Consider the following 45,000-nt stretch of genomic DNA (forward strand, 5'->3'; position numbering starts at 1 on the left):
GCCGCCGTGGCTCTGGTAATCGCGACGGTATTCGCCGTTGTATTCCAGGCGCAGGCTGAAGTTGTCGCTCTGCTGCAAGGTGGTGCCGAGGTTGACGGCCAGGCCGTCGGTGTTGACCCGGCCGGTGGTGCTGGCGAAGGCGACGCCGGCCAGCACGCCCGTGGTGGGGATGGGGGCATCGCGGAAGTCGTGCACCCAGGCCACCCGCAGGTCGGGCAGCAGCGTGCCGAAGCCCGTGTTCCACTGCGTGACCACCTTCACGCCCAGCTCCTGCGTCACGGCGTTGGTGCCCAGTGTGTCCACCTTCAGGTTGGCCGGACCCGCGTCGTGTTCCTGGTAGGCATGGTTCACCAGGCGCACGAAGCGCAGGCTGTACTGCGGCGTGAAGGTGAACGCCCCCTGCTGCGGCAGGTCATAGCCCACCGTCACCTTGCCCAGGTACTGCTCCCCACCGTAGTTGGCGTTGGCGCGGGCGCCCAGGAACTGGATGACGCGGCGCTGGTCGAAGTGGTTGTAGCCGAAGCCCACCTGGCCCTCGACCGACAGCTTCTGGTCGGCGAAGTCCGGACGCCAGACGCTGTAGGCGGTCAGCTGGTAGCTGCCCACGCGGGTGGTGCTGCCGGACATGACGCCCTGGCCGACCGAGGCGCTGTTGATCCAGCTGAAGGCCAGGCCGGCCATGACCTCGTCGCTGGCGAACCAGTCGGCGCCCAGCACCAGGCCGGAGCTGCTGGCGCGGTAGCCCGCGGCCTCCGTCGTCGTGCCGCGCAGCACGCCGGCGCCCACGACCTCGCCCCAGATCACGCCCTCGCGCCCGTTGGAGCCGGCGGCGGCACCCTTCTCGCTGCCGTCCATCAGGCTGGCCACCGTCTCCTGGTGCTGGCTGATGGCCGTGGTGGTGGGCGTGACCGAGGTCGCCGTCAGCTGCGGCGTCAGCTGGCTGGGCGACAGCTGCGCCACCGCCACCTGCTTGGCCGCCGGCGTCAGGGTGGCCAAGGGCGCCAGCACCTGCTGCTGGAAGGCCGCCACCTGGGCGTTGGTGGTGATGCTGCTGCTGGCCAGCGCCGCGATCTGGTCCAGGGCCGAGCCCGTGCCCACCGCGGCACCACCCTGGGCGGTGCCCACCGCCGTGTAGTTGGTGGCGGTGCCCGCCACCTTCACCACCAGGTCCGTGTTGCTCCCCACCGTCACCACGTCGCTGGTCACGGTGTAGCCGGTGGCGCTGAAGCTGACCCCGCTGAGGCTCAGCCCGTTGCCCGCCGCCGCGATGGTGTAGGTGCCGGCCTGCAGGGCGTTGCCGCCCGCCCCCTGCAGCGTCACCGACCCGCCCGTCAGGCTGGCGCCGCCGCTGATCACCAGGTTGCCGTAGCTGGTCTGCGACGTGGCCCCGATCACCAAGCCGCCGGCCGTCTGGCTGTAGCCGCCGGTGATGTTCACGGCACTGGTCACCAGCAGGGTGGCCCCGCTGTTGACCACGCTGTGGCCGCTCACGTTGACCGCGTCGGCCAGCCGCACCGCGCCGCTGGTGAAGCGCAGGTTGGACAGGCGGTTGTCGATGGTGCCGCCGGTGAACACGCCCGGCGCCGTGGTCGTGGCCGCGCCCGTGACCACCAGGTCGTTGGCGCTGAGGTTGACCACATTGCCGCTGATGGTGCCGCTGTTGGCCAAGGCGCCCAGCGTGCCGGTCGAGGCGATGTACAGCGCCGTGGCGCCGCCGGTGGTATTGGCGAGCGTGCCGGTGACCGCCAGGCTGGCCAGGCTGCCGCCGATGTAGTCGTTGCCCGCCGCCGCCAGCAGGTTGCCGCCGCTGGTCACCGCGGAGGCCGACAGGCCGGTGACGCCACTGGTGACCGTGGCGCCGGCGTAGGTGGAACCGGTGCCGCCCTGGATTAGGGTGACGCTGTCGCCCACCAGATAGGTGGCGGTGCCCGTCAGGCCGGCGTTGACCACGCCGCCCGTCACATTGGCCGTCCCGCTGACGGTCAGGACATGGCCGCCCGTGGCCAGCGTGCCGCCGCTCTGGGCGAAGTTGCCCGTGATGCCGACATTGCTGGCCAGGGTCAGGCTGGCGCCGGCGTTGCTGACCGTATGCGTCGCCACGTTGAGGGCGTCGCCCAGGCTGATGGCGCCGCTGGCGAACACCACGTTGCTGGCGGTGTTGGTGATGGTGCCGCCGGTGAAGCGGCCTACCGTGCCGTTGCCACCGGTAATCGTCAGATCCCGTGCCGACTGGTTGACCACGTTGCCGATGAGGACACCGCTGTTGGCCAGGCTGCCCAGGGTGCCGGTGCTGGCGATGTACAGCGCCGTGGCGCCGCCGGCGGTATTGGCCAGCGTGCCGGTGACGTTCAGCGTGTTCAGGCTGGCGCCGATGTAGTCGTTGCCCGCGACCGCCAGCAGGCTGGTGCCGCTGGTGGCCCCGGTGGCGTCCAGGCCGGTCAGGCCGCTGGTGACCACGGCCCCGGTGTAGGACGAGCCCGCCCCACCCTGGATCATGGTCACGCTGTCGCCGACGAAATAGTTGCCGGCGCCGCCGATCCCGGCATTGACCGTGCCGCCGCTGACCAGCGCCGGGCCGCTGACCGTCAGCACATGGCCGCCCATGGTCAGGCTGCCCGCGCTCTGGGCGTAGGTGCCGTTGACACCCACATCCGTGGTCAGGGCCAGGGCCGCCCCGATGTTGCTGACCGTGTGCGTGCCGCCCACGTCGATCTGGTCGCCCAGGGCGACCGCACCCGAGGCGAACACCACGTTGGCGCCGGTGTTGCGGATGGTGCCGCCGCTGAAGCTGCCCACCACCGTGCCGCTGCCACCGGTAATCGTCAGATCCCGCGCCGACTGGTTGACCACGTTGCCGCTGATGGTGCCGCTGTTGGCCAGGCTGCCCAGGGTGCCGGTGCTGGCGATGTACAGCGCCGTGGCGCCGCCGGCCGTGTTAACGAGCGTGCCGGTGACGGCGAGGCTGGCCAGGCTGGCGCCGATGTAGTCGTTACCGGCCACGGCCAGCAGGTTGCTGCCGCTGGTGGCACCCGTGGCGTCCAGGCCGGTCAGGCCGCTGACCACCGTGGCGCCGGTGTAGGTCGAGCCGTTGCCGCCCCGGATCAGGGTGACGCCGTCGCCCACCAGGTAGTTGGCGGTGCCCGCCAGGCCGGCGTTGACCACGCCGCCCGTCACCTGCGCCGCGTCGCTGACGCTCAGGACATGGCCGGCCACGGCCAGGGTGCCGGCCGTCTGGCTGTAGGCGCCGGTGATGCCGACGTCGCTGGCCAGGGTCAGGCTGGCGCCGCTGTTGCTGACGGTGTGGCCGGTGGCGTCGATGGCGTCGGCCAGGCTGACGGCCCCCGACGCGAAGGCCAGGTTGCTCAGGCTGTTGCGGATGGTGCCGCCCGAGAAGCTGCCCACCGTGCCGTTGCTGCCGCCCACGATCACCAGGTCATGGGCGCTGGCGTTGACCACGTTGCCGATGATCGCGCCGCTGTTGGCCAGGGTGCCCAGGCTGCCGGCGCTGGTGATCAGCACCGCCGTGGCGGCGTTGATGGTGCCGGTGTTGCTGAGCGTGCCCAGGGTGCCGCCGACATAGTCGCTAAGCAGGGTCAGCAGCAGGTCGGTGGCGGCACCGTTGGATCCTGAGCCCAGGGTGGCGCTGAAGCCGCTGGCGGCGGCGGTCAGGCCGCTGGTGCTCAGGGCGCCGCCCACCTCGGCGATGGTGTAGCTCTGGCCGGCGATGAGGTTGCTGCCCGACAGCGCCGTGACCGCCACGGTGCCGCCGGTGAAGGCGGCGTCGCCGCTGACCAGCAGCTCACCCGCCGTGCCGCTGCCAATGCCCATGGCCAGGGTGCCGGCCGACTGGCTGTAGTTGCCCGTCACGCTGATAACGTTGGTCAGCAGCACGTTGGCGCCGCTGTTGACCAGCGTGCCGGTGCCGACATTGACCTGGTCGTTCAACAGCATATTGCCGCTGGCTAGCGTGACGTTGGCACCGGTGCTGGTGAGGGTGCCGATGGCGCCGTTGCTGCCCGTCAGGGTGCCCACCACCGTGCCGCTGCCGCCGGTGAAGACCAGGGCGTTGGCGCTGGTGTTGACCACGTTGCCGGCGATGACACCGCTGTTGGCGATGGTGCCGATGCTGCCCTGGTTGTACAGGGCGGTGACGCCGGCGATGGTGCCGCTGTTGCTGACCGCCCCGATGCTGCCGCTGTTGAACAGACCATAGGCCGCACCGCTGATGGTGCCGCTGTTGGCCACGGCGCCGATGCTGCCGGCGTTGTTCAGGCCGGCCGCCGCCGGCGCCGGTGCGTCCACCAGGGCGCCGGTGTTGACCACCGTGCCGATGGTGCCCTGGTTGTACAGACCGATTAGGCCCGTGGCCGTGCCGCTGTTGCTGACCAAGCCCACCGTGCCGCGGTTGCGGATGCCGTACTGGGCGCCATTCAGCAAACCGCTGTTGGCCAGGGTGCCCAGGCTGCCACCAGTGGCGATGTAGGCAGCCGTCACCACGCCGGCGACGGTGCCGGTGTTGTTCAGGGTGCCCAGGCTGCCGCCGACATAGTCGTTCACCGCCGCCAGCACCAGGTCGACGGTGGACCCGATGGTCTGGGTGCCGGCGCCCACCGTCAGGCCAGTGATGCCGGACAGCACGTCGACCCCGGTGTAGCTGGACCCCGCCCCCGCCTGCACCAGGATGACGCCGGTGGACGCGCCCACGATGTAGTTGGTGGTCGTGTCGAAGGTCGTGCTGACCACGCCGCCGCTGATGCTGGCCACCCCGCTGACCGCCAGGTGGTTGCTGCCCAGCGCCAGCGTGCCCGTCGACTGCACGTAGTTGCCAGTGATGCTGATCGTGCTGGCCAGGCTCAGGGTGGCGCCGCTGTTGACCACCGTGTGGCTGCCGACATTCATCGCGTCGGCCAGAACCTGGCTGCCGCCGGAGAACACGACGTTGCTGGCGGTGTTGGTGATGGTGCCGCCGGTCAGGGTGCCGCCGGCACCGCCGATGACCAGGTCAGTCGTCGACAGGTTGACGATGTTGCCGCTGATGGTGCCGCTGTTGGCCAGAACGCCCAGAGTGGCGCCAGCGCCATTGTACAGGGCCGTGACCCCCGACAGCAGGCCGGCGTTCTGGAAACCGCCGATGGTGCCCAGGTTGTTCAGGGCGGCGTTGACGCCCTGCAGCGTGCCACTGTTGGTGAGGCTGCCCAGGCTGCCCGTGGCCGCCACGTAGACGGCGTTGCTGGCGCTGATGGTCCCGGTGTTGTTGAGCGTGCCCAGCGTGGCGCCGATGTAGTCGTTCAGACCCGCGACGACCAGGTTGGTGCCGCTGGTGGCGCCGGTCACGGCCAAGCCGCTTACACCGACCGCCACGCTGGCGCCGGTGTAGCTGGACCCGACGCCACCCGTCACCAGGGTGGCCTCCGTCTGACCCACGACATAGTTGGCCGTACTGGACAGCGTGGCCACGACCGTGCCGCCGGTGATGCTGGCCGCCCCGCTGACCGCCAGGGATCCAGCGCCGACATCCAGGACGCCCGCCGACTGGCTATAATTGCCGGTAACGCTGATCGGGTTGGCCAGCAGCACGGTGGCGCCGCTGTTCACCAGGGTGCCGCCGCCGACGGTGACCTGGTCGTTCAGGGCCACGTTGCCGCCCGCCAGCACCACGTTGGCCAGCGTGCTCCGGATCGTGCCGATCGCGCCATTGCCGCCCGTCAGCGTGCCCACCACCGTACCGGTGCCGCCGGTGATGGTCAGGGGGGCGGCGCCGTCATTCAGGATATCGCCGGCGATCACGCCACTGTTGGCGAGGACGCCGAGGGTACCGGTATCGGCGATATACAGCGCCGTGACACCGGCGATCGTTCCGCTGTTCGCGATGGTCCCGATACTGCGGATATCGTTAATGGCCGTGGGGCCGGAAATGAGACCGGAATTTGCGATGCTTCCGATGCTGCCATAGTTATACAGCGCGGAGCCGGAGTGACCGAGGAGGGTGCCGCTGTTGGCGATGGTGCCAATACCGCCGCCCCAATTAATGAGGGCGGTTTTGGCCGATATCAAGCCGGCGTTGGCGATGGCGGCGACCGTGCCATTGTTGTAAAGGGCGACAAGCGAGCCCGAAACGGTGCCGGTGTTGGCGAACGATCCGATGGAACCACCAGCGGTGTTGAGCACCCCGTTGAAGGCACCAGCAAGGACGGCGGTGTTGGTCAGCATCCCAATACTGCCGCTGTTCCTGATCGCGTAGGAACCGCCGGCAATAGTGCCGCCGTTGGCGAGGGTGCCGATGACGCCCTTGTTATTCACACCGAACATCTGGCCACTCAACAGGCCGCTGTTGGCCAGGATGCCCAGGGTGCCGGTGCCGGCGACGTAGGCCGCCGTCGCCACGCCGGCGATGGTGCCCGTGTTGTTCAGGGTGCCCAGGGTACCGGCGATATAATCGTTCACCGCCGCCAGCACCAGGTCGACGGTGGACCCGATAGTGGTGACGCCGGTGCCGATGGTCAGGCCGGTGATGCCGGAAGCGACGGTGACACCAGTGTAGCTGGACCCCGCCCCCGCCTGCACCAGGATGACGCCGGTGGAAGTACCCACGACATAGCTGGTCAGGGTGTCGAGGGTGGTGCTGACCAGGCCGCCGCTGATGCTGGCGATGCCGCTGACCGTGGCTGAGTGGGTGCCCAGGGCCAGCGTGCCGCTGGCCTGGCTGTAGTTGCCGGTGATGAGCAGAGTGTTGGCCAGGCTCAGGGTGGCGCCGCTGTTCACCACCGTGTGGCTGCCGACAGTGATCGCGTCGGCCAGCACCTGGCTGCCGCCGGAGAACACGACGTTGCTGGCGGTGTTGGTGATGCCGCCACCCGTCAGGGTGCCGGCCGAGCCGGCGATGACCAGGTCACCGGAGGACAGGTTGACGATGGTGCCGCTGATGGTGCCGCTGTTGACCAGGGTACCCAGGCTGGCGCCGACGCCGTTGTACAGGGCCGTGGCCCCCGACAGCAGGCCGGTGTTCTGGAAGCCGCCGATGGTGCCCCGGTTATACAGGCCGGCGCTGGTGCCCAGCAGGGCGCCGCTGTTGCTGAGGCTGCCCAGGCTGCCCGTCGCCGCCACGTAGACGGCGTTGCTGGCGCTGATGGTCCCGGTGTTGTTGAGGGTGCCCAGCGTGGCGCCGATATAATCGTTCAGCCCGGTGACGACCAGGTTGGTGCCGCTGGTCATGCCGGCCGCGGCCAGGCCGCTCACCCCACCGGCCCCCACACTGGCGCCGGTGTAGGTGGAGCCGGCGCCACCCGCCACCAGGGTTGTGGAACTGGGCTGCCCCGCCAGGTAGTTGGCGGTGCCGGACAGCGTGGCCACGACCGTGCCGCCGGTGATGCTGGCCGCCCCGCTGACCGCCAGGCTGCCCGTGCCCAACTCTAGGAGGCCCGCCGACTGGCTGTAGTTGCCCGTCACGCTGAGGACGTTGGCCAGCAGCACGGTGGCGCCGCTGTTGACCAGGGTGCCGCCGCCGACATTGACTTGGTCGTTGAGGGCCAAGTTGCCGCTGGCCAGCGTGACGTTGGCGCCGGTGCTGGTGAGGGTGCCGATGCCGGTCTGGCCGGTCAGGGTGCCGACCACCGTGCCGCTACCGCCAGTGAAGACCAGGGCGTTGGCGCTGGTGTTGACCACGTTGCCGGCGATCACGCCGCTGTTGGCGATGGTGCCGATGCTGCCGATGCTGCCGATGTTGTACAGGGCGATGACACCGGTCAGGGTACCGCTGTTGACGACAACACCGATGCTGCCCTGGTTGCGAATACCTTGGCGGCCACTGGATATCGTGCTGGTGTTAAGGATGGTGCCAACGACGGCGCCATCGTCATTGACGATCCCGGCGAGGGCAAGGTCCCCCTCCGTCGTGGTGATGGTGCCGCTGTTGGTGATGACGCCGACGACGCCGCTGTTGTGCACGCCGATGGAGCTTCCCAGGATCGTGCCACCATTCATGATGGTGGTGATGGTGGCGCCGACGGCGTTGAGGACACCCTGATTGGTGCCCCTCACGAAACTGGTGTTTATGAACTGACCGAGGGTGCCCGTATTGTCGACGCCGGCGATGCTGCCGGAAATGGTGCCATCATTGGCAAGGGTACCGATGACGCCTTGGTTAGTCGCACCGTACGTCTGGCCGCTCAATAGGCCGCTATTGCTGACGCCGCCCAGGCTCCCAGAGGCGGCGACGAAAAGGGCGGTGTTCACACCGGCGATGGCGATGGTATTGTTCAATGAACCCAGGGTGCCGCCAATATAGTCGTTCCCCACAAGTCCCAGCAGGGCGTTATTGGCCGTGACACTAATGGCCTGTAGGCCCGTTACGCCGCTGACGACGGTGGCGCCGTCGTAGCTGGACCCGCTCCCGCCTTGGATCAGCGTGTTCGCGGCAGCACCCACCAGGTAATTGCCAGTGGACGACAAGTTGGCGGAGACCGCGCCCGCGCCCACGACGGCGGCGCCGTTGACCACCAGCCCGCCCGTACCCGCGATCACCGTGCCGGCACTCTGGACGTAGTTGCCGGCGATGGTCAGGGGGCTGGCCAGCGTCAGTGTAGCGCCGCTGTTCACGAGCGTGCCCATGACCTGGTCGTTCAGCAGCAGGTTGCCGCCGGCCAGCACCACGTTGGCGGTCGGACTGTTGATCGTACCAATGGCGCCGTTCCACCCGGTCAGCGTCCCCACTGTGGTGCCGACGCCGCCGGTGAGGACCAGGGCGGTGCCGTAATTCGTCACGTTACCGGCGATCACGCCGCTGTTGGCGATGGTGCCGATGCCGCCATAGTTGGCAAGGGCGTTCGCACTGCCGCCAATCGTACCGCTGTTGACCACGGCACCGACGCTGCTGAAGTTCACCAAGCCGCTCTTGCCCGTGACCAGTCCCGCGTTCGTGACGGTGCCGATGCTGCCGAAGTTGGCCACGGCGCGGCTGGACGAGGATGCGACGGTGCCGCTGTTGGAAAGCGCGCGAAGGACACCATAGTTTTGAATGGCGTCGTTGTTGTCGCTGACGATACCGCCACTGTTGGCCAAGGCGGTGATGGTGCCGCCGTTATAAAGGGCACGGCCCGTCGCCAGGTGGATCATGCCGCTGTTCGTCACGAAGGCGATGCTGCCGTCATTGTAGACGCCGATGGAGTTGGCGGTGATCGTGCCGCTGTTGGCCAGCGTGCCGATGACGCCGTTGGTGTCGTTATAGACGGCGTTCACGCCACCGGCGATGGTGCCGGCGGTACCGTTGGTGACCAGGCCGATGGTCCCGTGGTTGGCGACACCGGTGTTGGTGCCGCTCAACAGGCCGGTATTGGTGAAGCTGCCCAAGGTGCCGCCGCTGGCGACGTAGAGGGCGGTGGCGACCCCGGCGATCGTAGTGGAATTGCTGGCGCTGGCCAGGTTGCCGCCGATATAATCATTGGCGATATTCAGCACTAGGCTGGTACTGCTGACAGCACCCGAGGCGGCCAGACCGGAAACCCCGTTGGTCTGTATGCTGACGCTGGTATAGCTGGAGCCCGCCCCCCCTTGGAGCAGGGTCTGTCCCCCCTGCCCCGTCAGGTAATTGCCGGTGGACGACAGGCTGGCGATCAGCGTGCCACCGGTGATGCTGGCCGCCCCTGTGACCACCAGGCCACCGTTGGCAAAGGCCAGCGCGCCATTGGTCTGGGTGTAGTTGCCCGTGATGGTCAGGGGACTGCCCACCGTCAGGCTGGCGCCGCCATTCACCACCGCGTTGCCGCCGCCGACCGCGATTTGGTCGTTCAGCAGAAGATTACCGCTGGCGAACACCACATTGGCGCCGGCGCTGCTGATCGTGCCGACGCCGCCATTCCGGCCGGTCAGGGTGCCCACGGTGGTCCCGGTACCGCCGGCAATGGTCAGGGCGTTGGCGGTGGCGTTGGTCACGTTGCCGGCGATCACGCCGCTGTTGATCAGCGTGCCGATGCTGCCACCGTTGCCGTTCGCCAGGGCGCTCAGCCAGCCGGATAGTGTGCCGCTGTTGACCAGCGTGCCGACGCTGCCGCCGCTGTTGTTGAAACCGATGCCGTTCGACGCGTTGATCGAGCCGCCGTTGGTGACCGTGCCGATGACGCCCTTGTTCAAGACGCCGCCATAGCCGCCCGAAATCATGCCGTTGTTGGCCAGGACGCCGACAGAGCCCTGGTTGTAGAAGGCGAATCCGCTCATCGCCCCACTGGAGAGCGTGCCGGACGTCTGATTGACCACCGTGCCAAGGGTGGCGCCGGCCCGGTTATGTATGGCCGCGCCGCCACTGAAGATCGTGCCGCTGTTGGTGATGGTCCCGATGGCGATGGCGTTATCGATACCGACACCGGAAGTGCCCCCCCTATGCCGCTGATCACGCTTCCATTCGTTATGGCGCCAATGGTGCCGAAATTAAGAACACCGACACGGCTGCCAGCAATCGAACCACTGTTGGCGATCGTGGCGATCAATCTGTAGGTTGAAATGCCTAGGGTGCCGCTAATCGTGCCGCTGTTCACCAGGGCGCCAATCGCACCAATGGCTTGAATGCCGGTCTGCGCGCCGTTGATCACGCGGGCGTTCGTGATGGTGCCAATAGTGCCGGCATAATTATAAATGCCGATAGTATTGCCGCTCAATACACCGCTGTTGCTGAAGCTGCCCAGGCTGCCGCCGTTGGCGACATACAGAGCGGTGTTGACCCCCGCGATGGTGGACGTATTCGCCGCACTGGCCAGGGTGCCACCGATGTAATCGTTGCCGATGTTCAGCAGCAAGTTTGTGCCGCTGGTAGGATCGGAGACAACCAGACCGCTGATCGGGCTGGTTTGGAGCACGACGCCGGTGTAGTTGGAGCCCGCCCCACCCTGGACCAGGGTGCTCTGTCCCGCCAGGTAATTGCCGCTGGATGACAGGCTGGTTGCCACGGTTCCGCCGGTGAGTCTGGCCGCGCCGCTAACCACCAAAGCGCCCGTGCCCAAGACCAGCGTGCCGGCACCCTGGCTGTAGTTGCCGGTGATGGTCAGGGGGCTGGCCAGCGTCAGGGAGGCGCCGTTGTTGACCACCGTGTCACCGCCGACCGTGACCTGGTCGTTCAACAGCAGGTTGCCGCCGGAGAATACGATGTTGGCGTTGGAGCTGCTGATCGTGCCGATGCTGCCGTTCCGCCCGGTCAAGGTACCCAGAGTGGCGCCAGCGCCCCCGACGATGGTCAAAGCGTTGGCGCTAAAGTTCGCCACATTGCCAGCGATCATGCCGCTGTTGACCAACACACCGATACCACAGGCGGTACATTGGTTCAGAATACCATTTATGGTACCGCTGTTCGCTATGGTGTCGATTGCGCCATAAATATTTTCAATGCCGTAGTTGTTTCCACTGATCACGCCGGTGTTTGTTATGGTGCCGATACTGCCGACATAATCGCCACCGTTAACAACGCCAATATAATGACCACTGATCGTGCCAGCATTATTTATGGTGCGGATAGATCCGTTTGAGTTGTAAATGCCGGCAAAACCGCCATTTATAACGGAACGGTTTATTATTGAGGTGATGACACCAGCGTTTTGAATGCCATATGTGGTGCCACCGACAATCGTGCCGTCGTTTGTCAGTATTCCTATGGTCCGGAATCGATTTAAGACGCCGGTATATCCACCAGAGATGGTGCCACTATTTGAAAGAACGCCGACACCATTTGGCTGGGAAGTGCTGGTGGTGTCAAGCTTGAGACCAAGGCCGGTTCCTAAGATTGTGCCACTGTTAACGAGAGTATTGATGATACCAACGTTGGACAGCGCCGTCCAAGCGCCGCTAATTGTGCCGGCGTTGGTCACCGTGCCGCCGGGAGCGCTCCAGAAAAGGCCCGAACATTGGGCGCCGACAGCCTGGCTCCACGTGGAGTTGGGGGAGGGAGTTTATGTAGCCGCAAGACGCCGCCGCCGCCGGACGGGGCGCCGCCAGCCCCATGCCGATGGCCAGGGCGGACGCGCCCAACAGCAGCGTGCGCCGCGTCTTCACGGCCCCTTGGTCGCGACCCGTCATTCCCAGCGTCATGCCACCCAACTCCCCATCCAGAATGAAGCCACCCTCGGCCGGGGTAAGCGTCCGTGTTCGCCAGGGCGCGTTCCGCGCCGGCCCACTGCCCAGTCCCGCCGCTTCAAATCAACCGAATACTTCCGGGGCAAAAACATCGTGTTCGCTCGCCTTTGCCCCGGATTACAATGGCGTGCGTTTTGCCTGCGACTCAGTTAACTGTCAATAATTGACGAATATATTTGCGATTATATCTCAGTATATTACGTCAATAATGACGATTAAGTCGGAAAGTCACAAAATGAAATTCAGAATCCGTCATTCCTGACAGAGCAACTTGCTCAACTTTGTCGGACCCCCGGAAAATATCCCTTAAAGCGCCATTCCATCCCCTGGTGCCGCCGCGCGAACTGGATCACGGTCTGCGGGTGTGATAGGGGTGAGTCGGGTTGGCGGCGATGATGGACACGAAGTACAGCCACATCCATGCCGCCCCTTCGGGAAGACAGGAGGAGCGGTCGATACCCGCCCGCCGGTCTCGCTTGGTTGGATGGAGCCGGCCATTGCCCCATCGTCTGGAAGAAAACAGGATATGTCGCGTCTATTGATCATTGAGGATGAGGCATCCCTGCGGGATGACTTGATCGCCTTCCTTGAAGCGAAAGGATATTCCCTGACCGGCGCGGGCACCTTGGCCGAAGCCAGGCAGCACTTGGCGAGAACCGCGTTTGAGTTGGTTGTCCTTGATTTGGGCCTGCCGGATGGGCATGGCGTGCAGCTTCTGACGGAAATCCGCGCCCAACGGGGCCTGCACTGCGGCGTTGTGGTGCTGACATCGCACCAAGACATGGAAGACAAGCTGCAAGCGTTGGAGGCCGGCAGCGACGCCTATCTGGTGAAGCATGCGAGCCTTCGGGAAATCGAATACACCATCCGCAATGTGCTCAAACGGGTCCCCGTCTCAGTCCCACAGGTGGCGCCGGGGTGGACGCTGGACCAGCGTGGGCGGGTGCTGATCGCCCCCGGCGGGCAAAGGGTGCCGTTGACGCCGAAGGAACTGACCTTCATGGCTCTGCTGGTGGGAACCGATGTCTGCGACCATGACCGGCTGGCCGCAGGGCTGGGGGATGGCGGCGACTTCAATTCCAGCAGCCTGACCACCCTGGTGCGCCGCTTGCGGCACAAGGTCGAGGAGCAGACGGGCGAAGAGCCCCCCATCCGCGCCATCTACGGCAAGGGCTATGGTTTCGCCGCGCCGCTGAGCGTGCGATGACGGCCGCGCGCGCCGCCCGCTGACGGAAGGGACGCCATGCTGGACATCGCCACGTCGATGGTTTTTGTCGGGGTGCTGACGGCGAGCAATTGCATCGCGGCCTTTTTGATGTGGCGGGCCTACCGGCAACTCCATGGGCTGGCGTCGGTGTCGGCCGGTTGCCTGGCGCTCACCACCGCCTTCGCCTTGATGGTGGTCAGGGACCCCCACCTCATCACCGCCGGCAATGCCGCGATGACCTTGGCCATCGGGCTGGTGACGGACGGCATGGTGGCGTTGCTGGGCGGACGCCCCCGGCGCGACTGGGTTCTCGGCGCCACGGTCTTCACCGTGCTGTTCTGGGAACTGGTGCAGTGGGGTGCCCCTGACAGCACACTGGTTCGGGTAGCGGTCGCGACAGTGGTATATATCGGCTTCTATGCCCGCTTGCTGGTCGAGGTCATTCGCAGTAGCGCTCAGATCAGGGGCGCACGGATATGCCTGATCCTGACACTGGTCGGCCATATGGCCGTCCTGGTTGGACGCATGGCGGTGGCGTTGGTCGATCCAGACCCATTCTTCGTCTTTTCACCCCGCTTCCTACCCTGGTTCCAGTTGGAGGGGGCGGTGGTGATGATGCTGACCTTTTTCTGCATCATGTTCATGGTGGGCGCGCAACTCAGCGCCACACTCAAGCAGCGCACGCTCAGCCTGGCGGCGGAGCGCCGCATGCACACCCAATTGCGCCAGTTCCTGGGCACGCTGGGACATGAACTGCGGACACCGCTGGCCATCATCGATCGGTCGGCGGAGGTTAGCCTGGACTTGCTGGATCCGGCGCAGCCGCTGATCATACGCCGTTTGGACACGATCCGGGCCACGGTCGACCGCCTGCGGGGCATGATGGACAACCTGCTGATGGCGGAACGCGCCGAGTTGGAGGTGTCGGACGCGGAGCGCGTCGACGTTGCCCGCATCGTGCGCGACCTCATGCGCCTCCTGGCACAAAAATATGAGGATGGGCGGATCACCGCGGCGCTGCCGGAAACACCTACCCATGTTCGCGGGAACCGAGAGATGCTGGCGACCGCGATCGGCAATATTCTGGACAACGCACTGAAATACTCCCCTGCCGATGAGCCGGTCCACATCACCGTTCAGCAAGGCGGTTCTATCACCATAACCGTCGAGGACAGGGGCATCGGTTTCCCGCCACATCAACTCCCCCAGGTCGGACAGCGCTTCTTCCGCGCCGATAACGCCAGGGCAGTGCAAGGCACTGGTCTAGGCCTCGCCATCGTGAAGACCATCGTCAACAAGCACAGCGGTCTTGTGACCTTCGCCAACGCGACCAACGGCGGTGCAGTAGCGACAATCGTGTTGCCCAGTGCCGACACTGAAATTAAGCCCTGACGCCGACTTGGCGACGGGCGGATCACCCGCGGCCGATGATGACGCTGCGTTCGATGCTTGAGAAGGGGGCTGATGCCGATGTGCTCAGAGAGATTATCGGCTTTGCTGCCCAGCGGCTGATGGAACTGGAGGTCCAGGGCCTGACCGGAGCCGAGCCCGGCGAGCGATCAGCAGCCCAGTTTCGCCTTCGGCGTCTTTTACACCTGCTGATACGAAGGCGTGGCGGCCGGCTCACATAGAACCATGTAAATGGCCGCCGGGGCAAAAATAAGGGAAAGCAGCGCTCCGTATATTGTCTTGTAAATTAGCAAGGGCAAAAACTGCCATTCTGTCGCCGAAATAGTAGGCAGAATAGCGATATGAAACAGCCAACCGACAATTGCAGCCAGTACGGCGAGGACCAGCGCCCGTATAAAGGCATTTCGAGGTAAATTGAGCCTTATTCGTTTATTGATGCGCAGATACGTGCGAGAGCGCATCCGTCGACGGGTTAGAATCGTCGGCATCAGGATGCTCATCAGCACGATCATGAAACTCTGCGGCAGGGAGTTCGAACACCACCCCGACATGACCGGCGAGTGGCACCACCTTCTGACCGCCAAACACGATAAAAACAAAGAGTATTGATAATGCCGCGCTAATAATAACCCCAATCGCGGTTTCGATGGCAATATAGCGCCTTTGATCATTCGTCATCAGAGCCCCTCCGCAAGTTCTTTCAGGGGAATGGCGGGATCGGCCAGGCGTTCCGGATCGATGATCATTCGGTCCGCGACCAGGCTGCGCCCGTGGATGTAATCCCGGGCCATGTTCACGCAGTCCAAAGAAACGACGCGGCCGTTCTTCAGGTAGACGACCGAGAAGCTGCGGGTTGCCGGGTCGCCACGGACGACCGCCTGGTCATGACTGAGGGAAAGTCCCACCGTCTGGAGTTTCAGGTCATACTGCTGGGACCAGAACCAGGGCACCGCATCGTAGGAAATGGCCTGCCCCGTGATCGCCCGCGCGGCCACCGTCGCCTGGTCATTGGCGTTCTGGACCGATTCAAGGCGGATGCGTCGCCCCTCCGCATAGCGGTTGGCATGCAGGGCGCAGTCGCCGATGGCATACACACCCGGCAGCGATGTGCGGCAGCGGTCATCCACCGCCACGCCGTTGTCCCCGTCGGCACCCGCTGCCAACAAAGGCCCCACGGCGGGAAGGATGCCAATACCGACGACCACCATTTGGCAAGGGATGACCACCCCACCCATCAGTTGGACCCCGGTCACCCCACCGCTTCCCAGAATGGCGCCGATGTGTGTTTCCAGGCGGATGTCAACGCCGTGGTCACGGTGCTCCGCCTCGAAGAAGCGCGACAAGGCCTCCCCCGCGACACGGGCCAGAACGCGGGGCTGCGCCTCCAGCACCACGACCCTCTTGCCCAGCTTGGTTAGCGCGGCCGCCGTTTCCAGGCCGATATAGCCACCGCCGACGACCACGGCGGTTTCAACACCGGCCAAGCGCTCCCGCATCCGGTCGGCATCGGCGCGGGTGCGCACCATATGGATCCCGGGCAGGTCAGCGCCGGCACAGGATAGGCGGCGGGGCGTTCCGCCCGCAGCCCACACCATCTCGCCATAACCGATCGTCTCACCGTCCGCCGTCGCCACCGTCCGCTGGATGGGATCGACCGCGACGACACGCCGACCCGGCAACAAGGTCACGTCCCGCTCGACCCAAAACGCCGGCGGACGGATCAGAAGGCGGGCATAGGCCTTTTCCCCGGCCAGATAATCCTTCGATAATGGGGGGCGCTCGTAAGGCGGGTCCGGTTCGTCACCGAGGAGAGCGATGGTGCCGGCGAATTTATTCTGACGCAGGGCGATCGCGGCCTGCGCGCCACCATGACCGGCACCGACGATCAGCACGTCATAGCGCGCCATCGGTCACTCCGCCTCCGCGATGCGGACCGGCAGTCCATCCAGCTCATCGGTGACGATGACTTGGCAGGCCAACCGGGATGTCCCGTTCCTGCCGCTGGAACTGTTCAGCAACTCATCTTCGTCGCTGGTCATGGGCGGCAACCGGCCCAACCAGCCCTCGTCCACATGGATATGGCAGGTGGCGCATGAACAGCTCCCTCCGCACAACGCCAGCAAGTCATCAAAGCCGGCGTTGCGGATCACTTCCATGACGGAAAGGCCCGCCTCGACGACAACATTATGGTTATTCCCATCACGGGAAGTAACGATCAGTGTTGGCATTTCCCACCAGCAGATAATGAACGGAATTGAAGCCAAAGAAGATGATGAGAATGCGCAGGCTTCCCATCATCCGATGTCTTGGACTGGAAGCCATAAAGACTTCCAGTCCTCACGACTTAGAAGCGAACGCCGGTGCGCAAGCCATAGGTCCGCGGCGGCCGCAAAGTGCCGACGGTGAAAAGCGCGAAGCTCGTGGGGAACGTCGCGCTGACCACGGTTTTATCGAAGATGTTGTTCACGAACGCGGTGACAAAGAACCTGTCATCGGACGCGTTGTAGGTCAGCGAAGCGTCCGCCATCCAGTAAGCGTCCTGCTTTTCGACGGCCGTGAACTCCAGCCCCGTGAGCGTCTGCGTCTGGAAATGCGCGCGCGCGTTGGCGATGATCCTGGCGCCATTGTCCAGCGGGAAGGTCTGTTGGGCGGCCAGGTTCAACGTCCACAGCGGCGAATTGGGCGGACGGGAACCAGAGCAGTTCACCACATAGGAATTCCCGGTGATGCTGGCGCTTGGACAGCCAGTCCCATTATAAACGCCCCCGTTGGAATTCGGGGTCGTATAGATAAAGTTATCGTAGCGTCCATCCAGGTACTGCACATCAGCGGATAGTAGCGTATCCTTGATGGGCAGGTACTGAATCTCCGTCTCGAAACCCTTGATCGTCGACTGGCCGACGTTCTCCGTTGCAAAAATAATCGTCCCTTTGGAGTCGTAGCCAACGTGACTGATCTGCTGGTTTTTATATTGCCAATAAAAAGCCTCGATATTGATCTGTAGGCGATTGTCGAAAAAGCGGTTCTTACTGCCCAGCGTGTAGGCTTCGATGGTCTCCGGGCGGTAGGTGCCGGCATCCGCGGAGAAGAAGAAGCCACCGGATTTGAAGCCAGTTTCATAGCTGGCGAACAAAAGGTTGCTGTCGGTGACGTCCCAGTCGGCGCCCAGGCGATAGGTGAACTTGTTGAAAGTCGCCTTTTTCGCTGTAACCCCCGTATCGTCGATGACGCTGGGGACGGTGAGGGTGCCATCTTGGCGGGGATCGAAGTCCGCGGCAGGCAGGGTCAAGGTGTTGTAGGGGATGGTACTCGCCGTCGGGCATCCCGGAACATAGGTTGGATTATACGTTGTCGGAATGACGCAAGGGCGCAAGACGCTATTGTTCGTGCCGGTGAAGGTCTTATCCTCCGTCGTATAACGGCCGCCAACCGTGAGCCGCACGTCCGGGACCGGCGCATAGGTCACGCGCCCAAAAGCCGCCAGGCTCTCAGAGCTTTGTGAGAATGTTTGGTTCGAAAGCTGGGACTGCGAGTTATATTGGTTCAGTGGAGCGTCGTTGGTTTCATCATAATAAAACCCACCGATAAGAAATCGCAGCGGCTGCGTATCGTCGGTCGCGAAGCGAGCCTCAACACTTGTCTGCTTGTCCTTCTCCTTTTGGGTGATCACGAACCCGGGATTGTCAGACACGAAGTCGACATGGTTCTCGCGATACGCGGGAATGAGCGTGAGCTTTCCCCAATCAGACTGCCATTCAATGTTGGAGGAAACGCCCCAGGAATTATTGTGCATATAGGGGTCGGCCGTAATCGGCGCGAAGGTCCGCCCCAACAGGACGTTGGGTTGGCTGGCATAGAAGGCCTGCCCCTGCGGCGACAGAAGGCCGATACGATCATCGACGTTCAGGTTCATGGGGGTCGCGCCAGTCCCGTTGCCCCGCTGCCGGAAGACGTCACCCGTCAGGTTGATAGTAAGCGAGTCCATTGGCTCAACCCGGAGCGATACGCGGCCGCCCATGTCGTTCTGGTCATCGGTGCCGTCGTTCATATAACCATTGTGGCGAACGTAAATGCCGGCCGCGCGCACGGCGGCGTCCTTACCCAGCGGCATGTTCAAATCGCCGTCCACACGAACGGCGTCATAATTGCCGTACTCCACCGTCAATTCACCGCTGGTTTCCCCCAGTTCCGCCCTATGTGGGATGACATTGACCGCGCCACCCGTGGCGTTTCGGCCGTACAAGGTTCCTTGCGGACCTTTCAGCACCTCGACACGTTCGAGGTCATAGAAATATCCCGTCGTTCCGGTGGTACGACCGATGTAAACTCCGTTGAAATTGAAAGCGACGGCCGGATCGCTCAAAGCATTGGCGTTGAAGTTGCCAACACCACGCAGATAAAAAACGCTGCTCGACCCGGAGGACGAACTGACCTGCAGCGCCGGCACCACGCTCGTCAAATCCGCCGGCCGGGTGACACCGGAGTCCCGAAGGCTGTCGCCCGTCACCGCCGATACGGCGATCGCTGCGTGCTGCAGATTCTCGGACCGCCGCTGGGCGGTGATGACAATATCCGCCAGCCCGTCATCCTGCTGGGCATTCGTCGCCCCGTTGACTTGGGGCTCCGATGATTGTGCCCCCGACAACTGGGCCCAGGCGGCAGGACTGGTGATCAAGGCACCAAGGCAGACTGATGACAGCAGCAACGTCGATTTCATTTCATCCCTCCCGTTTATTGCGCCGTCTTGGCGGCGGTTTTAATGCGATGCCGGTGCGGATCAGCTTGGATCCACTGGAAATTCGGGCACGCGAATACCGTGAGGGCAGCGGATGCCCCCTGAACGCCTTGCCACTCACCGCCCCTCCAGGCGATGTTTTGTTTATTGCTTGATGACCGCTTGGAACGTGGCCAAGCGGCCTCCCGGTCAATCCGCCAGCGGGTGCTGTTCCCTGTCGATCATACCCTTCAGGATGCGCCGGGCCCGGATGGCCGCCTCATCGATGGGAAGCAATGCCGGCTTATGCGCCAACAGGTCATTGGATCGCATCCGGCTGCGCACCGCGGCGATCATCGGTTCGTCCTCATTGACGAACGCGTTCTGGGTTCCGTAGTGCAACATGCCGGAGACTTCCTGGCTGTCGCGCGCTTTGTTGCGCCCCGCCGCCCAGAAATACCGCGTCGCATCCTCGGACTGCGGCACCAGCAGATGCATGACGTTGATGCGGGGGTCGTCGGCCTGGACCGTTTCCTGGATGCTCATGCCGGTCTGCAGGCTGAGATTGGCGGGGGCCTGCCAATGCATATAGGCCTTGAGGTTGGCGAAATCCTCCGCCCCGTCCCAAAGCAGCCGGAACAGGCCCGTGATGGGCTCGTTCACCACGTCATAGAAGGCATTGACCTGGTCGCCATCCTGCCGCGCCCGGAACGTCGTTCTCTCCGAATTCCCCGGGGATGCCAGGAAGGGGTGCAGGAACTCGACATGCGTGAGATCCAGCAGGTTGTCGACCACCAGTTCATAGTTGGCGTTGACGTCCAACTGGCCATGGACCCAGGTCTGGTCCGGCTCATCGAACAGCGGCAGGACCGGCAGCTTGGACTCGTCCGCCTGGGACGGCTCCCCCATCCAGACCCACAGCATTCCATACCGCTCGGCCACCGGATAAGACCGTACCGACAAGGCGGAGGAGACGGCGCCCTTGCCATGGGGATTGCGCAGGCAGGCGCCGGAACCACCGAACTCCAGCCCGTGATAGCCGCAGACCAGGCGACCGTCGCGGACCTTGCCACGACTGAGGGGCGCGAAGCGGTGCGGACAGGCATCGAACAGGGCCTTCACCTGCCCTTGGGCGTCACGAAACAGGACGATGGGGTGGTCGATGACCCGAATGGCGACGGTCCCGTCCGTCACGTCCTTGTCCCAGGCGGCCGGGTACCACGCGTTCCGCAGGAAGCCCATTATTATCCTCCCTTGCTTCAACCGTTAGAATATCTTGCGGATGCTCTTCTCGATGCTCCAAGCCCCGGGGCCTGCAAAGAAAATGTACAGAAAAACGAAACAGAACAGGATCGCCAGGTCTCCCTGGTTCACGACGGGCAAGATCCCGTCCTTCATGTGCAGCCCCGCCGGGAAATGAATCCCCCAGTAGGCCACCGCCATTTCCCCGGACAGGACGAACGCCACGGCACGGGTGCGCAAGCCCAGGGCCACAGCCATGCCCCCAAAGAACTCGAGTATCCCCGCCACACCGACGACACTGAGCAACGGGACGGGGCCGGGATGGTGCTCACTGACGGGCCAAAGGAAAAGCTTCTGCATGCCGTGTTGAAGGAACAGAAGCCCTGACACGATGCGCAGCCCTCCCAGTGCGAAGGGGGCCAACGCAAAGGTGGAATAGCGCTCTTTGAGGGACCAGTTTCTCATCGCAACCCTTACCATTCCGTTATAAATGGCCCGTAGGTCGGCGCCCTTCCGCCCGCGTCCTCCGCCACGACATGGTTCCGCTGGCGGCCGAGATAGGTGATTTCGCTTTCGATGATGTCGCCGGGTTTGAGCCAGGCGTTGCCGTGCATCGCCCCGTTGCCCGGCGGCGAGCCGGTGATCAGCAGGTCACCGGGCAGCAGCCGGATGCGCTCCGTCGCGTAGGACAGGATTTGCTCCGGCTGGAAGATCATGTCGCTGATGGGCCAATCCTGACGGATGGCACCGTTCACCGATAGGCGGATTTGCACCTTCGACCTGTCGACGAACTGCTTGGGCACGGCGAAGGGGCCAAACGGCTTGAAGTTCGGCTGGCTCTTGCTGATCCAATCATATTGGAAGCGAACGTCGACGCGCCGGAACTCGTCCACCGTGCCCAGATCATTGACCATGACATAGGCGGCGATCAGGTCGTTGGCCTCATCGGGGCGGATATAGCGTCCGGTCTTCCCGACGATGACACCAAACTCCAGTTCCCAATCGGGGTGTTTCCCCACCAAGGGCAGCGGCACATCGTCATTGGGGCCACAGAGTGACGAATGCAGGCCTGTCCAGAAGAAGGGCATGCCCTCGCGCCCACGCCGGTCGATCTCGGCCAGGTTGCGGTGGAAAAAGGCCTCGTCGCCCTCCCCTTCCTTCCGGGCATTTTGGTTGAACGTGTTGAAGGTCATCATTTCCGCGACATGCTGACGGTAGTTGGAACCGGCGGCCAGGATGTTCGGATGGGAAAGGACAGGCAGGATCTCCAGCGCGTCGTAGGTAAACGACTGCTGGTCCTGCCGGTGGGCAACCTCGTTCGCCCAGTCGACGGCACGGTCCCAATCGTCAAACACCGCGTGGGTGTCGCGATAGCGGTCGGAAAGGCTGAAAACGGCGCCACCGGGAACGACGACGCCGGGAAAGGCCGCATCGGCGCCGGACCGGAACGTGCCGATCCCGAAGCTGCCCGATACCAAGCCGGTGGCGGGGTCGATACCATCGGGCTGGGGCGCAGCGGGAAGCTGTTTCAGGAAATCATGGTCAGGCATGGTTGGGTTCCATCGTTTTGTATAGGGGCCGTGTCAGGCGAAATAGCGGTCGGGCGGATCGGAGCTCCAGACATCCATTTCGACCTCATGGATGCCGTGCACCCGGGTGCCATCGGACGCCCTGAGGCGATCGGTATCGGTGAAGGTTTCGAAGCGGTTGCGATCGGGGTCGCGCCAAACGTCGAAGACATGGCTGCCGTGGGGATGCCGTCCCACCCCCCAAACAAGTTCGTAGCCTTTGGATTCCAGGTAGCGGTGAGACATGAACTGCGCCTCGAAGTCCTGCGCCTCGAAACTGATGTGATGGCAGGCCGTCTCCCCGACCCGGCTCTGCATCAAGGCCACGCAGTGATGGTCCACCAGCTCCTCACCGCGATTGAGGCGGAGGAAGCCGACGATCCGAATCCCGGGCTGACCCGGCAGGTGATAGACGTCGCTGGGAATGAGCCCCAGCACATCGACGTACCAAGGTAGCGTCGCCATGAAGCTGGGGATGAACAGGCCGACATGACCAATGCGGAACAACTTGGCGGGGCCCAGGGGCCGCTTGGGTTCGAACCGCCCCTCGCGGATGTAATTGAGGGGCGAATTCAACATCAGCGGGGCATAAGCGTCTCCCGGCGGGATACGCGCCACACCGTGGATAAGGTCCACCGCGATGCCGTTGGGATCCGTGAGGGTCACGGCCTTGCCGCCGCCCGGCGTATCCAGCGCGCGGATCGGGCTGGCCTTATGCACCCGGACCGCCTCTTCCAGGTCGGCCTCACCCTCCACCTCAAAGGCGAAGCCGGTGAACACTGCGGCGTCCCCCCGCTCCGCGACATAGGCGTAGCTGTCACCGCCGTTGGTGCGCATGACCAGCCGCTCCGGGCCGCTTTCAACGGTGATCAGCCCGAAGTCACGGGCGAATGTCTCCGTGGCGGCAAGATCATTCACTTGGAATTTCACATGATGCAGACTTTTCAGGCGCATCAAGGATACCTCCCCAGCATTTTCAATTTCGGATGAATATTGGAAGACCGCGGCACCGCCACTGGTCTTCGCCCTCCCTATTTTTTCCGGCGCCAAATTCTTCGGTCACCGGCTGTTGTAAGCTTTTCGCTCACAGACCTATTACCGTCCAATCGAATATCGGGCGTTCACATATAGGGCATACTGATATGTCTGCGCGAAACGGGCGCCCCGCAACGCCGGGCGAAAATGAAAATGGTGCTGACCGGCACGAGGCCGGTCAGCACCATTCAGCGTTTCAAATACCTTAAGCGGCCCCGCCGCCTATTCGCCCGGCATCGGCCGCAATCCCAGCAGATCCACCGCGTTAAGGCCCAATATCCTGGCCTGGATGTCCTCCGGCAGGTGGGCATGGAACCCCAAGGGATCCGGTTCCCCCATGTCGAAAGGATAATCCGTCCCTAGGCACAGCCTGTCCGGCCCATGGCTGCGGATCAGGGCGTCAAGCTGGTCCCGATCGAACACCAGCGTGTCCAGCCAGACCTGCCGCAAATAAGACGACGGTGCCCGGGTGATGTGCGCGCGGCAATCTTCCCGGGCCCGGAACGCGTGGTCCATCCGGCCCCAGTACGCGGGCAGGAAGCCCCCGCCATGCGCCACGCAGAGCTTGAGCCCCGGATGCTGGTCCAACACCCCGCCAAAGATCAGGTGGCTGAGGGCGAGGGTCGATTCCAGCGGATTGCCGATAATGTTGTCGAGGTAGTGCGCCGCCAGGCGGTGCCCGTGGGTGAAGCCCAGCGGATGCAGGAACAGCAGGACCCCCAACTCCTCCGCCGCGGCGAAGAAGGGGCGGAATACAGGTTCGGCCAGTTCCTTCCCGGCCACGTTCGATCCGATCTCGATGCCCCGCAAGCCCAGCTCCTGGACACACCGCCGCATCTCGGCGATCGCCATCTCGGTGTTTTGAAGGGGCACCGTCCCCATGCCGACCAGCCGGTCGGGATGGCCGCCCACCACCTCCGCCACCCGGTCATTGACCCGTTGCGCGGCGGCGCGCCCGACCTCGGGCGGGGCGAAATAGTAATATTGCCCCGGTGAGGGGCTGATCGCCTGCACATCCACGCCCAGTCGATCCATGTCGGCCAAGCGCTCCTCGACACCGTTCAGCTTCCGCCCGATGTCACCGAAAAGCTTGGCGTTCGTCGCCTTGGACGCCTCCGACAGGAAGGCGAAAGGGTTGGGCGGGTCCGCGACCTCCCGCCGGATCAGAGCATCCGCCGCCGGAACGTTGAGGTGGCAGTGCAGGTCCACCACGACGTGCCGCCCACGCTGAGCGACCGGTATCGGCTCACGACAGGGGCCGCAGGTGGAAAGATGATGATCGCAACTCATCGTTCCGCATCCAGCATGGATTGGACGATCTTACGCACCTTCACCGCCGGCCCATCGGACCGGACCAACAATTCCCGCTGGAAGGTGGCCGCCCGGTCCAACCGCGGTTCGATCGCCTCGATCGCCACGACATCCTGCCCGCGGACCTTCTCGTCCGATTCCAGTTGGAATTCATCCAGCGTTTCGTCACCCAGGCGGAAATTCCGGATGGAAAAGCCAAAGTAGTGGGTCGTCGTTTCCGTTTCCGGGGTGATGCCATGCAGGATGTGAAGATGGCCCAGCGCCGGTGGGACGACGTCGTGGCCCGGAACGCGGGTGAACAAGGGAAAGTTGGTCCGGATCAGTTCAGGGCCGTAAAAGTCCGTGATCGACTCCCAATCGGCGATGCCCTCGTACCGGTTCTCCGCCCCCCAAACGATATCGGCGAAGTCATTCCAGGGAAGCTTGCCCGTGCGCACCAGCCGGTAGCTGGCCGGGCGCTCCTCCTCCCTCATAGCCATTTTCTTCATGGCCTCGCCCCCCGGAATATGAAAATGCAGGTATGGCAGGTGGGTCAGGTCCATCAGGTTGTCGATCAGCAGCTGATACCGCCCCTTCATCAGGAAGTGATTGTACGAGCTGGCGTGCCACCCCTCGACGCCGATGCCGAAATCCTCATGAGGGGGCAACAGGGTGGTGTCGCAACGATCCCTGTCCCCCATCCAAATCCAGCACAGAGGGCCCCGCTGCTCCAGCGGATAGGTCGGCTGGCAAAAGCCGGCACCCGTCCCCTGCGATGGGATTTCGCTGCACTTCCCATCGGCATCGAATACGAAGCCATGATAGCCGCAGACGATGGAGTCCCCCTGCAGCTTCCCCCGGGCCAAGGGGAAGTAGCGATGGGGGCAAATACCATGCATAGCCACAGGCGCCCCGGCCATCGTCCGGTAAAACACGACGGGCTTGCCGAGGATGGTCCTTTCCATCGGCGTTCGCGTGATTTCGTGGGCGAACGCCGCGAGGTACCATCTGTTTCGAACGAACGACTGACCTTCCTTGAACGGATACATGGCCTCTTCCTCCTGTTCTTCTTTACTTGATGATCAGACGTGCGCCCGGACGACCCGCTGATCAATGGCGCCGAATAGGGGTTCGCCCTTGTCCGATCTGGCTTCCATACGGACGCGGTCACCGAAGGACATGAAGGCCGTCCGCACCTTCCCGTCGTCCAACAGTTCGATGCCCCGCCGCTCCGCGATGCAGGACGACCCGACATCGCGATGGTTCGCGTTGGACACGGTGCCCGACCCGATGACGGTTCCCGCACACAAGCTGCGGGTTCGGGCGGCGTGCGCCACCAGTTCGGGAAACGAGAAACTCATGGCATGGCCATTGGCACGCCCGAAGAGCGCACTGTTCCAATGAACCTCGAGGGACAGGTCGACACGGCCGTCGCGCCATGCGGCGCCGAGTTCATCCGGCGTCACCGCGACCGGCGCCATGCTGCAGGCCGGCTTCGCCTGGACCCAACCGAAGCCCGTCTTCATTTCGATTGGGGCAAGGTGGCGCAACGACCAGTCGTTGATCTGCACCACAAGCCGGATATGCGCCGCCGCCTCATCCGGTCCACAGCCCAGGGGCACCTCGTCAACGACCACCCCGAACTCGCCTTCGAAGTCGATCCCGTCCGCCTCGGTCACGAAGGGGATGTCCTCTGTCGCCGCATAAAATCGGTCCGACAGGCCCTGGTACATCAGCGGGCGATCGCGCGGCGCCGGGTCCATCTTGAAGACCTTGGCCATCAGCGCGCCGTGGCTTTCAAAGGCTGAACCGTCCAGCCACTGCCAGGCGCGCGGTAACGGCGCCAGGAACTGCCAAGCCGAATGTGGCGCGAGGCCCGGGGCGGTTCCCGCCTCGACGGCAATCGCCAGATCCCGTAACGCGCCCTCCACCTCCGTCCAGCACTCAAGCGCTTCTTGAAGCGTTGCCGCGATCCCATCCGCGAGAGCCGCCCGCGCGTGATCGCTCGATACGACGACCAGGCGTCCATCACGGGAGCCGTTTGCCACGGTCGACAGCTTCATGGCCTAGTCCTCCAGGATCGCCACGGCGCGTGTCCACCCGGCGGAGGCGCCTTGGATTTTGTGGGGAAAGCAGGAGACGGTGAACCCGTGGGCGGGCAGGACCTCGAGATTGTGCAGCTTCTCCAGATGGCAATAGCCGATCTCGCGACCGGCCTTGTGCCCCTCCCAGATAAGGGAGGTATCGCCCATCTCCGCCACCCGGCGCGCCGTGTGGGTAAACGGCGCATCCCAACTCCACGCGTCGGTGCCAGTCACCCGGACCCCGCGGGAGATGAGATACATCGTCGCCTCATACCCCATGCCGCAGCCCGTGTTGATGTAGTCCGGGCGGCCCAGGGCGCCACCGGCCGCCGTGTTGACCAAGACGATGTCGAGGGGCTGCAACTCGTACCCGATGCGTCGCAGTTCCCGCTCCACATCCATGGCCGTCACGACATAGCCGTCGGCGAAATGCCTGAAGTCGAGCTTCACGCCGGGGCCAAAGCACCAATCGAGGGGGACCTGGTCGATGGTCAGCGCGGGCTTCCCGCCGTCCTGCGTCGGATGGAAATGCCAGGGCGCGTCGAGATGCGTCCCGTTATGGGTCGACAGCGTCACGGCCTCCGCCGCGGCGAAGCCCTCTCCCCCCGGCAAGGCCTCGGCGGTGATGCCGGGGAAAAAATGGCCGGCCTCGGCCACCGTCTCCTTGTGGCCGACATACTCGATTTTCGGCCGCATGAAGGGCGGATCCGTCACCAGGTCATTGCACAAGGTGATGGAGAGGTCGATGAAACGGCGCCCCGTACGGCTTTTCATTCGTGTTTTCCCAGTCTCCCTGATCGCCTTTGGCGGCGATTTGCCGGCCGGCGTTTGTTCGTCCCTCAATTTCCCCACGACACCTATTAGCGTCCAATCGAATTTCGGGTTTGCGTCCATGGGCAATACTGATACATTGAGGTATGCGCTTCGATGGTCTCGACCTTAATCTGCTGGTTGCCCTTGAGGCCCTGATCCAGGAGTGCAATGTCTCCGCGGCGGCGCGGCGCCTTAACTTGACCCAGCCCGCCGTCACGGGCGCGCTGAACCGCCTGCGCGAGTATTTCCAGGACGACCTGCTGGTGTTGCACGGGCGGCGCATGCTGCCCACGCCCAAGGCGGAATCCCTAGCCGGCCCCGTTCGTCGCGCTCTTCTGCAAATACGTGGTGAGATCACCCGCGCCGGAAACTTCGACCCCGCGACGGCCGTCCGCCATTTCCTGATCGTCGCGTCGGATTACGCCTATGCCATCGTCCTGGCCGACCTTTTCGCCAAGGTGGCCAGCGAGGCGCCATCCGTCAGTTTTGAACTGATTCTGCCCAGCAGCCAGGCCGGCGAAAGATTGGACCGGGCCGAAGTCGACCTTATGTTCACGGTCATCCCGTACGCCAACCCCCGATACCCCTCGATGCAGTTATGGACTGACGAGGATGTCATCATCAGTTGGAGTGGCGCCGGCTACGACAGCATCGACGCCGAAACCTTCTTCTCCGCCGGCCACGCGGTCGCCACCTTCGGCCCGGACCGCAGGCCGTCGGTGACCGATGAGCATATCGCCAAACTGGGTTTTGAGCGTCGGGTGGAAATCCTGTTACCCAATTTCGCCGATCTCTGCCCGGCGATCGTGGGCACAAAGCGACTTGCCACCATGCACCGGCGCTATGCGGAACATTTCGCCCAATTTTACCCCATCACACTGCACCCCACATGGGTAGAATTCCCCCAGATTGTGGAATTGGCGCTGTGGCATGAGGTCCGCGACAAGGATCCCGGCGTCCGCTGGCTGCTCGACAACATCAAAGAATTGGCCGACAACTTGCCAGGTCGAGTTTAATTTGCAGCTTCAATTATCCCCAATCCAAGGCGAGTGATGCCGTGGGGTACTGCCTCAGCGCTACCCTCATAACGGCCCAGGCCGAACGCTTACAAATGGGCCACCATCCAGGACACAGCCCCATGACATCATCAGCGAACGCGGGACGGATGGGACCATCCCGCTACCGCTGTCCGGGCCAAACCGGGCGCAGCCGGGGTCACGATCATGCCATAGGGTATACGGGAGCACTTGCCAGCGTTTTTCAATCCGCCCAAACGCAAAACACCCGTCAGCAATGTGCTGACGGGTGTTTTACTGATTTGGTTGCGGGGGCCCGCAACCATCTTAACTTGCTGTTCCGCGCAGCCGCCTAACAAGACTCGGATTGGATGACACCGGTGTAAGGACAATGACGCTAAATCGATGTTTCGTTTGAAGTCGACGGGGTTGAGGTACCCCAGCGTCGAATGGCGACGTGTTGGGGTGTAGAAGCATTCGTTGTAGTCGAAGACGTCGGCCCTGGCCTGTTCCTTGACTGATAGATGGCCATGGCCACGCGCTCTGTTTTTGAGCGACGAGAAGAAGCTCTCCATGGCAGCGCTGGCCTAGACATCGCCCGCCCTGCTCATGGAACAGGTGATGCCGTTGTAGGTGAGCAGGCGCTGGAACTGCTGACTGGTGTATTGGCTTCCCTGATCAGCATGATGCAGCACCACCTTAGATTTTACCCGCCGCCACAATGCCATGACCAAGGCATGCGAGTGAACCGCGCCGGGATTGTCGGAGGCAGTTTGGTTTGAGTCACGCGGCCATTGCCGATTGGTCCAGCATGGCGTGGAAGCGTGCCTCGGCTTCGGCTGGCGGGATGTTGCCGATAGGCCCCAGGATCCGCCGGTGGTTGAACCAGTCGACCCATTCCAGGGTGGCATACTCGACGGCCTCGAAGGAACGCCATGGCCCACGCCGGTGGATCACCTCGGCCTTGTAAAGGCCGTTGATGGTTTCCGCCAGGGCATTGTCATAGCTGTCACCAACGCTGCCGACCGAGGGTTCGATCCCCGCGTCGGCCAAGCGTTCGGTGTACTTGATCGAGACGTATTGGACGCCCCTGTCCGAATGGTGGATCAACCCGCCGTGCTTGACCGGTCGCCGCTCATGCAAGGCCTGCTCCAAGGCATCAAGCACGAAGGCGGCATGGGCCGTCCGTGACACCCGCCAACCGACGATGCGCCGAGCGAAGGCGTCGATGACGAAGGCCACATAGACGAACCCCTGCCAGGTGGCGACGTAGGTGAAGTCCGACAGCCACAGCATGTTCGGCCGGGGTGCATGGAACTGGCGGTTGACGTGGTCCAGAGGACAAGGCGCCGCCTTGTCGCTCACCGTGGTCTTCACCGGCTTGCCCCGGATCACGCCCCGCAGGCCCATGTCCCGCATCAGCCGGGCGACCGTGCAGCGAGCAACAGTTCGGCCCTCTCGCCTGAGCTGGTGCCAGACCTTGCGCACGCCATAGACAGCGAAGTTTTCGTCGAATACCCGCCGGATCGCGATCTTCAGCGCCGTGTCCCGCCTGGCCCGTTCCGGCAGACGGTCTGGATCGGTTCGCCGGGATGCATGCCGATGATAGGTGGACGGGGCGATCGGCAGGACCTGGCAGATCGGCTCGACCCCGTGCGTACCCCGATGCTCGTCGATGAAGGCGATCATGGCTTGAACCGGCGGTCGAGCTCCGCCATCGCAAAATACGCGCTGGCCTTGCGCAGGATCTTGCTGCTCCGCGCTGCCCTATGGGTCATTCGCCTGCCGCAGTTCCCGGTTCTCCCGTTCCAACGCCTTCAGCCGTTCCGCCGTCTCGCTTGGAACACCGGCCCGCGTGCCAGCTTCAACTTCGGCCTTCTTCACCCATTCGTTCAGCGTCTGGCCGGAACAGCCGATCTTCGCCGCGATCGACATCACCGTCGCCCATCGCGACGGATGGTCCTTCTCATGATCCAGCACCAATCGAACCGCGCGGGCTCGGACCTCGGGGGAGAACTTGTTCGTCGTCTTGCTCATCGTGGCTTCAATCTCTCAGGAGTGGAAGCCTCCGACAATCCCGGAGCGGTTCAAACCAGGTTTCCGAGCGCATCCGTAAGAGCCAGGATCTTGGTGGTCATGCCGCCCTTGGAGCGACCTATGGCCTGGCTCTGAGTCCCCCTTTTGCGCCCTGACCATGCCGGTGGACTTTGACGATGGTGGCGTCAACCATGGCGTATTCCATGTCGGGCTCGTCCGAGCACGCCTCGAAAAGCCGAATGAAAACATCAGCTTTGACCCAGTCACGGTAACGTTTGAAGATCGTGTTCCACTTGCCGAACGAGGCGGGAAGGTCTCGCCAGGGGCTGCTCGTCCGCGCTATCCAAAGCACCGCCTCAATGAAAAGGCGATTGTCGCTACCGCTCCGCCCTGGATCACTCGGCTTCCCAAGGCAATGCGGTTCCATCTTCGCCCATTGGGCATCGGTCAGTACAAAGCGTTCCATCCGAAGCTTGAATCACGACCAAGCAACGGATGGAAGATAAATCTCAACAAGCCCTAGCTGTCCAACCGCGTCTTCCAATCCTACGATGACATCGTCGACCACTGTTGCTTCGCCTGGAACAAGCTCATTGAACAACCTTGGTCCATCATGTCCATTGGGCTCCGGCAGTGGGCCCATGGGTCCTAATCACTGAGACTTGGTATAAGCGTTTTGCAAATGAAACGGTGAGGGCAGGCCGGATGGACGGTAATGCCGAGATTGGGATGCCGATATGTTGCCGGCAACTCCCTCAAAACCCCATCGGAGGCGGCATGGCCACACCGGCCCTCGCGGCGGCCGGTGTGGCGGGTACCGTCAGGTGGCCTATCAGCGCAGCCCGGTTCGGCCCTTCCTGAGCGGCGCCGGCCATCGCTTAAAAGGCAGAGTCAGGTCCCGTGACCACGGCCTCACGGCCCCCTCTCAGGATGGAGTTGCCGGCGAAGGAGATCCGCTGATCAATGACGGCCGGGCCCGCCCAGTCGGTTTCGGAAATTTGGCCACTCGGGGCGAAGGCCGTCAGGGCGTTGGCATAGCAGGCCAGATTCACCTGTTCGGCCGGAACCCCCTGCTCCAGCGCCAGGCGCGCGGTTTTGGGCACCGCCAGGGGATCGGAAATGCCCCAGTCGCAGGCTGAGTTGACAATGATCCGATCGGCACCGTAGCGCTTCAGTATCTCCACCATGCGGGCGTCGCCCATCTTGGTGCTAGGATAGATGGAGAAAGCGGCCCAGAAGCCCTGCTCCAGGACGTCGCGCACCGTCTCTTCATTGTTATGATCCACCACCACCTGGGCCGGCGACAGGCCGTGTTCCAGGCAAACAGCCATGGAGCGCAGCGTGCCCTGCTTCTTGTCGCGGTGTGGGGTGTGGATCATGACCGGCAGCGACAACTCCCGCGCCAGATCCAGTTGCAGGCGGAAATAACGGTCCTCCAGCGCCGTCTGTTCGTCATAGCCAATCTCGCCAATGGCGACGACACCGTCCTTTTGCGCGAACAGGGGCAGGATTTCCATCACCGCCTCAGCCAACGCCTCGTCGTTCGCCTCCTTGGAATTGAGGCCGATGGTGCAGTAATGGTGGACGCCGAACTGGCTGGCGCGGAACCGCTCGAAACCCAGAATGGCGGACAAATAGTCGGCATAGCTGGCGACATGGGTGCGGGGCTGGCCCAGCCAAAAGGCGGGCTCGATGACCGCGACCACGCCGGCGGCCGCCATCGCCTGGTAATCATCGGTGGTCCGCGAGATCATGTGGGCATGCGGATCGATATACTGCATCAGAAGTGTTCCCTTTCCATCCACGCGCCGGCCGCGGCGCGCTCCTCCGGATCGTTGCTGCGCGCCGCCAAGGCCAGGTCGTCAACCGCCCCGATCTCGGCGGCGAAGGGGCCGAGGCACCGCCACAACTCCACCGATATGCGGCGGCCCGCCGCCCGCCGTTCCCGGGCATAGTCGCGCAGTTTGCGGGCCAGATCAGGGTTCACCCGCGCGTCCAGCCCCTGGATGGGGGCCAGCGTGCTGTCGACGAACAGCGCCTTCAGCACCATGTGGTTCCAGCGATGCTCATCCATATGCTCGCGCGGATAGGGGCTGTGATGGGCGATGGCCTCGAAGACGGGGCGGATGTTGGTGCGCAGTCCCTCCCCCACCTCATCCACCAACGCGTGGGCGTCGGGATAGAGTGGAAGCCCCTGGAAAAGGGCGACCTGTTCCGCCGGGTCCGCCGCCCGCCGCAGCCGTTGAAAGCGCGCGTGGAAGGTATCAGGCGTGGCGGACGGGCAGCGCAGCAGCAGCAGGATGCGGGCCGCCCCTTCCAGGCTCCATGACTGGGGCCGCCAGCCGGGCCGCACCGCTTCCGCCGCGGCGATGTCGTCGGCCGCCAGGGCCAGGGGACCGCGCCCCAGTCGGCGCGGAACCTGGCCAAAGGCGATGGCCAGGGCCCTCTCGGCGGCCGGGTCGCCCAGGGTCATGGCGCCGATCTGGCCCAGCCGCGCGTCCAGCCATTCCCGCCCCGCAGCCGGCGCCTGCCGGGCGATCCAGTCCCGCAACAACTCCTGAGCAGCATCGTTCATGCGCACAACCACGTACTTAAGGTTTTAATCTGTTTCTTATTCATATCATGATGATACATGTTGCCGGCTGATAGCACGCGAAAAACGATCCGACGCGGCGAGGTACCCTAAAAATATGCATCGTACCGTTGTTCTTCTTGTGGTGGGGCTCACCCCCGATCTGGTGGGGGCCGACACGCCGCATCTCGCGGCTCTGGCGTCGCGTGGCGGGCTACGGCCCCTGGCGACGGTGACGCCGGCGGTGACCTGCACGGTCCAGTCTACGCTGGTGACGGGCCTGCCGCCTTCCGGGCATGGCGCCGTGGCCAACGGCTGGTATTTTCGCGACCAGGCGGAGGTGATGCTGTGGCGTCAGTCCAACCGTCTGGTCCAGGGGGAAAAGCTGTGGGAGGCCGGCAAGGCGCGCGATCCGAGCTTCACCTGCGCCAAGCTTTTCTGGTGGTACAACATGTATGCGTCGGCGGATTGGAGCGTGACACCCCGGCCCCTATATCCGGCGGATGGCCGCAAGATACCGGACTGCTACAGCCATCCACCGGAATTGCGCGACACCCTGACCGAACGGCTGGGCACCTTCCCCCTGTTCCGTTTCTGGGGGCCGATGGCCGACATCACCGCCAGCCGCTGGATCGCGGAGGCCACACGCCATGTCATGACGGCGCATCAGCCGACGCTGACCCTGACCTATTTGCCCCACTTGGATTATGATCTGCAGCGCTTCGGGCCCGACCCTTCCCACCCGGCGGTACGCCAGGCCCTGCGCGATGTAGACGCCCTGGCCGGTGATTTAATCGCCGACGCGGAGGCCGCCGGTGCCCGCGTGGTCGTCGTGTCGGAATATGGCATCACACCCGTCACAGAGGCCATCTTCATCAACCGCGCGCTGCGCGAGGCGGGGCTGATCGCCGTCCGGTCCGAACTGGGACGTGACGTTTTCGACGCCGGCGCGTCCGCCGCGTTCGCCCTGGCCGACCACCAGGTGGCGCACATCTATGTCCGCGACCCCCAGGATATCGACCGGGTCAGGGATCTGGTCGCCGGCCTCGATGGGGTCGAGGCGGTGTGGGGGCGGGCGGAAAAGCGCGTCCAGGGGCTGGATCATCCGCGCGCTGGCGAACTGGTGGCGGTCAGCCGGGCCGATCGCTGGTTCGCCTACCATTACTGGACGGATCCCGCCCGCGCGCCCGATTACGCCCGCACCGTCGATATTCACCGCAAGCCGGGCTACGACCCGGTGGAGTTGTTCTTCGATCCGGCCCTGCGGTGGCCCAAGCTGGCTTCGGCCTGGCGCCTGGCCTTGCGCAAGCTTGGCCAGCGCCGCCTCATGGATGTCATCTCCGCCGGCGACACGGCGCTGGTGCGCGGGTCACATGGCCGCCTCACCGACGATCCGGCACAGGGGCCGCTGGTCATCAGTTCGGCGCCCCATCTGCTGCCGGAGGGGGCCGTGGCCGCCACGGATTTCAAGGCGCTGGTGCTGGCGCATGTGTTCGACTGACCGCCCGACGGCCACGCCGTCAGGTGCCTGGGATCACACGCTGCAGGATCAAGGTAAGGGGGAAGCATAGGACCGCCACGGCCACCGCCGCGACGTCGCCCCCCGCGGCGGCGATCAACGCAGCGTCATACAGGGCGATCGCCGCGATCAGCAGCGCCACCGCCCGAGGCACATCGCCGGGCGCTCGGCGGAAAAAGCGACGCAGGCCGGCAGCGCAGGCCAGACCCAACGCCAGGCTGGAGGCCAGGGCCAGCGGGACGGCTCCCTGCCCCGTCAGCGCGGCGCCGATGGCGATGATCAACGGCATGGCCAGCACGGCCAGCGGCCAGGCGGCGCCCAAGCGGTCGTAAGCCTCCTGCCGGGCGGCGTAGGTCAGGCCCACGACTAGGCAGAACAGCCCCGTGCCGCCGATCCACAGGCCGGGGGCGTCCAGGCGTCCACCGGCCATGGCCGCCGCCGTGCCGTAGCACAGCAGGCGGCAGAGCCCCATGACCAGGGGGGCCGCTGCCGTCCGCTTGTGTATCCAATCATAGAGCAGGATGGCGCCCACCAGGGCCCCCGCCGCGACACCGGCGCGCGGGCCAGCCGCCGCCGCCAGGGCCAGGCCCAAGCCCAGCAGGGCGAAGCCGGTGGTGAACACCGCCGCGCGTGAGGCGTCGCCCTTGGGAATGGGGCGGCCGGGCCGTTCGCGCGTGTCGATCTCCACATCCATGGCGTCGTTCAGGTACATGCCGCCGATGTAGAACAGGACCAGCGCCAGCAGGGCCGCCAGCAGGGCGCGGACGGCATCGGCGGAGCCAATTCCCTGGCCCCCTCCGGACAGGATGATGCCGGCCAGGGCGTTGGACAGCACGGTCGGCAGATTGGAGACCCGGCCCAGGATCAACACGGCGCGCGGCCGGATCAGGATAGCTGGCGCAGTACCCATTCCAATTCCCTCTCAATGCCCCCGGTGACGTCCGCGACCCCGCCGAAATCCTCCATGAGGCCGGTGCCGGCGGGCAGCACGTCCCAGGTATAGGTCTCTATCTCCAGATGAGCGGAGATCGGTCGCGCCCGGTGCAGCGCCAGTACCCGCTCCAGTACCGGCCGGGTGGAGCCCAGCGGCGGGCGCGGCTCCGTGAAGACGGGCACATGGAAATGGATGCGCCATTCCTCACCATCACCAGCGGAGGCGAGCGCCTCCGGCAGGTCCAGGAAACGGCGGGTGGCCCCGTCCGGCGCCCGGGTCACCACCTGGTGCAGATAGACGGCGTCCCTGAAGGCGGCCACTTGATGCCGCGCTTCCGCATACATGCGGTCAATCCGCAATGCGGCGCTCAATTGCACCTTGTGGATGGGAATGCCGGCCTGGGCCAGGGACGCGAAGGTTTCCTCCGGTGTCTCGAACGCCACCGCCATGTGGCACACGTCCAGGCACAGCCCCAGATGCCTGGGCAGGGCGGCCGCGGCTTCGTCAGGCGTGAGGCCCGTCAGCGCCGCCAATTTCCGCGCCGCCGTCTGGGTGAACAACCAGTCCTTGAAGAAGCTCACGGCATCCTGCGTGGTTTCCAGCAGGCACCAGGGCTCCGGCTCCAGGGCCAGCGCCACCGTGCGGCCGGTCTGGCGCCACAGGGTCACGAGGTCGGCGACGCTGCGCAGCAGGCCATCGGCCACGCGGTCCTGCCGGTCGCGGGTGCTGCCGGCGAAGCCGCCGGGCACGGTGCTGATGGTGGCGGTGCCGCCGGCCGGTATCAGGGCCGCCATGATGCGGGCCAGATTGGCCGTGTAGTGTCGCCGCTCCGGCGTGGTCCAATCCGGTTGATATACGTCGGTCTTAACGCTGACGCCGTGGAAGGGACCGTAGGGGAAGCCGTTCATGGTGTAGGCGACGTACCCCTCGGCAGCGAACAGGTCGGCCAGTTCCGCAGCCGCCGCATACGGATCGGCGGCCGCCTCCGCCGACAGGCGCAGCCCCACGGCGAAGGGCGCGTCAGGACACAGCCGCCGCTTGATCTCGCGCACCGGGCCCAGCAGCGCCGCTTTGACGTCGGCTATGGTTTGTGTGGGGTGGACGTTCAGGCAGTAGCCCAACCAGCCTTGTCCTCCGGGCAGGCGCATCAGGGGGCCTCCCGTTCGGCCAGCCAGTCCAGCGCCTGCGTGATCAGCGCCGTGTCCATCTCATGCACCTCCACCCCGTGGCCGATCCCGGCCAGCAAGGTGATGGTCAGTTCCCCGCCCAGATGTTCGCGGAACTCCTCCAGCGCCGCCAGGGCAAGGGCCCGTACCTCCGCCGCCGGCCGCGCCAGGATGGGGTGCCACAGGCGAAAGCCCAGATGCTCCAGCAAAACGGCGACGCGGGTCTCCGCTCCGGGGGGCAGCATGCCCGCCAGGACGGAATAGCGGGTGTCCAGCGCCAGGCCGATGGCCACCGCCTCGCCATGGCGCAGATGGTGGCGGGTCAGGCTTTCCAGCTTATGGGCGATCCAGTGCCCGTAATCCAGGGGCCGGGCGCTGCCTTGCTCGAACGGGTCGCCGCCCCCGGCGATCTGGGCCATGTGCAGTTCGGCACAGCGCCGGATCATCCAGTCCGTGGCCGCCGGTTCGAACAGGGCCAGGGCGTCGGCGTTGCGCTCCAGCCACTGGAAGAAGGCGCCGTCGCGGATCAGCGCCACCTTCACCGCCTCCGCCATGCCGGCAACACGGTCGCGGGCCGGCAAGGTGTCCAGGAACGCGGAGTCGTTCACCACCGCCCAGGGTGGGGCGAACGTACCGATCTGGTTTTTGGCGCCATTGCGGTTGATGGCTGTCTTCACGCCCACACCGCTGTCGTTTTGGGCCAGGACGGTGGTGGGGATCCGGATCAGGCGCACGCCGCGATGGGCGGTCGACGCCGCCAGGCCGACCGCGTCCAGAAAGGCGCCGCCCCCCACGGCCAACACATAAGAGTGGCGATCGATGCCGGCGTCGAAAATAGCGTCGTGCATGCGGCCGATATAGTGCGCCTCATTCTTCACCCCCTCACCCCCCGGCAGTGGGATGGGCGCCCGCGTCAGGGCCGGCACATCGGCGCGGGTATGGAAATAGGCGCTGACGGCGTCAGACAGGCCGGGGCGTCCCTCCATCACCCCCATGTCCAGGAAGACCAGACAGCGCCCCCCCGGGCACGCCCCGGCGGCCATCACGGCGGCCAGGGTCCCGTTCTGCGGATGGAAGCAGTCCCGGGTGAAGGCGACGGCGTAATCGTAGGTCACGGCAAAGCGCTGGCGAACGATGTCGCCGTCGCCGTTGGTGTGCGCTGGGACAGCCACACCTCTTGATTGAAGGTTCATGCGTGCAAATACCTTTTCTAGTGCTCGATAAAATGGTATAGCCGCAAAGACAATCAATCAATGGCGTATGCCGTTTCCGCACAGATCTAGTCGTATGTGACGCATAGCGCGGCCCCATACGCTTTAATTGCAATTTTCTGAAGCGCCGGGATGGTGGTCGCCGATGGCTCCGCCGCCGGTCGTCTTCCGTGCCGCAATCTTCTTGCCGTAGCGGTTCACCCGCATTGGCGCACCTTCACGACAGGGGCCAACGCCATGAGTTATTTGAACGCGACCCGATTGGTGTTTTCCGGCCGATTCCAGGCGGATCCGTCGACGGTCAACAACGACGTCCGCCACTACGATAGCGCCAGCTTCTTACCCGAGTATCAGGAATACGGGCACGACGGCAAGGCGGAGGGCTGGTGGAATCCCTCGGGATCGGGGGCGTTCCGTCTGATCGACTGCGTGGTGCGCGGCGTGCATTACGCCGACGGCAGCAGCACGGACGACCCCAGCGTCGACCCCATCGTGGGCATGGCGGTATTGGATTCCAACACTCGCACCAGCGGCAAGATCGTCGACATCGACCCGCAATGGCAGCTCGCCTCCCAGTTGTGGGGACTGGTGGTGCGATTGGCCAAGGTCGATGCCACGGGGGCCACGACCCTGGTCGGCGGCAAATACGCCCCCAACCCCTTCCGTGACCTGTGGTTCACCCGGGTTTCCGGCATGGGCGGGGATGCCGCGGCCTCGGCCCTGTTCCAGTCGGTGCTGACAGGGGTGGAATGGGCGGACGATCTACCCGAGAGCGCCTTCCTCAAGGAACTGCGCGGCAAGACCCAGGACGATCAGCTATCGATCCGCCTGGTCACCTACGCCTACCGCGATGACCACACCCAGCCCGGCTTCACCTTCGGCACCGTTTCCGGCGTCATCGGCCCCTATTTCGTGGGGGAGCCGGAATCCTTCGTGGCCGGACGCCGCTTCGCGCCGCAGAGCGGCTCCACCTCCTGGAACAACATCAATTTCTTCACCGGCGCGCTGGGCGAAGACAATCGGCTGTTGCTCGACCTGTGCAACGCCCTGCCGATCGACAAGAACTATCAGCCGCTGGATCTGGGCACCATGACCGTAGGGTCGCTGGTGGGGCCCAATACGGCGGAGGGCGGACCGGCCGGCGTCGGCAACTTCCAGCCCATCGGCACCGTCCCCTACCGGGACCCCGACTGGCTGCTGAAGGCCGGCGGCATCGCCGAGTTGGCGCTGAACACCGCCCAGTTGAACAACCAGTCACCCGGCGCCTACACCCCCCTCGCCCTGGCCACCCAGCCCCAGAACGCGCCCGTGCCCCTGGTCGCCATCCGTGAGACCGCTGGCGGCCAATTCGTGGGTGCGGAGCCCTTCGTGCTGCGCATCGACAGCAGCGAGGACGGCCCTGTTGGTGTCACCACCACCCTCTACGCCGCCAGCTACGGCCAGCCAGCGCCCTTCACCAGCCTGGTGTTGGCCCAAACCGGCGAGATGGACGGCCTGGGCGGCGGCTATGGCATCGATCAGCCCGCGGCCCCCATTCCGGCGGCGGGCATCCCCATGTCCGCCCTTAATTTCCCCAGCACCGTAGCCACTGGCGCCGACGGCACAGTGACCATCACCGTCCAGGGCTCGCCACCGAACAATCCGCGCGGCTACATCGATGGTCAGCTCTACAACATCACCTATCAGATCGCTGGCCAGAGCCGGCAGAATTTCGGCCCCTTCGAGGTCATCGCCCTGCACCTGCGCGACGCCTACCCGGTGCCGCAAACCCCGACCTGGGCCGCCAACATCGAGCCCATCTTCCAGCAGTACGCCAACCTTTACCCCATCATGAGCCGGCGGCTGGTCAACCTGAACAACCCGCTGTCGGTTTTCCACAACCGGGAGATCCTGTCGCTGGCGTTCTCGCTGGATATCACCGACCCCAACTACATGCCGGTCACCCGTGACCTGTCGGAAGGGAAGCGGCAAACCATCGTCAAGTGGCTGGGCGTCCTGGACCAGGACGCGGACTTCCAGTCCGCGCTGGCCCACGCGACGACACCGGCGGCCCCGGCGCCGGCGACGGACCTGAAAACCGCATCCGCCCTGGCCGAGGGCGTGGCGCCCGCTGGTGGCAAGACCACCTTCGCCCGCGCCTATGCCAAATCCAAGGCGGGCTCGAAGGCCGGCGCCTGACCGGCGCCGGCACCTGTTCCCCGCTGGCCATACCCCGCTGGTGCGCGCCACGAACACGCTCTTTGGCGCGCCTGCCCCCCGATCGGAGATGCCCGCCCATGTCGACCAACGCCGCCCGCCACCTCAGCCTCCGCCCCGACATCCTTCAGCGTCTGAAGGGGGCAGCCTCCGCCGCCGACCTCTGGCCCTTTCTGCAGTCGGCGGTGGAACTGGAGCACTCCACCATCCCGCCCTACCTCTCGGCCCTCTACTCCATCAAGAAGGGCCACAACGTCGCGGCTGCGCAGATCATCCACTCCATCGTGGTGGAGGAGATGCTGCACATGACCATCGCCGCCAACGTGCTGAACGCCATCGGCGGCAGGCCGGTGATCAACCATCCCAAGTTCATCCCCACATATCCCGGGCCCCTGCCCATGAACGTGGATGACGGCCTGATCGTGGGGCTGGCGCCGCTGAGCCTGGATCTGGTCCAGAACGTGTTCATGCGCATCGAGTTGCCGGAGACGCCGCAGCATTTCCCCCACCTGCTGAAGGCGCCGGGCGAACGCGGATACGCCACCATCGGCGAATTCTACGACGCCATCATTGCCCGCATCGTGGCTCTGGGCCAAGGCATCTTCACCGGCGATCCGGCGCGCCAGGTGGTGGACAACGCCTGGTTCCCGCCTGATCAGCTTTTCCCCGTGACCGACGTGACGTCCGCGGTGCGGGCGCTGGAAGTGATCAAGCGCCAAGGCGAGGGAACATCCCGCAATCCCTTCGATGGCGACGGTCAGCCGGCCCACTACTACCGCTTCGAGGAGATCGTGGCCGGCCATCGCCTGGTGCGGGATCCGATGGCGCCGCAGGGTTATTCCTTCACCGGCGCGCCGGTGCCCTTCGAGCCTGAGGGCATTATCCAGTTCGTGGAAAACAGCTACCTGTCCGACTACGCGCCGGACACGCTGGCCTATAGCGGGGTGGCCCAGGCCAATTACACCTACACCAGCCTGCTGAACGCCCTGCACACCACCTTCAATGGCGAGCCGAACAAGCTGCGCGCCTCCCTGGGCCTGATGTTCGAGTTGCGCCTGGTGGTGCTGGAAAAGGTGGTCAACCAACCGGCGGATGGTTCTGCGCCAACCGGCGATACGCTCTACGCGGCCCCGGCCTTCCAGTTCGCGCCTGCCGCCGCAACCGCCGATTTCGCGGCCGCGCCCATTGTGACGGCGGAGACCGTGGCGGCCCAGTCCTGACAAACCCGCCGGCGATCGCGGCGCAACATCCTGCCTACAATACAGGGGGCTTTCATGAAACGGATAGCAATCGCGGCAGTTGCGGCCTTGGGATTGGGGCTGGGCGCCCTTCCGGCCCAGGCGCAACCGGCGGGCGGCAACGCCTGCCAATTCCCCACCACGCCGCCGCCGCCCAGCGGCGACGCCGGGGCATTCGCCACCTACGCCTGGCAGATGTTCATCGCCTTGAACTGGACGCCGCAGGTAGGCGACCGCGGCGTGCCGGACTGCACCAAACCCTTGGGAGGCAGCACATCGGGCACCGTTTGGCAGACCTACAAGACGGTGGACGAAATCTTCCTGCCCAACGCCCAGAACCCGGGGCCGTGGAATTCCTCCCTGACGGCGACGCTGTTCAAGCAGACGGCCAAGGCGTCCACCGCCGTCCAGACAAGCGCGATGGGCACCGTGATGCAGCCGGTGGGCGGCTGGCTGATCGACCAGGCGGGCAACCCCACCTACTACGAGATCGCGGCCAACCGCGTATCTTATGACTATATCGTCGCCAACGGCTTCTATAACGCCAATACGGTGAACGCGGCTCGTAACATCGCCTTTCCCGAGGGGGCGACCGAGATAAAGGCCAGCTGGCGCATCCTGACCGCCCTGGACGACACGTCCCGCTACCTGACCCTGGCGGCGACGGTGGAGACCTTCGACGCCAACGGCAAGCCCAATGGCACCAAGGCGGCGACTTTGGGCTTGGTGGGCTTGCACATCATCGTCAAGGCCAAGGGGTATCCGCAGTGGATCTGGTCCACCTTTGAGCAGGTGGACAACGTGACGCCGGCCCCGAACGGCAAGGCGTCCTATTCCGACCCCAACGCGAAGCCCAGTGACGTGAACCAGTCGCCGTGCCAGGTCGGAGTGCTGCCGTGCACGCCCAAGCCGGGCAAGACCTTTCAGACGCCGGACCCCCTGACCCGCGTAACCGCCATCCCATCGGCGGTGGCGGCCATCAACCAGCAGATCCAGGCGCAGTATGGCTCCACGTTCGTGAAATATTATGAGCTGGTCGCCACCCAGCATCCCGCTGATCCTGGCGACCCCGGTAACCCGCTGGGCACGCCGACCCCCAACCTGTTGGCCAACGTGACCATGGAAAGCTACCTGCAGCCGACCAGCAGCTGCATGGCGTGCCATTCCACGGCCGTATCCGGCCCCAGTCGCTACAAGTCCGACTTCTCCTTCCTGTTCATCCATGCCCAGGCCCCCAAGAGCGGACACTGAGGCGACATCATCACGGGCAAAGGGAGCACCAACATGGGTATTTTGAACGGCCCCCGGATCAACTTCTGGGGCGGCATCCGCGCCAACGTGTGCACCGCCAATAACAGCGACCAGGTGGGCGACGTCAAACTTTTGGACCTGGCCAATTCCATGGTCCGGCCGGGGTACACCGACGAGCAGGCGATCGACCTGATGCGTACCCCCACCACCAATAACGGCGTGCCCTATTACACCAATGGCGGCTGGAATTATTACGGTGATCACCAGGTCAATTTCGTCAGCGCCACCGTCAGCAGCCAGGGCCCTGCGGGGGGCGTGGTCGACAGCGGCGACCTGGTGGGGCTGCCGGTGTACCTGCTGGGGTCCATCGACCCCGTGACCGGTCAGGGGCCGTTCTTCGGACCCGTCATGGTCGATCTCGACCCCACCAGTTCGCAGGCCACCCAGATTTACGTGGGCGGCTTGCAGATCGGTGACAGCACGGCGCCCAAGCTGCTGATCCGCCATGACACGGTCTGTTCCAGCCAGAGCCTGAGCAGGCGCGTTCTGACCTTCGAGACGGACGCCCCCGGCTCCTCCGGCTTCAACGGGACCTTCCAGGTGACTTTCCCGAAGTCGGCGGTGACTCAGTACGATGCCAGCAGCCCCATCATCACGGCCCTCATGAACGATGCGAAGGCCACGGGCATCGTATTGCGCTTTTCCATGTTCGAGATGGCACCACCGCTGACCACGGATGAACTGGTGGCGGCGTATAACGCCAATACCAATCCATCCAATCCCAGTTCCGGGCGCGTCGTAGGCACGCTGGGCCCCCATTATGAGGGCGAGCCCGACACCTGCCCGCCGGGCCGCCTGCTGTCCAACCCCGCGCTGCCGGCACTGGTCCCCGGTACGTTCGCCGAGGGCTACGCCTTGGTGGATGCGGCGGCGGCGCGCCTGAGCATCGACACGCTGAACCTGTTCCCCAAGCCGTCCTTCCGGGCCGACCGCACGGACATCACCAGCCCACTCACACCGAATGTCGACTATGGCCCCATCGCCGTGGGGGCGGGAAGCCATGACACTCCCCTCGGTGTCACGTTCGATGCGCGGCCAGCCGACTATTACAAGTTCGGCGGCATCGTCGATGTGCCGCTGAGTCCGCAGCAGGTTCAACTGGCGCAGTCGATGCCTTTGGTCCTCTCGGGCAGCAACGGCGGCAACAGCGTCAAGATCACCGAACAGCCGTTGCGCATTTACGGCGACCCCCGTAACATCTATCTGGATGATACGGTCAACCGTGAGGTTGTGTGCTCTTTCACGGTGGCCTATCTGGGCGGGCCGCTGCCGGTCGACATGACGTTCGCCATCATCAGTTCAACCCCCGGAACCATCGCCGATCCGTATTATCTGACATTCCCGCCCAATGTGGTGGTGCAGAAGGGGCAGAGCCTCCTCAGCTTCACCGTCGGCGACTATGGCAGCGCGAATTTCGGCTTTGAATGCCTGACCATCAAGAACGGCACCAGCTCCTATTTCGTCAATTTCCGCAAATATCCCAAGTCGGATTTTGGTATTCCCAAGGGGGCTACGATCACATGGCAGCAGGCCTACGACATCGCCCTGCGCTTCCACTACATCGTCTTCCCGGCCATGTCGTTGCGTATTCCGCTCAATGACATGGGGACGGTGGTCGCCACGGCAGAGCAGTTCCTGGCCCGCCTGTCACCGGCCTATCGCAACACGACCCTGTGCATGCCCATCACGCGCAGCCTGTCGCCCAGCCAGATCCGGTTATTGGATTGCTTCTTGTCGAATAAACCTTGGGAGCCGCTTCCCTGAGCGGTCGCTGATCATTTTATGGCGATGGCCCGCCCCGGTCACCGGCTACTGGTCAACATCGGACCGCAACACCGCCCTCAGCGGAAGACCAGTAAGCGTCGTCTGATGGCTGCGGCCAGCGCCGGCTGATCCGCGCGTGGCTCAGGGCCTCTGGATGATCTTCCAGGGCAGCAGGTCGGTGATGCAGTTGATGGACGAGGGGAGGATGGCCCCGCCCAGCGCCCGGTGTTAATCGGCGCGTAGCTTGAGTGCCGATCGGCACGGTATCCATTTGATTCTATTGAGATCAACGGGGTCACCGGGTCGCGCCGAATTACACCCGTACAAAAGGGGTCCCGATTGGACGCCGATCACCCCTCATACGGGGTCCTTATTCCATGCCGATTCACACACGGCGATCTCGCCGGCATCCTCGCCGTCGCCGTGAGCGGCACCGCCAAGCCCGGAACGGCAAACAGCCCGCGCTCTTGCGAGGCGGGCTGTTCGGTTGACTTGGTCGAACAAGTTAAGATGGTTGCGGGGGCAGGATTTGAACCTGCGGCCTTCAGGTTATGAGCCTGAC

At 64.4% G+C, this 45,000-nt stretch carries 27 protein-coding genes, 1 tRNA gene, 5 pseudogenes and 1 other annotated feature (1 of these 34 only partly in view); of the genes and pseudogenes, 10 read left to right on the forward strand and 23 right to left on the reverse strand.

The window, feature by feature from the left end; genetic code table 11:
- Together ULB03_RS02355 and ULB03_RS02360 are read right to left on the reverse strand one after the other, a co-directional pair.
- The coding region (locus tag ULB03_RS02355; RefSeq protein ID WP_322481726.1) for a hypothetical protein at window positions 1-10,209 on the reverse strand (10,209 nt) is incomplete at its 3' end.
- Window positions 10,206-11,846, reverse strand: a complete 1,641-nt coding sequence (locus ULB03_RS02360; protein WP_322481727.1) for a beta strand repeat-containing protein — start codon at window positions 11,844-11,846, stop codon at window positions 10,206-10,208. The genes ULB03_RS02355 and ULB03_RS02360, both read right to left, overlap by 4 nt.
- 791 nt (window positions 11,847-12,637) lie before the next feature.
- Here ULB03_RS02360 and ULB03_RS02365 point away from each other — a divergent pair.
- From ULB03_RS02365 to ULB03_RS02375, 3 genes and pseudogenes are all read left to right on the forward strand, one after another.
- Window positions 12,638-13,318 carry a response regulator transcription factor gene (locus tag ULB03_RS02365; RefSeq protein ID WP_322481728.1) on the forward strand — a complete coding sequence of 227 codons (681 nt, stop codon included), beginning with the start codon at window positions 12,638-12,640 and terminating at the stop codon, window positions 13,316-13,318.
- A gap of 36 nt (window positions 13,319-13,354) precedes the next feature.
- On the forward strand, window positions 13,355-14,710 hold the full coding sequence (locus ULB03_RS02370) for a sensor histidine kinase (protein WP_322481729.1): 1,356 nt from the start codon (window positions 13,355-13,357) through the stop codon (window positions 14,708-14,710).
- A 35-nt stretch (window positions 14,711-14,745) separates the two neighbouring features.
- Window positions 14,746-14,940, forward strand: a pseudogene (locus tag ULB03_RS02375) (hypothetical protein); the annotation flags it as partial.
- A 217-nt stretch (window positions 14,941-15,157) separates the two neighbouring features.
- Here ULB03_RS02375 and ULB03_RS02380 read toward each other — a convergent pair.
- The 12 genes from ULB03_RS02380 to ULB03_RS02435 form a co-directional block, all read right to left on the reverse strand.
- Window positions 15,158-15,406 (reverse strand): hypothetical protein, encoded by a 249-nt coding sequence (locus ULB03_RS02380; protein WP_322481730.1) that lies wholly within the window; start codon window positions 15,404-15,406, stop codon window positions 15,158-15,160.
- Complete coding sequence (locus tag ULB03_RS02385; RefSeq protein ID WP_322481731.1) at window positions 15,406-16,635, reverse strand: NAD(P)/FAD-dependent oxidoreductase; 1,230 nt, start codon at window positions 16,633-16,635, stop codon at window positions 15,406-15,408. The genes ULB03_RS02380 and ULB03_RS02385 overlap by 1 nt, the downstream gene beginning before the upstream one ends.
- A gap of 3 nt (window positions 16,636-16,638) precedes the next feature.
- Window positions 16,639-16,956, reverse strand: coding sequence for a 2Fe-2S iron-sulfur cluster-binding protein (locus ULB03_RS02390; RefSeq protein ID WP_322481732.1), 318 nt, complete (start codon window positions 16,954-16,956; stop codon window positions 16,639-16,641).
- A gap of 116 nt (window positions 16,957-17,072) precedes the next feature.
- Window positions 17,073-19,445 carry a TonB-dependent receptor gene (locus tag ULB03_RS02395; protein ID WP_322481733.1) on the reverse strand — a complete coding sequence of 791 codons (2,373 nt, stop codon included), beginning with the start codon at window positions 19,443-19,445 and terminating at the stop codon, window positions 17,073-17,075.
- 207 nt (window positions 19,446-19,652) lie between these two features.
- Window positions 19,653-20,684 carry an aromatic ring-hydroxylating dioxygenase subunit alpha gene (locus tag ULB03_RS02400; RefSeq protein ID WP_322481734.1) on the reverse strand — a complete coding sequence of 344 codons (1,032 nt, stop codon included), beginning with the start codon at window positions 20,682-20,684 and terminating at the stop codon, window positions 19,653-19,655.
- Window positions 20,685-20,708: 24 nt separating this feature from the next.
- A complete protein-coding gene (locus ULB03_RS02405) occupies window positions 20,709-21,149 on the reverse strand; it encodes a DoxX family protein (protein WP_322481735.1) in 441 nt (146 codons plus the stop codon).
- Between the two features lie 8 nt (window positions 21,150-21,157).
- Window positions 21,158-22,234, reverse strand: a complete 1,077-nt coding sequence (locus ULB03_RS02410; RefSeq protein WP_322481736.1) for a fumarylacetoacetate hydrolase family protein — start codon at window positions 22,232-22,234, stop codon at window positions 21,158-21,160.
- Between the two features lie 33 nt (window positions 22,235-22,267).
- Window positions 22,268-23,206: a VOC family protein gene (locus ULB03_RS02415; protein ID WP_322481737.1), complete on the reverse strand. Its 939-nt coding sequence runs from the start codon at window positions 23,204-23,206 to the stop codon at window positions 22,268-22,270.
- A gap of 303 nt (window positions 23,207-23,509) precedes the next feature.
- On the reverse strand, window positions 23,510-24,577 hold the full coding sequence (locus ULB03_RS02420; RefSeq protein ID WP_322481738.1) for an amidohydrolase family protein: 1,068 nt from the start codon (window positions 24,575-24,577) through the stop codon (window positions 23,510-23,512).
- On the reverse strand, window positions 24,574-25,626 hold the full coding sequence (locus tag ULB03_RS02425) for an aromatic ring-hydroxylating dioxygenase subunit alpha (protein ID WP_322481739.1): 1,053 nt from the start codon (window positions 25,624-25,626) through the stop codon (window positions 24,574-24,576). The genes ULB03_RS02420 and ULB03_RS02425 overlap by 4 nt, the downstream gene beginning before the upstream one ends.
- A gap of 33 nt (window positions 25,627-25,659) precedes the next feature.
- Window positions 25,660-26,640 carry a fumarylacetoacetate hydrolase family protein gene (locus tag ULB03_RS02430; RefSeq protein WP_322481740.1) on the reverse strand — a complete coding sequence of 327 codons (981 nt, stop codon included), beginning with the start codon at window positions 26,638-26,640 and terminating at the stop codon, window positions 25,660-25,662.
- 3 nt (window positions 26,641-26,643) lie between these two features.
- Window positions 26,644-27,435, reverse strand: coding sequence for a cyclase family protein (locus ULB03_RS02435; protein WP_322481741.1), 792 nt, complete (start codon window positions 27,433-27,435; stop codon window positions 26,644-26,646).
- A gap of 143 nt (window positions 27,436-27,578) precedes the next feature.
- On the opposite strand from ULB03_RS02435, the gene ULB03_RS02440 reads away from it, so the two are divergent.
- On the forward strand, window positions 27,579-28,490 hold the full coding sequence (locus ULB03_RS02440) for a LysR family transcriptional regulator (protein WP_322481742.1): 912 nt from the start codon (window positions 27,579-27,581) through the stop codon (window positions 28,488-28,490).
- Between the two features lie 395 nt (window positions 28,491-28,885).
- Here ULB03_RS02440 and ULB03_RS02445 read toward each other — a convergent pair.
- The 3 pseudogenes from ULB03_RS02445 to ULB03_RS02455 all read right to left on the reverse strand — a co-directional run.
- A pseudogene (locus ULB03_RS02445) lies at window positions 28,886-29,227 on the reverse strand (DDE-type integrase/transposase/recombinase); the annotation flags it as partial.
- Window positions 29,228-29,273: 46 nt separating this feature from the next.
- Window positions 29,274-30,527 (reverse strand): annotated as a pseudogene (locus ULB03_RS02450) (IS3 family transposase).
- Window positions 30,105-30,221: a sequence feature (AL1L pseudoknot), on the reverse strand. Its footprint overlaps the pseudogene before it by 117 nt.
- Window positions 30,528-30,583: 56 nt before the next feature.
- Window positions 30,584-30,993: pseudogene (locus ULB03_RS02455) on the reverse strand (IS5 family transposase); the annotation flags it as partial.
- 57 nt (window positions 30,994-31,050) lie between these two features.
- Between ULB03_RS02455 and ULB03_RS02460 the strand changes: the two are divergent.
- Window positions 31,051-31,179: pseudogene (locus ULB03_RS02460) on the forward strand (IS630 family transposase); the annotation flags it as partial.
- A gap of 226 nt (window positions 31,180-31,405) precedes the next feature.
- Here ULB03_RS02460 and ULB03_RS02465 read toward each other — a convergent pair.
- On the reverse strand, window positions 31,406-32,308 hold the full coding sequence (locus tag ULB03_RS02465; RefSeq protein ID WP_322481743.1) for a TatD family hydrolase: 903 nt from the start codon (window positions 32,306-32,308) through the stop codon (window positions 31,406-31,408).
- Window positions 32,308-33,102, reverse strand: coding sequence for an EboA domain-containing protein (locus ULB03_RS02470; protein ID WP_322481744.1), 795 nt, complete (start codon window positions 33,100-33,102; stop codon window positions 32,308-32,310). Before ULB03_RS02470 ends, ULB03_RS02465 begins: the two co-directional genes overlap by 1 nt.
- A 115-nt stretch (window positions 33,103-33,217) precedes the next feature.
- Here ULB03_RS02470 and ULB03_RS02475 point away from each other — a divergent pair, with 115 nt between their 5' ends.
- The gene (locus tag ULB03_RS02475) at window positions 33,218-34,600 is read left to right on the forward strand and encodes an alkaline phosphatase family protein (protein WP_322481745.1); all 1,383 of its coding nucleotides are present in this window, start codon (window positions 33,218-33,220) and stop codon (window positions 34,598-34,600) included.
- A 19-nt stretch (window positions 34,601-34,619) separates the two neighbouring features.
- Here ULB03_RS02475 and ULB03_RS02480 read toward each other — a convergent pair whose 3' ends face one another.
- The 3 genes from ULB03_RS02480 to ULB03_RS02490 are packed head-to-tail and all read right to left on the reverse strand — an operon-like array spanning window position 34,620 to window position 37,890.
- Entirely contained in the window at window positions 34,620-35,528 is a 909-nt protein-coding gene (locus ULB03_RS02480; RefSeq protein WP_322481746.1) for a UbiA family prenyltransferase, read from the reverse strand.
- On the reverse strand, window positions 35,504-36,700 hold the full coding sequence (gene eboE, locus ULB03_RS02485) for a metabolite traffic protein EboE (RefSeq protein ID WP_322481747.1): 1,197 nt from the start codon (window positions 36,698-36,700) through the stop codon (window positions 35,504-35,506). Before eboE ends, ULB03_RS02480 begins: the two co-directional genes overlap by 25 nt.
- A complete protein-coding gene (locus ULB03_RS02490; RefSeq protein ID WP_322481748.1) occupies window positions 36,700-37,890 on the reverse strand; it encodes a 3-dehydroquinate synthase in 1,191 nt (396 codons plus the stop codon). Before ULB03_RS02490 ends, eboE begins: the two co-directional genes overlap by 1 nt.
- Window positions 37,891-38,166: 276 nt before the next feature.
- Between ULB03_RS02490 and ULB03_RS02495 the strand changes: the two genes are divergently transcribed.
- The 4 genes from ULB03_RS02495 to ULB03_RS02510 all read left to right on the forward strand — a co-directional run bounded on the left by ULB03_RS02495 (window position 38,167) and on the right by ULB03_RS02510 (window position 44,438).
- Window positions 38,167-40,107, forward strand: coding sequence for a hypothetical protein (locus ULB03_RS02495; protein ID WP_322481749.1), 1,941 nt, complete (start codon window positions 38,167-38,169; stop codon window positions 40,105-40,107).
- Window positions 40,108-40,205: 98 nt separating this feature from the next.
- On the forward strand, window positions 40,206-41,345 hold the full coding sequence (locus tag ULB03_RS02500; RefSeq protein WP_322481750.1) for a ferritin-like domain-containing protein: 1,140 nt from the start codon (window positions 40,206-40,208) through the stop codon (window positions 41,343-41,345).
- 54 nt (window positions 41,346-41,399) lie between these two features.
- Window positions 41,400-42,614, forward strand: a complete 1,215-nt coding sequence (locus ULB03_RS02505) for a hypothetical protein (RefSeq protein ID WP_322481751.1) — start codon at window positions 41,400-41,402, stop codon at window positions 42,612-42,614.
- Window positions 42,615-42,647: 33 nt separating this feature from the next.
- A complete protein-coding gene (locus ULB03_RS02510; protein WP_322481752.1) occupies window positions 42,648-44,438 on the forward strand; it encodes a hypothetical protein in 1,791 nt (596 codons plus the stop codon).
- Between the two features lie 511 nt (window positions 44,439-44,949).
- On the opposite strand, the gene ULB03_RS02515 is transcribed toward ULB03_RS02510, so the two are convergent.
- A tRNA-Met gene (locus ULB03_RS02515) sits at window positions 44,950-45,000 on the reverse strand; it runs 26 nt beyond the window's last position.

The sequence above is a fragment of the Nitrospirillum goiasense genome (assembly GCF_034427435.1).
Lineage (GTDB): Bacteria > Pseudomonadota > Alphaproteobacteria > Azospirillales > Azospirillaceae > Nitrospirillum.

What these genes read in the sequence shown, in the direction of transcription:
- ULB03_RS02500 (WP_322481750.1), top strand. Translation starts at nt 40,206, where the DNA reads ATGTCGACCAACGCCGCCCGCCACCTCAGCCTCCGCCCCGACATCCTT.
- ULB03_RS02495 (WP_322481749.1), top strand. Translation starts at nt 38,167, where the DNA reads ATGAGTTATTTGAACGCGACCCGATTGGTGTTTTCCGGCCGATTCCAG.
- ULB03_RS02400 (WP_322481734.1), bottom strand. Translation starts at nt 20,684, where the DNA reads ATGGGCTTCCTGCGGAACGCGTGGTACCCGGCCGCCTGGGACAAGGAC.
- ULB03_RS02435 (WP_322481741.1), bottom strand. Translation starts at nt 27,435, where the DNA reads ATGAAAAGCCGTACGGGGCGCCGTTTCATCGACCTCTCCATCACCTTG.
- ULB03_RS02370 (WP_322481729.1), top strand. Translation starts at nt 13,355, where the DNA reads ATGCTGGACATCGCCACGTCGATGGTTTTTGTCGGGGTGCTGACGGCG.
- ULB03_RS02475 (WP_322481745.1), top strand. Translation starts at nt 33,218, where the DNA reads ATGCATCGTACCGTTGTTCTTCTTGTGGTGGGGCTCACCCCCGATCTG.
- eboE (WP_322481747.1), bottom strand. Translation starts at nt 36,700, where the DNA reads ATGCGCCTGCCCGGAGGACAAGGCTGGTTGGGCTACTGCCTGAACGTC.
- ULB03_RS02465 (WP_322481743.1), bottom strand. Translation starts at nt 32,308, where the DNA reads ATGCAGTATATCGATCCGCATGCCCACATGATCTCGCGGACCACCGAT.
- ULB03_RS02480 (WP_322481746.1), bottom strand. Translation starts at nt 35,528, where the DNA reads ATGGGTACTGCGCCAGCTATCCTGATCCGGCCGCGCGCCGTGTTGATC.
- ULB03_RS02440 (WP_322481742.1), top strand. Translation starts at nt 27,579, where the DNA reads ATGCGCTTCGATGGTCTCGACCTTAATCTGCTGGTTGCCCTTGAGGCC.
- ULB03_RS02390 (WP_322481732.1), bottom strand. Translation starts at nt 16,956, where the DNA reads ATGCCAACACTGATCGTTACTTCCCGTGATGGGAATAACCATAATGTT.
- ULB03_RS02505 (WP_322481751.1), top strand. Translation starts at nt 41,400, where the DNA reads ATGAAACGGATAGCAATCGCGGCAGTTGCGGCCTTGGGATTGGGGCTG.
- ULB03_RS02380 (WP_322481730.1), bottom strand. Translation starts at nt 15,406, where the DNA reads ATGACGAATGATCAAAGGCGCTATATTGCCATCGAAACCGCGATTGGG.
- ULB03_RS02395 (WP_322481733.1), bottom strand. Translation starts at nt 19,445, where the DNA reads ATGAAATCGACGTTGCTGCTGTCATCAGTCTGCCTTGGTGCCTTGATC.
- ULB03_RS02410 (WP_322481736.1), bottom strand. Translation starts at nt 22,234, where the DNA reads ATGCCTGACCATGATTTCCTGAAACAGCTTCCCGCTGCGCCCCAGCCC.
- ULB03_RS02385 (WP_322481731.1), bottom strand. Translation starts at nt 16,635, where the DNA reads ATGGCGCGCTATGACGTGCTGATCGTCGGTGCCGGTCATGGTGGCGCG.
- ULB03_RS02430 (WP_322481740.1), bottom strand. Translation starts at nt 26,640, where the DNA reads ATGAAGCTGTCGACCGTGGCAAACGGCTCCCGTGATGGACGCCTGGTC.
- ULB03_RS02420 (WP_322481738.1), bottom strand. Translation starts at nt 24,577, where the DNA reads ATGAGTTGCGATCATCATCTTTCCACCTGCGGCCCCTGTCGTGAGCCG.
- ULB03_RS02365 (WP_322481728.1), top strand. Translation starts at nt 12,638, where the DNA reads ATGTCGCGTCTATTGATCATTGAGGATGAGGCATCCCTGCGGGATGAC.
- ULB03_RS02425 (WP_322481739.1), bottom strand. Translation starts at nt 25,626, where the DNA reads ATGTATCCGTTCAAGGAAGGTCAGTCGTTCGTTCGAAACAGATGGTAC.
- ULB03_RS02405 (WP_322481735.1), bottom strand. Translation starts at nt 21,149, where the DNA reads ATGAGAAACTGGTCCCTCAAAGAGCGCTATTCCACCTTTGCGTTGGCC.
- ULB03_RS02510 (WP_322481752.1), top strand. Translation starts at nt 42,648, where the DNA reads ATGGGTATTTTGAACGGCCCCCGGATCAACTTCTGGGGCGGCATCCGC.
- ULB03_RS02470 (WP_322481744.1), bottom strand. Translation starts at nt 33,102, where the DNA reads ATGAACGATGCTGCTCAGGAGTTGTTGCGGGACTGGATCGCCCGGCAG.
- ULB03_RS02415 (WP_322481737.1), bottom strand. Translation starts at nt 23,206, where the DNA reads ATGCGCCTGAAAAGTCTGCATCATGTGAAATTCCAAGTGAATGATCTT.